This is a genomic window from Rhizobium sp. P40RR-XXII (genome assembly GCF_012641405.1).
Taxonomy (GTDB): domain Bacteria; phylum Pseudomonadota; class Alphaproteobacteria; order Rhizobiales; family Rhizobiaceae; genus Rhizobium.
Map to the genome: position 1 here is coordinate 286,511 of NZ_JABAII010000006.1, position 56,223 is coordinate 342,733.

Genomic DNA, 56,223 nt, shown 5'->3' on the forward strand with positions numbered 1-56,223 from the left:
GCACCTGGTACGCGACCTTCAACGGCAAGTTATGCATGAAGGCACGTTGGCAAAGCAAGAAGTACGATGTGGAAAAGACGTCCTGCTTTCTGCACCGTGAAAAAGACGGCGCCATCTATCAGAAGCGTCTACCTGACGGGAAGTGGTATGTATTTCGTCACAACCCGCTAAGACATGACGACGAGGCAATGAAACTGCGCGGAAGCAACTACGTCATCCGGCACTTGCCCAGCTAAGACCGGACACGGGAAAGATATTGAGCAGTCGAGATCAACCGACGCATCGCGATGGATCGAGACATCCGGGACCGTTCTGGCAAGGCGGGATCAATTGCCAGGCGGTTTCCGTTTGGTCACCGATTGTAGCAATGTGACGTGTGTCCAAAGCCGCTTGGCGTGCAGATATAGGGCGCCCCCTTGAAATACTCATCAGCGGAAACCGTTGCCCTCTTGCGAATCTGACCGGTCCCATAAAAGTACATATTGCTTTCGCTTTTCTTCATGTACAGATCGATGGTCTTGTACTTATATTTGTCCACAGGTGCGGAAACCGCATTTTCCACCGGATAGGCAAGAAAAAGGGCGCACAAGCAAACAGAAGTCAAGCTTGATACAAGGCGGGAAAGATAAAACTTCGGCTCAATCGGGTTTACTACCATTTGCTTACTTCCATATCCTCTACGTTCGTTTGTGTTGCCATTAATTTATTGCGGCCTCTCGATAAAATTCTTGAAATTATTAGAGAATAATGCTTAAGTAACCGTTACAAGTATTGAAGTAAGGTTTGCGGCAATGCGACCCTCTCGGGTATTAGTTTTGCGTTCCTTGCGATGGCCGCAGGAAATCATCAGCCGGGCAGTTTGGCCTTTTGCCAGGCTGCTCGCCGCGCTACCGAACAGAAATGTCCGCCTCATCAACGATGAGGACGCAACCTATCGTGCGTTTATCCCTCTCTCTTCCTGTTACACTATGGGATCAGATTTGTGCCGGCTTGAAAAGTTGGAAATCAGGCTGGGTATCACGAGACGGCGGCTAATCCACAAACAAATTCCGGCTTTAATATGATCAACTGCTGTGCGTCAGCTGCGGAATTTTCGGTGGGCGCGCTGCAATCACGGCAACTAAACTCGCCATGTAGTATCGAGGGATCGCTGCAATGATGTTGGGCAAAGCAGATATTTCTTTTGAACAGCCCAAGGCTGCCGAGCGGCGGCGCTGGCCTCGTTCTGCGCAGATGCCGCTTTACAGCGAGATCCCGGAAAGTACGGAATTGGCGTCGCTGCCGTTTTCAACGGAGGAACTGCGTCCCGATCGGCAATTTGCGGCCTGGCAGGAGCGCATGGCCCCGCTGATCGATATGCGATTGCAGAATCAAGCAAAAGCCGATGAGCCGTTCGCGGTTAAGCAGGTCGCATGGAACCTCGAAGGTGTCTTGCTCATTCAGCAGGAGGCCCCAGCGTTCAGCTTCGAACGCTCCGCGGAAAAGGTGCGCTTCAGTTCGATAGATCACTGGCAGATCACCTTCCTGCGCACCGGAAAGACATGGACGAGCGTCAACGGCAATGTCGTGGAAAACGAGCCCGGCATGATGGAAATCCGAATGCTGGGCTACCCCTTTTACGGACGGACCTTGCCGGCGCGATCCACGACGCTGATCCTGCCATTCGATCTGTTTGCCGCTCATGGTGGACTGCCGAGCGCCAGCAGCAATATTGTGCTTGGAGGTGAGCGCGTCTCGTTACTTTCGAGTTACATAGATTTTCTCGAAGTCAATCTTCTTCGTTTAACCAGAGACGATCTTCCAAGCATCAGGAATCAGCTTCGCGAGATGGTGTTTCACACAATTTCCCCCTTGGTGCACGGCCAGATCGATGGCGAGATATCGCAAAGTGGGTTGATGACCCGGGCAAGGCACTTCATTCAGAACAATCTCGGATCCGCGGAATTGACGCCGGAAACCCTAAGTCGTGAACTGGCAATTTCGCGGACCCGTCTTTACGAGCTGTTCCAAACCTCGAGCGGAGTGCTCAACTACATCCGAAGAAGACGGCTTCTGGCTGCGCGCGCCGCACTTAACGATCCCGCCGACGGCCGGAAAATCGGCGAGATCGCCAATCAGTTCGCCTTCGAGTCCGCCGCCAACTTCTGCCGGGCCTTCACGCATGAGTTCGGCTACAATCCAAGCGAAGTGCGCAGGCATTCACGGGATTTCAAGATGGAAGCGCCGTCGCGCACGGCTGTGTCGAGTTTCGATAATTGGCTCAGCACGCTTGGGCTTTGACAATCCGGCTTGCCGCGATGTCACTAAGCTCTGTCCGACAAGCTCCGCAGTCGGTTTGATATCGCCGCTAAGGATGATATGTTCCGCATTTGTTTCAGTCCACCACGATTTGCGGTAATGCTGAAACGGAACTCCGATTGCCGAGACGATAATGAACGATATGAGCTCGACGCCTGTCCGCAAAATCATCCATGTGGACATGGATGCCTTTTACGCGTCGGTCGAACAGCGGGACAATCCCGAACTGCGCGGCAAGCCGCTTGCGGTCGGCGGGTCCGCCGCGCGCGGCGTGGTGGCGGCAGCAAGCTATGAGGCCCGCGCCTTCGGCGTTCGCTCGGCCATGCCGTCGGTGACGGCGAAACGCAAATGCCCGGATTTGATTTTCGTGCCGCCGCGCTTCGACGTCTATAAGGCCGTATCGCAGCAGATCCGCGAGATCTTCGCCGAATATACGCCACTGATCGAGCCGCTCTCGCTCGACGAGGCGTATCTCGACGTCACCGAAAACCTCAAGGGCATGCAGATCGCCACCGAGGTCGCGCTGGAGATCCGGGCGAGGATCAAGCAGATCACCGGACTCAATGCCTCAGCCGGCATCTCCTATAACAAGTTCCTTGCCAAGATGGCGAGCGATCTGAACAAGCCCAACGGCCAGGCGGTGATCACGCCGAAGAACGGACCGGCATTTGTCGAGGCTCTCCCGGTCAGCAAATTCCATGGTGTCGGACCGGCGACCGCCGAGCGTATGCGCAAGTACGGGATCGAAACCGGGCTCGATCTAAAATCGAAGTCGCTGGCCTTCCTGCAGGAGCATTTCGGAAAGGCCGGGCCATATTTCTATGGGATTGCCCGCGGCATCGACCAACGCCAGGTGAGGCCCGACCGGATCCGTAAATCCGTCGGCGCGGAAGATACGTTTCCCGAGGATATCGACGACCTCGATCCGGCGACGGCAGAATTGCGGCCGTTGGCAGAAAAGGTCTGGCGCTACTGCGAGACAAGCGGCATCAGCGGCAAGACGGTGACCGTGAAGATCAAATATTCGGATTTCACGCAGGCAACGCGCAGTCGGACAACCCTATTTCCGGTCACGAATATGGGTGAAATCCTTGAAGCGGCAACCGCGCTTCTGGCAACCGTCCATCCGTTCAAGCGGCCCGTTCGGCTGCTCGGCATCACGCTTTCCTCCCTAACGAACGAAGGAACCGAAGATGACCGATCACAATCGCAGCTCGATCTCGGTATCTGACGGTCGGTCACGGAAGCGATACCGGCGAATCCGGGCTTTGTCTCGGTCGGCGCGCGCGGAATCTGCAGAAATATGAGTAAATTCCTCTTGTTTGTCACCGGGTGACAAGGCTATACCGCCGCGGGTGTTTTTACCCGTTCATATTTGGCCGCAAACGATCAGGATGTTTTTCGTGACCATATTGAAATCACTTTTGGCCGTCTCGGCCCTTTGCGCGGCGCTCGGCCTTGCCGTACCGGCGGCGTCCGCCGCATCGACCAGCTATCCCCTGACAATCGACAATTGCGGCGCCAAGGTCACATTTCAGAAAGCACCGGAACGGGCGATCGGGCTAGGCCAGAACAGTGCCGAAATTCTTCTTTTGCTTGGTCTGCAGGACAAAATGGTCGGCACCGCCTTCTGGCCGAGCAAGGTTCTGCCTGAGCTCGCCGAGGCGAATTCCAAGGTCAAATTGCTGACCGTCGAGTTCCCGACGTTTGAATCGATCCTCTCGGAAAATCCCGATTTCGTGGCTGTTGCCTTACCAAGCCTGATGGGACCGAACAGCAAGGTCGCCAAGCGCGAGGATTTCGAGAAGATCGGCATCCCGACCTATCTGTCTCCCAGCACGTGCCTGAGCACGGCCGCGGTCAAGGACCAGTACGGCAGCCGCAAAGAGCTATGGAACATGGATCTCCTCTATAAGGAGATCGACGAGCTCTCTCAGATCTTCGATGTGCCCGACCGCGGACAGGCATTTATCACGGATTTCAAGGCGCGCGAGGCCGCACTGCGCTCTCGCGTGTCGAAAGACGGCAAGCAGCTTTCCTACGTCTTCTGGTTTTCGAGCCAATCCCCCTCTTCCGACGCCTATCTGGGCGGAAAGAACGGCGCCTCCGGCTTCATCGCCGACCTGGTTGGCGGCCGCAATGCCATTACCGCCGAAGCGGAGTGGCCGACACTCGGCTGGGAGAGCATCATCGCGGCCAATCCTGACGTCATTGTCGTTGCCAGTCTCGACCGCAATCGCTGGGAGCTCGACAAGCCGGAAGCCAAGATCAAGTTTCTCACCGCCGACCCGGCCGTCAGCCAGCTTCCCGCCGTCAAGAACAAGGCCATTGTCGTCATGGACGGCCAGGCCATGAACCCGACCATCCGCACGATCTATGGCGCCGAGCAGGTGGCGGCGCAGCTCAAGGCGCTTGGTCTGCTGAAGTGATCGACGCGTATCGCAATCTCCAGCACCTGGCTGTCTTCGGCCTGTTGCTATTGGCCTGCCTCGCAGCGATCGGCCTGATCATCGGTGTCAGCGTCGGCATCGGTGATCTGCCGATCCCGCTATCAACGACGTTCTACGCCATCACCAACAGGCTCGGCTGGACGGGCGTGGAGCTCAACCGCATCCACGAAACGGTCATCTGGGACTATCGTCTCAGCCGGGCATTGGTGGCGGCTTTCTGCGGTGCGGGGTTGGCGCTGTCCGGGGCAATCCTGCAGTCGCTCCTTCGAAATCCCCTTGCCGAACCCTATGTGCTCGGCATCTCGGCGGGCGCCTCGACCGGTGCCGTCGCAATCGTCATTCTAGGCATTGGCGCGGGGGCGGTTTCGCTGTCGGCCGGTGCCTTTGCCGGCGCATTCGCCGCCTTTTTCTTCGTCGCTCTCCTTTCTAACGGCACACGAGGTGGCGCCGACCGCACGATCCTTGCCGGCGTTGCCGCCTCGCAGCTATTCAACGCAGCGACGTCCTATATCGTAACGACATCGGGAAACGCACAACAGGCACGGGATGTGATGTTCTGGCTGCTCGGCAGTTTCGGCGGTGTCCGCTGGCCGGAATTCACGCTGGTATCGACCGTTGTCGGTTTCGGGCTTGCTGCCTGTCTGCTCTACGCCCGCGTCCTCGACGCCTTCGCCTTTGGCGACGAGGCAGCCTCGTCCCTTGGCGTCAATGTCGGGCGAGCGCGGGTGGGGCTCTTTGCGCTGACCGCGATAATGACGGCGACCATCGTCAGCATGGTCGGCTCGATCGGCTTTGTCGGCCTCGTCGTCCCGCATGCGGCCCGCTTCGTCGTCGGGCCGCTTCACGTCAGGCTGTTGCCGGCTTGCGCCATCATCGGCGCGATGTTCATGGTGCTGGCGGATATCACCTCGCGCGCACTCATCCCCCAGCAGGTTCTGCCGATCGGGGTGGTCACGGCGCTTGTCGGCGTCCCTTTCTTTGCGATCATTCTCTACCGGTTCCAGCGCGCATCATGAGCATCAAGGCTGATAACATCATCTTGAAAATCGGCAGGAAGACCATACTCGACGGCGTCTCCTTCGAAGCGCCCGCGGGAAAAATGCTCGGCCTGCTCGGGCCGAACGGATCGGGAAAGACGTCGCTCCTGCGTCTACTGGCCGGATTGAAGGGACCCAATTCCGGCCGCATCACGCTTGACGGGCGCGATCTTGAGAAGATGCCTCGCCGGGCGATCGCACGGCGTGTGGCCTTTGTCGAGCAGCACAGCACGACCAATGCCAATCTCCAGGTCATCGACGTCGTAAAGCTCGGCCGATTTCCGCATCGGTCGATGTTTTCAGGCTGGACTTCGGCCGATGACGAGACGGTGGAAAATGCGCTTGAGCGCGCCGGCATGAAGGAGAAGCGCAACGACCGTTGGCAGAGCCTGTCGGGCGGTGAAAAGCAACGGACCCACATTGCCCGCGCCCTGGCACAGGCACCGAAGGAGCTCATCCTCGACGAGCCGACCAATCATCTCGACATCCAGCATCAGATCAGCCTGATGCGGCTGGTTTCCGGCCTGCCGATCACCAGCATCATCGCTCTTCACGATCTCAACCATGCCGCCATGTTCTGCGACGAGCTGATCATCATGCAGCACGGCCGGATCGTGGCCACCGGCGCCCCGGGAGATGTGCTAACCGAGGACCTTCTGCGGGACGTCTTCGCCGTGGAAGCCCGGGTCGAGATCTCGCCTCATCACGAGCGGCCGCATATCCATTATCTGCGATAGGTCACTTGAAGCGAACGCCTGTCCTCTCGATTGCGGGCGGCATGCGATCGAAGCAGTCTGATCCGGTAAGCGGACATACGGACCGTGACATCCATTTCCGTTACCAGCAAAAGACGGCTTACTCTCGCACCGGGCTTGCGAGACGCCGCGAATACATAGAATTATATTACGCACCAATGCCGCATGCCAAAGTGAAGAACATCGGGAGGAACGAATGGCGGATAGGCTCAAGGGCAAGATTGCCATTATTTCAGGCGGGGCCACCGGCATGGGCGGAGCCGCCTCGCGCTTGTTCGCGGCAGAAGGTGCGAAGGTCGCGATCATCGACAGAAATGCCACAGCGGCGGCGGAGACGGTGCAGGCCATTCAACACGCAGGTGGCGTTGCCGATTATTGGATGGCTGACGTTTCGGACGAAGCAGCCGTCAATGCGGCCGTCAAAGGTATCGAAGAGCGTTTCGGCGCCGTGACCGTACTCTTCAATCATGCCGGCACCATAGTCATCAAGCCGTTCCTCGAGACAACATTGAAGGAATGGGAATGGTTGCATGGCGTCAATGTGCGATCCATGTTTCTCATGACGAAGGCAGTGCTGCCGGGCATGATTGGGGCCGGCGGCGGCTCCATCGTCTGCACATCATCGATCTCGGCGGTTGCGGCAACGCCGATGGAAGTGCTTTACGATACGACGAAAGGCGCCGTGCACATGTTCGCCCGCGCAATTGCCGTCGAGTTTCGCGATCGCAATATTCGTTGCAACGCCGTTTGCCCCGGCTTCATCCGCACGCCGCATGGTTTGCACGAGGTGGCAGCGCTGCAGGCCCTTGGTGTTGATGTTTCGGATGCAGCAATCGCCGCGCAGCAAGGCCGGATCGGAGAGCCGGAAGATGTAGCGCGCGCCGCCCTCTACCTCGCCTCCGACGAGTCCAATTTCGTCAATGGCATCCATCTTTTCGTCGACAACGGATTTACCGCGATCTGAACCTTTGACAGCCCGGCAACAGCGTCTCATTGCCGTCTTGCGAGGCCTGCAGGCTCTCTTGACGCAACTCAATATACAATATATAATAATGTATATTAATTTGAATAGAGAACAGCGCCATGAACGCCGCACAAATCAATGATCGACTGACAGTATCGGCCCAACCGGATACCGCCGCTTTCGCCGACCTTGCGGAACGCGGCTTCGTGGCGGTCATCAATGCTCGTCCGGACGGCGAAGAGCAGGGTCAACCCGGCAACGCCGCCGAGGCCGCCGCCGCTCGCGCTGTCGGTCTCGGCTATACCTTCCTGCCGGTCACCAACTCCACCATTACCGACGCAGATATCGAGGCCTTTCAGAAAACGTTGAAAGATGCGAAAGGGCCGGTCCTTGCCCATTGCAAGAGCGGGACGCGCGCGCTGGCGCTCTATGCAATCGGCGAGGTGCTCGACGGGCGGATGAAGCGCGAAGACGTGGTGGCCTTCGGTAAGGGTCATGGGTTTGACCTGACGGGCGCGGCCGACTGGCTCGCTCGAAAAGAGAGGAAAATCCCCCATGTCAGGGGCTTTTACGACGCGCGCACCGGCAGCATCCAGTACGTCGTCAGCGACCCGGCAACTCGGACTTGCGCCATCATCGATCCTGTCTTGGATTTCGACGAAAAATCCGGCGCCACCGCAACCCTCAACGCCGATGCGATCCTGGATTACGTGCATGCCGAAGAACTCACCGTTGAATGGATTCTCGATACCCATCCCCATGCCGATCATTTCACGGCAGCCTCCTACCTTAAGCAGAAGACTGGCGCATCGACCGCGATAGGCTCGCATGTGGTTGACATCCAGAAGCTCTGGAAAGACGTCTACAATCAGCCGGATATGGCTGCCGACGGCTCGCAATGGGATCGGATATTTGCCGATGGTGACACGTTCAAAGTCGGCAATCTTGAGGGGCGCGTAATATTCTCGCCCGGCCATACGCTTGCTTCCGTCACCTACGTCGTCGGCGACGCAGCCTTCATTCACGACACGCTATTCATGCCCGATTCGGGCACGGCGCGGACGGATTTTCCGGGCGGCAGTGCCAAGGCTTTGTGGAGTTCCATTCAGGCGATCCTGACGCTTCCCAATGAAACGCGCCTTTTCACCGGCCACGATTATCAACCTGGCGGTCGAAACCCGAAATGGGAGAGCACGCTCGATGAGCAGAAGCGGTCCAATCCGCATCTCGCCGACATGACGGAAGACCGATTTGTGGCGCTGCGCGAAGCGCGCGACCGGACACTGCCCATGCCGAAGCTAATCCTCCACGCACTTCAGGTGAATGTCCAGGGTGGTCGCTTGCCGGAGCCTGAGGGCAACGGCCGCCGTTATCTCAAGTTCCCGCTCGACGCATTGCAGGGGGCTGCATGGTAACGGAAATCGAAAAATCGGTTCTCTCCGCCATGTCACTCGAGGATATGGCGAGGCGGTCGGCCGAGGTCGCATCCCTCTTGCGGACATTGGCGCATCCCATGCGGCTGATACTCGCATGCACCCTGGCTGAAGGCGAATATTCGGTCAGCGAATTGGAGGAAAAGCTCGGCATCCATCAGCCCAATCTGTCGCAACAGCTCGGCGTGTTGCGCGAAGCGGGTATTGTCGAGACCCGTCGAGAGGCCAAGCAGATCTTCTACCGATTGACGGAGGAGAAAGCCGCGCAGCTTATCGAAGCGCTCTATTCGATCTTCTGCCTGCCGGAGGAAAGGTCATGACCCCATACTTGCCCGCACTCCTCGGCGGCATGCTGCTCGGCCTGTCGGCGGTGCTGCTCCTGCTCGTCAATGGCCGGATTGCAGGTATCAGCGGCATTGTCGGCCGTCTTCTCGGTGGGCATCAGGTTGCGACAAACATGGCTTTCATCCTCGGTCTAGCCGTGGGACCTCTTGCCTACGCGACAACCTTCGGGCACCTGCCAGTGGTGAGAATTGCCACCTCCTGGCCGATGGTCCTGGCCGCCGGCCTACTTGTTGGCATCGGCACCCGCATGGGATCGGGATGCACCTCTGGCCACGGCATTATCGGCCTTGCCCGCTTTTCAAAGCGCTCTCTCGCGGCGACTGTCACCTTCCTTACAGCAGGGATCGTCATGGCGACGATCATTGGAACCCTGAGATGAACAGCCAAACCTTAGCAATGTCAGCCGCCTCCATGCTTGCGGGGGTAATCTTCGGCTTCGGTCTCTCCTTGTCCGGAATGATCGATCCCGCGCGGGTCCTCGGCTTCCTCGATGTGGCGGGCGGTCATTGGGATCCCAGCCTGATTTTCGTGCTTGGCGGCGCGCTGCTGGTTGCAACGCCCGGCGTCATGCTTATACGCCGGCTGCGGAAGCCCATGCTCGATGGGCAATTTCACATGCCACAGGCGACGGCGCTCGATACACGCCTTCTTGTGGGCTCAGCGATCTTTGGTTGTGGCTGGGGCTTGGCTGGCCTCTGCCCCGGCCCGGCCGTTTCCGCCCTTTCGATGCCACTGCCGCCCATCTTCCTCTTCGTTGCTACCATGGCGGTCGGCATGGTGCTCTACGATCGTTTGCTTGCACGGTTGCTGTAATATCAATGTTGCGGCAATTCCACGAAAAGCCAGCAGCGCTTTTCCTGGAAAGAAAGCACTACCGAAATATTCGTCGTGCTGCTTTCTTTGATGTTCAGAGACGTCAGCGGAGACCGGCAATCCCAGGCCTACAAACTACAAGCTTTAAATCCGAAACGCACAGAGGCCCGCCTCAACACGGTACACGCATGGCGACATGACAGCCGTGAACGCCATAAGGCGGGTCGATCCTATCGAGGATCGATCATTGCCGGCAAACTCTTAGCAAGAATGCGTGGCACGTATCTGCCATTTATCGGCCGTCCTCGCCGCCATTTGCCAGCGGAACGAATAATCCGAGTTTCACGTCCCGCAACACCACATTCGTATGCATGCGGCGGATCTGGGGATTTTCCGCCATGATCAAGGCGGCGATGTCGTCATAGTGCTCGACATTGCTGGCGGTGACGATCGCAATGAGGTCAACAGCGCCGGTGACATAATAGACCTGCTGGATGTGATCCTGTTTTTCCGCCCAAAGGCGGAACTTGGCAAGCGCGTCGTAGTTGTCCCGCTCGATCTCCATACCGACGATGAAGACCATCGAGGTTCCGGTCGCCTTGCGGTCCACGACCGCAATTTCCGCCTTGATGATACCATCCTCGCGCAACCGCTTCAGACGCCGCTGCACGGCGGAGGTCGAAAGGCCAACCTCGTCGGCGATTGCTTCAGCGGTGAGCTGACAGTTGCGTTGGACGATATCGAGAATATCGCGATCAAAACGATCCAGACTTTCCATCCCCATTCCTCTGGCCCATTCCTCTGGCAGATCGGTGAAATTGCGTGGTGAGATCCCTGTTCTATCACAAAAGATGCGCTTGAAATAGATTTTTGCTTTTTTTGTGCAAAATGATCGAAAATTGCGCGCAAACTCCGCTCATCTTCGCGATATTCTCCGCAAATTGTCTTTTATCGGAATCATGCATGGCAGAGCCGTCCTCCCTGGCACTTTGTGTGGAAGATCTTCACAAGAGCTTTGGTTCACACGAAGTCCTCAAGGGCGTTTCAACCACGGCCAGGCAAGGCGATGTCATTGCCATCATCGGCTCGTCCGGTTCCGGCAAGAGCACGTTTCTGCGATGCATAAACCTGCTCGAAATGCCCGACCGCGGACGCATCGTCGTCAATGGCGAGGAAATCGCCTTGAAGCAGGCACGCCAAGGACGGACGCAGCCGAAAAGTTGGCGGCAGATCGAGCGGATCCGCAGGGGCCTCGGCATGGTATTCCAGAGCTTCAATCTCTGGGCGCACATGACCGTACTCGAAAACGTCATCGAGGCTCCGGTGCATGTTCTAGGGGTCCCTCGCCGCGAGGCGATCGAAAAGGCGCAGGCTCTTCTCGACAAAGTCGGACTTTATGACAAGCGCGATGCCTATCCGGCCTTTCTCTCCGGAGGTCAGCAGCAAAGGGCAGCGATCGCTCGCGCCCTCTGCATCGACCCGGCGGTGATGCTCTTCGACGAGCCGACATCGGCGCTCGACCCGGAACTGGTCGGCGAAGTGCTCAAGGTCATCCGCGATCTCGCGGAAGAAGGCCGGACCATGCTGCTGGTCACGCATGAAATGCGCTTTGCCCGCGACGTCTCGAGCCACGTTCTTTTTCTGCACCAGGGACGGATCGAAGAAGAAGGCGCGCCGGAGCAGGTCTTCGATGCGCCGCTCAGCGCCCGCTGCCGTGAATTCACCGGCATGCTTTCACCCTGATCTTCCCCGCACAGACAACAACACCAGGAGAACTCCGCACATGAAACTGCTTCCCATGCTGCTTGCCGGCGTAACACTTGCCCTTTCCACCATCACGGCACAGGCCGAGGTCCGTTTCGGAATCATGAACGAATCCTATCCGCCATTTTTCGCCAAGGATGCCTCCGGCAAATGGCAGGGCTGGGAAATCGACATGATGGACGCCGTTTGCGAGCAGATGAAAGAGAAGTGCTCGATCGTCGAGCTTTCCTGGGACGGTCTCATTCCGGCGCTTCAGAGCAAGAAGTTCGATGTCATCTGGTCGTCGATGTCGAACACGGCGGAACGTTCGAAGGTCATCGATTTCACGGACAAATACTACAATACGCCCAGCACGCTGATCGGTCCGAAGGATCAGAAGCCCGGAGCGACGGCGGACGATGTCAAGGGCAAGACCATCGGCATCCAGGTGTCGACCATTCAGTCGGAATACTACAAGAAGTACTTTGCCAAGGTCGCGGACGAAAAGACCTACCAGACGCTCGACGAGGCGTTTCAGGATCTTGCCGCCGGTCGCATCGATTATGTCTTCGGCGATTCACTTGCTCTCGATGCCTTCCTGACGAGCGACGGCGGCAAGGATTGCTGTGCCAAGATGGGCGACGTGGCCGACGACAAGGAAATCCTCGGAGCCGGCGTTTCCGGTGGCCTGCGCAAGGAAGACACCGCGCTCAAGGCAAAGCTCAATGCAGCCATCGCGGCGGTGCGCACCAGCGGCAAATACGACGAAATCACCAAGAAGTATTTCAGCTTCGACATCTACGGCGCCAAGTAAACGACGCGACGATGGCGATCTCCCAGCAAGGCATTCTCGATCTGCTCTCCCCCTATCCGCCCGGATGGGGCGGAGTACTGTTGACGGGAGCCGCCTCCACGGTCGCCATCTCCGCCGGTGCTTTTATGATCGGCCTCGCCCTCGGCATCGGCGGTGCGCTTGGCAAGCTTTCCGGCATCAGGCCACTGAGCCTTTTGCTGGAACTCTACACCACCGCCGTCCGTGCGGTCCCCGAACTGATCCTGATCGTCGGGCTTTACTATGCGGGAATGGACGGTCTCAACCGGATCTTCGCGGCGCTTAATTTCCCGGTCTTCGAACTGAATGGTTTCGCGGTCGCCGTCGCCGTGCTCGCCTTCGTGCAGGGCGCCTACATGACGGAGGTGCTGCGCGGCGCAATCCTTGCCATTCCCATCGGCCAAGTCGAGGCGGCAAAGGCTTTCGGCATGGGGCCTGGTCTGCGTTTCCGCCGCATCATCCTGCCGGCCCTGCTGCCGAACGCGCTACCTGGACTTGCCAATTTATGGATGTCGGTCACCAAAGACAGCGCGCTCGTCGCCGTCGTCGGCTACCAGGAGCTCGCTCTTGCCACGCGCCTCGCCGGTGCGAGCACCAAGCATTACTTCATCTTTTTCCTGGCCTCCGCCCTCATCTATCTCGCCCTGACGCTCGTTTCGAATGCCGTGTTCAAGCTGATCGAACGCCGGGTGCGGCGCGGCCAACCGAAGCTCGCGTGAGGAGAGTTGGCATGACCTTCTCATGGATAAATTCTTATTGGCCGCTCCTGTTGACGGGGGCCTGGCAAACGCTGTCATTGCTCGCCATTTCCGTCATCTTCGGCTTCATCATCGCAATCGGCCTCGCCTTCGCGCAGATCAGCAGCAGTCGTCTTCTCCGATATCTCGCCAGCGGTTATTGCACCTTCTTCCGGGGCACGCCGCTGCTGATACAGCTCTGGCTGCTCTATTACGGCGTCGGCTCTCTTTTGCCGATGATCCCCGGTCTTCGCCAGAGCCTGCTTTGGCCGATCTTGCGCGAAGGCTTTTTCTTCGCCGCCGTCAGCTTCACGCTGAATTACGCGGCATACGAAGCGGAGGTGCTGCGCGGCGCATTGCTTGCCGTTCCGAAAGGCGAGCTGGAGGCCGGGCGCGCTTTTGGCATGCGGCCGTTGACGCTGACGCGGCGCATCTGGCTGCCGCGCGCCATTCGCATTGCGCTGCCGACGATCGGCGGCGAAATCGTCATGCAGCTGAAAGCGACGCCGCTGGCTTTCACCGTCACGGTGATGGATCTCTACGCCGTTGCCACCAAGGTGCGTCAGGACACACTGCTCGTCTACGAGCCGCTGATCGTCGTGACCATCTTCTACCTCATCATCACCGCCATTATCGCGCGAGCCTTCCGCTTCCTGGAGGCGCAGGTTCCCGTGCGGCGCTAACCACGGCATGTCGCGGAGGCTCCCACCTCTCCGCATGTCCAATCTATTCTGGAGATCCCATTCATGAGCAAACTCTTGATCCTCGACGGCGGCATGAGCCGTGAACTCCTTCGCCTCGGCGCCGAGCTGAAGCAGCCGGAATGGTCGGCACTCGCGCTGATCAATTCGCCCGAGATCGTTCGACAGGTCCATGACGAATTCATCGCCGCCGGCTCCGACGTCATAACCACCAACAGCTACGCGCTGGTACCATTCCACATCGGTGAAGAGCGGTTCTCGGCGGAGGGAGCTGCCCTGATTGCGCGCGCGGGGCAATTGGCGCGCGACGCCGCCGACGCTTGTAAGGACCGTAAAATCCTGGTTGCCGGTTCCTTGCCGCCGATCTTCGGTTCCTATGAGCCGCAGAACTTCGATCCGTCTCGGGTCCAGGACTATCTCAAGGTTCTGGTGGCAAATCTCGATCCCTATGTCGATGTCTGGCTCGGCGAAACCCTGAGCCTGATCGCCGAGGGGGAAGCCGTTCGCATTGCCGTCGCCGAAACCGGCAAGCCGTTCTGGATCTCGTTCACGCTCGCCGATGACGCAGCACAGCGGAACGGCGCCTCTCCCAAGCTCCGATCCGGAGAAACGGTGGAGGATGCGGCCCAATGGGCCGCTTCTTCGGGTGCAGAGGCGCTTCTGTTCAATTGCAGCAAGCCGGAAGTCATGCGTGAAGCCGTCGACGCGGCTGGACAGGTCTTCAAGAGCGGCGGTTCTGCCCTCCGGATTGGCGTCTATGCCAACGCCTTCGAGGGCGAACAAGGCGAATCCGCCGCCAACGAAGGCCTGCATGCGACCCGCGACGACCTGAACGACGACGCCTATTCACGCTTCGCCTGTTCATGGGTCGATGCCGGCGCAACCATGGTCGGCGGTTGCTGCGGGATTGGCGCGGGACACATTCACCAGCTGAAGCGGTCACTCATGCATGCCGTTGAGGCGGCAAGTGACACTTAAGGGTTCGTAACAAGTATCGGTATTCCAGTATCGGCCTGCAACGATGAAGCTCGGCGACCGTGCGCCGAGCTTCAGAACCGATCAATTGCGTCGGAAAGGCCGTTAGCAGGCAGCCATGGTGATACCCTCGGTCTCAAAGTTCATGAGGGCCGCGCAGGCTTTGTGAACTGCTGTGATCGCAGTTTTCAATTCCGTTTCACTTCGGCGTGACATCGAAGCCGAACCACTTCTGCGACAGCTTGGCGATCGTGCCATCCGCCTTGGCTGCAGCGATCGCGTCGTTGAACATGGCCTTCAGGTCGGTATCGTCCTTGCGTAAACCAACCGAGCTGCCCCGGCCGAGCATCCCGCCCTGGAAACGCGGGCCTGTGACGATCATGTCCTCATTGCCCGGCTTTGCCGCCGCTGTCGAAAGATAGGCCATGGATGCCATGATGAGGTCGACACGGCCAGCCTTCAAATCGAGATCGTGCTGCTCGGTCGTCTTGTATTCGCGGATATCGGCGATACCCTTCAAATATTTGTCGAGGAAGGTCGCAGCGATCGATGCGGTCTGTACGCCGATTGTCTTGCCCTTGAGCAGCGGTTCGACCTGCTTCAGCGCGGTGGCGGCACCGGCCTCGTCCGTCGCCAGCGAAAATACCTCACCTTTCAAAGGCAGATTGGCAAGCGGGGAGTCTTTCAATGTCGCAAAGGTCTGACCCGTCGTGCCGTAGGAATCGCTGAAGGCAATGACTTCCTCACGCTTGGCGGTTGCCGACATGCCGGAGATGATCGCATCGAACTTGCCGGCATTCAGTGCCGGGATCATGCCGTCAAAGGGCTGGATTACGGTCGTGCATTCGACCTTCATATGGGCGCAGAAATATTTGATTAGCTCGATTTCGTAGCCATCGAGGCTGCCGTCGGCCTTGGTGAAGTTCCATGGGCGAAACGCGCCCTCGGTTGCGATCGTCACATGTGTCCATTTCTTGTCCTCGGCGCGTACAGCCGTCGAAGCGCCCAAGGTGGCAATCAACATGATCGCCGTCAGAATTCCGGTCAGGTATTTCATGCTCTGGTTCCCCTTCTTGATTGAGCTAGATGAGTTATTGGCTGATGAACTGGCGGAAGCGCTCCGACCGTGAATTCGAAAAGACATCCTGAGGCTTGCCGTCTTCCTCGACGACGCCCTTGTGCAGGAAGATGACGCGGCTGGAGACGTCGCGGGCAAAACCCATCTCATGCGTGACGACCAGCATGGTGCGTCCTTCCTCGGCAAGCGAGCGCATGACGCGCAGCACTTCGCCGACAAGCTCGGGATCGAGCGCGGATGTCGGCTCATCGAACAGCATCACCTTTGGATGCATGGCGAGTGCTCGCGCAATCGCGGCGCGCTGCTGCTGGCCGCCGGAAAGGTGGGCGGGATAGAAATTGCGCTTGTCGGCAATGCCGACTTTGGCAAGCAAGGCTTCGGCTTCCTCGATGCATTCGCCGCGCGAGCGGCGCTGAACATGGATTGGCGCTTCGATCAGGTTCTCGAGGATCGTTTTGTGAGACCAGAGATTGAAGCTCTGGAACACCATCGCGAGCTGGGAGCGGAGACGGTCGACCTGCTTTCCATCCGCAGCACGATGCGTGCCACGGGCATTGCGCTGCATGCGGATCGTTTCACCGGCGACGGTCACTTCTCCAGAATCCGGCGTTTCCAGCAGATTAATGCAACGCAGGAACGTCGATTTTCCCGAGCCGGACGAGCCGAGGATGGAGACGACATCGCCTTCCAGGGCATCGAGGGAGATGCCCTTGAGGACCTCGACAGGCCCGAAGCTCTTATGCATGTCGCGCACGCTGAGTGCGATTGGCGTGGTCGTCATTGTGGTTCTCCTGCAGGGGTCGCCGTAGCGGCGCTCTCTCGGACGACGGGAAGTGGGGCGCGCAGATGCGGACTCAGCCTGTACTCGGCAAATTGAATGAGACGCGTGAGCACGAAATTGATGGCGAGATAGATGGCCCCGGAGACCACGAAGACCTCGATTGCCCGGTAGGTCTCCGAGATGATCTTGGCAGCGACGCCCGTCACCTCCATCAATGTGATGATTGAGGCAAGTGAGGTCGCCTTGACCATCGATATCATTTCGTTGCCGTAGCCGGGCAAGGCTTGGCGGATCGCCAGCGGCAGGACGATCCGGCGAAACATCAAGAAGCGATGCATGCCGCAAGCACGGGCGGCTTCGATCTGACCCTGCGGTACCGAAAGCAGGCCACCACGAATAATTTCGCTGGCATAGGCCGCGGTATTCAAGGTCAGTGCCAGAACCGCACACCAGTAGGGATCGCGCAGGAATGGCCAGAAGATGCTGTGGCGTATGGTCGGAAACTGGCCGAGGCCGTAATAGATGAGAAATATCTGCACCAACAGCGGCGTGCCGCGGAAGACAAATACATAGAGCCGCGCGAACCAGTCCAGCACCGCGATGCCCGAAAGGCGGGCAAGCGCCAGCAACAGCGCCAAAATGGCGCCGAGGCAGATCGACGTCACGGCAAGCTCGATCGTCAGCGGAATTGCCGCGACCAGGTTGAGGAACGTTTCTTCAAGAAACTGCCAATCCATCAGCGTCTCCTCACGCCACGCGACAGATGCCGCTCGGCCTGCCGGAGGATGAGGCTCGAAAGGGTCGAGATCATCAGATAGATTGCCCCGGCGATCAGGTAAAAATCGAATGGAAGCCCGGTCGATCCCGCACCGACTTGGGCCTGACGCAAGAGTTCGGCGACACCGGTGATCGATACCAGCGCCGATTCCTTCAGGACGACCTGCCAGACATTCCCGAGACCAGGAAGCGCGTGACGCAGGGTCAGCGGCGCGATGATCCTCCGCAGACGAAGCCAGCGCGACATGCCGCAAGCAATGGCAGCCTCGATCTCGCCTGGGTGGACCGCCTTGAACCCACCGCGCAGCACTTCCGTAAACTGGGCACCAGAGGTGACGCCCACAGCGAGGGAACCGGCAAGAAAGCCGGGAAAGCCAAGGAAACCCTCTGCCCCGAAAAGCTTGCCGATAGCCGTCACTAGGGCACTACCGCCGAAATAGAACAGATAGATGACGAGCAGATCGGGGATACCGCGCAGCACCGTGGTATAGGCGTCCGCAGTCGCGCGAGAAAAGCCGTTGCCGGCGATCTTGGCCCATGCGCCAAGCGTTCCGATGCAGGCGCCGACAGCATAGCCGGCGATCGCTACCAGAATGGTCATCCACGCGCCGGCCAGAAGAGCGTGTCCCCAACCATCCGGACCGAAGCCAGCAAGCTCAAATAAACCCGGCTGGTTCATGATGCTACCCCGAAAGAGCAGCTTTTTGCAGCAACTGACATTGTCATAGCCTCAGCGAAGGGTGACCCGTCGAAAGGGCGCTCAATTGACGTCGAAGGCCGGAGTGAGGTCGATCTTGCTCCACTTTTCCGAGAGCTGCTTGATCGTGCCATCCTTGGCGGCCTGCTTGATCGCCTCATCGAATTTGGCCTTCAAATCCGTCTCGCCCTTGCGCATGCCGAGTGCGACTTCAGTTGCAAGCATCGCGCCCTTCACCAGCGGGCCCGACATCATCAGATCGTCGTTGCCGGGCTTGCCGAGCACGGAGGTTTCATAAACACCGCTGTCGAAACCAGCATCGATGCGCCCGGCCTTCAGATCCAGGTCGCGCTCGCCGGAATTTTTGTAGGCGCGCACGGTGACGTCGGATCCGAAATAGGCGTTGATCAACTGCTCCTGGCTGGTCGACTGGACCACACCGACGGTCTTTCCCTTGAGAGCCTTGCCGATTTCGGCCATCACCGGATCGGCTTTGGTCTTGTCGTTCAGGTTCAGCCGTTCACCGGTCATCGGCAGGGAAGAGACCGGCCCGTCCTTCAAAAGCAGGAAACTCGCAACGCCGCTTGCATAGGGCACAGTGAAATCGACCACCTGCTTGCGCTTCTCGTTAATGCCGAGTGTCATTACCAGATCGAACTTGCCGGCATTGAGGCTCGGGATCATCGCATTCCATTCGCCGGCAATCAGTTCGCAATTGACCTTGGCGCGCTTGCACAGGTCGTTGATGAGGTCGACGTCGAAGCCGGCGAGCTTGCCGCTCGAATCCATGAGGTTCCAGGGCGGAAAGGCGCCTTCAATGCCGACCTTTACATCCGTCCAGTCCTTGGCGCCGGCGGTGAACGGAGCCAGTAACGCAACGGCGCCGAACAATGCGGCAAGCAGATTTCTATTCTTCATTTTCAGTTCCCTTTTTTCGGCCAGTAAATGACCGCTTGTTTGATCTGGAATATGGCTGCGTCAGTCCTCCAGGGCCACGCGCAATGCCGCATTGGCTTCCCTCAGCGCATGCGCGACGCGGTTTCTGGCCTGACGGGCATGAACGGCGTAAAAAGCCGTCTCTGGCGATGCCATCGGTAGTTTTGCCAGCGCTCGCAGCCCCTCCAACGATGGCCAGGCCGGGTGCGGAAGGGCGGAATCATGATGGAAGCGCTCACCGCTCGTGTAGTTCAGCGGCACGAGATGGCGGCCGGCGCGCATCAGCGACGCATTGATACGCGCCGTCCGTGCCGGAGACAGGTCCTTCGTTTCCAATATGGTTTTTGCGTTGATCCGCAATTCCTCGATTGCGTTTGCAAGAACCGAGATATCGATGCGATCATCAAGCTGCGCCCGCAGTTGCGTGACCTGCTTGCCGAGGGCATCAGCATAAATCGTATAGTCCAATGGCAGTACCGGCTCGGTCAGCAGGCGCCATAGTATTTCCAGCACGATCCGCGTATCCCGGCTCAGATTGTCGGGATCGATATGCTCCACCGTGTCATGCGGTGTGTGCCACCACCAGCCGAGCGCCGTCAGCATCTTCACGGGACCAGGCGGCTGATGGCTGAGGCTTCCGAACATGGAGGGAATGCCGACACCCCAGAAGGATTGATCCGCGGCCCTGCCATGACGCCTGCCTGCATGCTTTTGTCCGGTTTGCCGCTCAATCACGTCGGCGACAAGGGATCTCAGCTCATCGATGACGCCGGAATTGGTGAGAACGCTCGCCCCTTCACCACCGGTGGAATCGACATTGACATGCGCCACGCAACGACGATCGAGCTCGTCGAAATATTCGTCGGCATACCAGGCAGAACCGGAATAGCGCCCGTGCGAATGGCCCGACCAGAAGCAGACACGCAGGCCGCGTTGCCAATCGCTTGCGCGAAGGGCAAGCAAACGTGCCGCCTCCAGCATGGTCGCGTTGGCGCCGCCATTGTCCATGACGCCGAAATGCCAGGTGTCGTGATGGCCCGAAAACAACACGAAAGGCTTATTCTCGCCCGCCGGCTGAAGCTCGGCGACCAGGAGGGGCGTCTTGCGCCATCCGGTGTCGACCTCAGCAGCAAGCGTTGCCCGCACCTTTTCGCCGCGCGCCAGCGTTTCGCGAAGGCGCACACCATCTTCGTTGGCAATGGTGCAGATGACGGTTTTCGGGAGTTGGGTGCGCGTATGTTGCGACGGGCTGCCCCAGACGGGGGACACGCACATTTCGTAGAGATGCTCATTCGGGCTCACATGAAGCTCGCCGAGAGCGCCGGCAGCACTTGCAAGCGCGGCTACCTCCTCCGTCGCAATTCCGTCGACCAGAACTATCCTGCCAGCCACGTCTTTCCCGGCGAAATCGGCTTCCGTGCCTTCACCGACGTAGGCGAGATCGCCGCTGATGGCCGCTGCCGCTGTCGAAACCGACATTGAATGGGTGATGCAACGAAGACTTTCGCCTTCGATTTCGACCTTCGCTTCGCCGGGCAGACTGATGAAAGCATCATGCGACAGCAGCTGGGTCTGGTATCCGTAGCTATCCATTTGCGCCTGAAGGTAATGGAAGCTCTCGAGTTCATCCGGCGTCCCCGACAATTTCACCCGGCGGGCAAATTCGCGGATGTGCGCCATCAGGCGTTCGCGATCGGGCTGCAAGGCCAGGTCAGGCATGGGCCTTCTCCGGCAGCGGCGGCGCGACATCATCCGGGATCGGATTAATGAAGGGCGTCCCTTCAAGACGCGCTTGGTGATCGGCCTTGGCGGCCTTGATCAATTCGGGATTGCGGATGAGATCGGCAGCCGTGCTCGCCATCACCTTGGCGGCATGTTCGGTGCCCTTGTGAGCGACCGGCAGCTTGCCTTGCGCAACCAGCTGCCAGGAATGTCCGGGCGTGCCGATGGCATAGGTGGCACCCCGCATCTGCACGGTCGGCACCACCCAGCTGACAGTTCCAACATCGGTAGAGCCGACAAGCGTGCCGTCGCCGGCACTCAGCGGGAAAATCTCCTCACAAAGCGGTTGGTCCTTCTTCGGCTTCAGCGCGAAACGACCATAGGACGCTGCAATATCCTCCGCATTGAAGGTCTCCTGAAACTTGCGGGCTGTTTCGCGATCCGCATCATCGAACACCGGAGGTCCCAGCCGCTGCAGATGCGAGAACATGCATTCTTCAAGAGGGGTATTGCCGACGAGATTGGCATCGCCGCTGATGATCTCGCTGCGGACGGTCGTCTCGGTCATCAGAGCCGCGCCTTCGGCGACCTTCTTGACGCGGGCAACCAGAGACAGGAGCTCCGGCAACGTTCTCGCACGGATGAGGTAGCGCACCGTGGCGCGCGCTTGCACGACGTTGGGGGCTGCGCCTCCCGCATCGGTGATAGCGTAGTGGATGCGCGCGGTCGAAGGCATGTGCTCGCGCATATAATTGACGCCGACATTCATCAATTCCACGGCATCAAGAGCGCTGCGGCCGAGATGAGGTGTGGCGGAGGCATGCGAGGCGCGGCCTGAAAAATGGAAGTTGATTTCATTGCAGGCGAGCGAGATGGGATTGTTAACGCCGGCGAAGGCGGCCGGATGCCAGGAAATCGCGATATCGACGTCGTCGAAAATGCCAGCCCGAACCATGAAGCCCTTCGAAGAGCCGCCTTCCTCGGCGGGGCAACCGTAGTAGCGCACCCTTCCCTTCAAACCGTTTTCTGCGAGGAAGTCCTTGACGGCAGCGGCAGCAAGCATCGATCCGGCACCGAGCATATTGTGACCGCAGCCATGACCATTGCCGCCGTCGACCAAAGGCCGTTCCTCGGCAATTCCCGCCTGTTGGCTCAAACCCGGCAGCGCATCGAACTCGCCAAGGATCGCGATGATTGGACCACCCTCGCCTGCCTCTCCCATGACTGCCGTCGGCAAGTCGGCAATGCCACGCTCGACACGAAAGCCCTCACTTTCCAGCAGCCGGGCATGCTCTTCGGCCGATTGATATTCCAGATAATTCGTTTCCGGGATGTCCCAGATCCGGTCGCTCAACTCGAAGAACGCCGCGCGCTTTCTCTCGACAATTTCCCAAACGCCATCGGAGTTTTGCATGGATTTACAACCCGCCTCATATAATGGTAATCAAATTGGCGCCAATTTATGATCCAATTGAAATATCTGCGCAAGAGATGAGCATGAATATTTTTTCAGCACCAATCGTTGGCCTCGTTGTTGGCCGACTGGGAGCTATGCTAATCCTCGCCGAAATCGGGAGGCTGAGGAGAGCCGCATGAATTCGCTGGAAGCCACAGCGCGAGCACAAGAGCCGCAATCGCCTGACGTGACCGAGCTCATCCTCCAAGATATCCTTGCCGGCCGACTGCCGCCCGGCACCTGGCTGAAGCAGATCGATCTCGAACGCCGGTATAACTGTACCCGACCAGAGGTCCGTAGGGCCCTCGACAGACTGGTGCAGAAGCGACTGGTGGAACACGTTCCCAATCGCGGCTATCACGTCCATGAGCAAGACGGACGCCGCGCTCAGGAGGTTAGCGACATTCGCGTCATCCTCGAGGTCGCGGTCAGCGACCGCATTATTGCGAACGCGAGCGCAGCAGATATCGCAAATTTGCGCGTTTTCGCGTTACGCTTCGACGATCTGGTGCTGAACGGCACCATGCTTGAGCTTTATGAAGCTAATCTCGTCTTCCACCGCCATCTGCTTGCTCTCGCCGGCAATCAGGAGCTCGTGGAATTGATCACGGAAATTCGGCAGCGAACCTCGTCCGCGCCGGTATCGCAGTGGCGAACGCGTGCCCGCATCGAGCAATCTGGCCGTGAACACCAGCAAATGGTCGATGCAATAGAGAGACGCGATGTCGGTCATCTGATGGAGCTGACACGCCGGCACATCCTCCAGGCTTGATTGGCTACCAATGAACGAACTCGGCGGTTTGATCATGGATTGAAACGAAGCGCCGAAGCTGCCGAAGCTGCCGCGGCGAGGTCCCATATGCTTGTTGTCGTCCTTCACGGCGACGCGCCAGCCGGCACGCCGCATAATCGAGCTTTCCCGTTGAGGACATGACCATCGCTTCACGCCGCGCTCAATTCCTGACATAAATGCGCGGAGGCGACTTGCCGCCGTGGATACAGCGTTATGGATGGGTCAATACCGGAAAAAAGCAAGATGCGTGCACCTGTTGGCTCCGTCACCGGGCTTTGCTCTGCATCCGCGACCATGTTTGCAGTCGGGATGGCCTTCCTGGGCTATTGGGGTGTTTATGACCAGGGAGACTGGCGTGTTTCCGATTATTTCGTGGTGGTTCTAGCCCTCATCGGATTTGCCGCGCTTGGCTCCGTGCCCTGGATTGTGACGACCCCTGTTGCAGAAGAAGAAGCAGAAAAAGTGGTCGAGGCCAGGCGAGCATTGGCGGTGGGAATAGCCTTCATCTGGCTGTCGGTCAGTATCGCGGTCTTTGCTTGACCTATCCGCGCGCCATGGCTACGCGACGGCACAAGAAGCCTGCCTCCAGTCCCGTCGCAACCTACCGCGGCAAAGACCGGCAACCCTATTTTTTATCGTTTAAGGCCACGATCCGATCAACCGCTGCCGAAAAGCCCTGTAGCGATATCTGGAAACCCAGCGCTTTGCCGCCGTCGGCAACGACCTTAAGGTTCAAGTGCGAACCGGTGCGCAATTTGGCAAATGTTGCCGCGTCGAGCGGAAGCAAGGCAATGCAGCCGTTGGGCAAGCATGTGCGAAAGCGCACTGGTTTCAAGGGCGGCTGATCATCGATATTGGGTGTCACGCCGGAGTCGAGAACAATGCCAAATGGCAGGAGAAGTGTCGCAAGCCCGCTGCCGTCGGGACGCATCTGTAGTTCGACGGCAAGCAGTCTCTGGCCATTCTGCTGGGTTTGATCTTGCGAAATCGTGCATACCGCCGTTTTGTCGCTTTGGTTGCATGCGACACGCCAGTCCTGATAGGCCTCCTGCAGGCTCGAGGCGCCGTTAGGCAGCGCCGATTGGGCAAAGGCCGCAGGCGCAAGCGTCAAAGTCGCACTCGCGCAGGTAAAGGCAAACATTGCCCGGAATATGCGGCCGATTGTGCGAGGTGAAATGAGCGACAAAATTGACAAAGGATAAAATCTTTCTGCTTGGAACGAGAGATTTCCTCACCGCGGCGCCGGGAGCACCAGGGTGAGGAACCACAACCAGGACTGACCGTCACGAGCACGAACCTTACGCTTCCGCGATCAGAGCTCCTGATAAGTTAAGTGCACACCCACTCCCGGACAGCGCAGCGAGAGCCCGAGCGCTCGCATGCCTTCAGCGCAAGACCCTCGGCTTCCTTGCGCGTCGGTGCCGAATTTGCGCTCCATGGCGTCGCCCGCTCGCGTTTTTCCTTGCCGACGGCAAGCGCGCCGCAATGATTGTACGGAAAGCCGGTCTTATCGTCGTCATCCCAGTGCCGGTGATTGCGGAACACGCTGACCACGACGCAACTGTTCCCCTTGTCACGCTCGCAGTGCTTGAGCGCGATATCCATGGCCTCCTGCCGTTTGTCGGCACCCCAGAAGAAACCGTATTTTTCGTCGGGCGCGGAATAGGCAATGGCCGCCCAGATGCCGCGTTCCTCCGGTGGAGGGGCGGGCGGCTGCTCTGCCGTAAAGAGATCAGCTGCCCCCAGCTGGCCGATGGAAACAAATAGAATACCGATCGCCGCAATGGCGGATCTCAACTTCATTTTGAGCCCCCTTGTTTTCCTGCTGCCGAGGCGACGGAAATAACGACGCAGCCGTTTCCGGTCGGCAGAAGCATCGCATCGCCGCCGTCATTGCCGAGTTCGTAGACCCCGACCTGGCCGAGATTGTTGACGAGCTTGCTTCCGTTCGGGAACTTGGCCGAAACTTCCGGGCAAGCGCTTGGAAACGGTGCCACGCGAACCATGGAGCCTTCGCAGCCGGATGCGACCGGTGCCGCGAATACGATGCCGGCAGCCGGACCGCTATAACCTTGCGTTGCGTAGTTCATGCCGACAAGGGCCTGCACCGCATGTTTGTCGGCTGCCTCGTTGTTCCAGATCGATTGGACATTGTATTGCGTGCCGCTTGTCAGCAGCTGGCCGAGAACCGGAAAAATGGTCGAACAGGACTGCAGGCCGGCCTTTTTGGCGTGCTGCAGAAACGGCGTGTCCGGCAGGGCTGGATTGGCGTCGTTCGCCGCGGCGACCGCCGGCTGCGACAGCATGTTGCCGATCAGGTCGTATCGGGCCACGGCGTAACCGCCGGCGCCGGCGATGACGATTGCAAGCAGCGAGAGAAGGGTCGCCTTGCGCCATTTGCGCTGCGCCTTGGCTTGATCGTCGGCCAAATTTTGAATCGCTGCGTCCTTGCTGTTCCGGGACATGATGCGCTCGTGGATTGATTGCTGGTTCATTGAAAATCCGTCCGTTACTTTATCGCCTTCACGGCGGTAGAAAGGCCCTTGAGGTTTGCGGTCACGCTGATCGTCTGTCCATCCGCCGTTGGATAGGAGATTGCCGGCGCTGTACTCTTCGAAATCTGCTCGCGCATCATCGGTCCGATCGGGAGCATGCCGACGCAAACCGTTTGGCTGCAGCCATCGAGCTTGACTTGTATAGGCTCCTTGCGACCCTCGAATTTCACCGAGATGTGTCCGTCGCTCTTGGCAACCGGCGCAGTGCGCAAGATCATGTAGGGCTCACCGCTTTTGGTGGCGGCGAGCGACCAGCTAAACGCAATCTGCCCCCGCTCGTTCTCGATGATCTGAGTGACGTTGCAAACCTTCTGGCGGACCTTCAGGTTCTCATCGCAAATCAGGGTCCAATTTTCGAACGGGCGAATGGTCCTTTGATAATCGCCAGGCTTTACCTCGGGAGGGGCGACTACTTCGGAAGGCCTTATGCGATAGTTCGCGGCAACAGTCTCCTGTCCGGCCGCAAACGGGCCGAACAGGAGCATGCAAGCTATGAAAGCCGGGACGCCGAAAAGCGCTCCTTTAAGCATGACCGGCTCAGTTCAAAGTGAAGCTGACGCCAGCACCGACGCCGACCTGGCCGCCAGCCGCCGTCCCGGACAAATTCGCGCGGACCCGCCCGTTTTCGCTGGTGTAGCCGGCACCGAAGGCGAGAGCCCCTTCACCCCGCCAGACGCCGCCGCCGACGGCCACGCTCACCTTGCCCGGACGATCGTCATAGCGAAGCGATGCCGCGGCAAGCCCAATTGCGGCAGCCTGTCTCGCCTCCGACCGTACGTCTCCGAGTTCCTGGTTCAGTTTCCCGAATTTCTGGTCCGTATAATTGTTGGCCGCGGTCAACGTGTTGCCAACGGCGGTATCCGTATACGATTTGCCCTGGTTGAAGCTGTCGGTCAACTGAGCGACGTTGACGGCATCCGTGGGAGCGACGCCCTTGCCGACGTTGGAGATGACCACCGGCGCATTGACGTCGCCGCCCTGCAGCGTGATGCTGTTCTTCTTGCTGCCATCGGGGTTGAGGTCGTAGGTGACGGCGTTCTTGGTAATCGTCCCGACACCCGTCTGCAGGCTGTTAATTGCCGAGTTGGTCGCAAAAAGCTGCGAGCCGTTGATGGCGTCGGTGCTGCCGGCGGAAATGCTGCCGGCGGCTACGTTCGTGATGGTTCTTTCAGCCCCTTGGGCGCCCACGCTCACCGTTCCGACAGGCGCGGTGCCGGCGAAGTCATAGTGCTGCCCCTGAAGGTCTGTCCCGGATGTGCCGACGGCAGCCTTCGATACGGAACCGGAACCCAAAGCGACATCATTGGCATTGTTGGCCTGTGCGCCTTGGCCGAGCGCAACCGCACCCTGCCCTGCCGCCGCAGAGCCGTTGCCGGCGGCCAGGCTGTTCGTTCCACTGGCGACACTCTGGGGACCGATCGCAACGCTGTCAGTGCCGCTTGCCGCGGAATCGGCGAGCGTCGAGTTGGCATGGAAATACTTGATGCCGCCACCACCGGTGATGTTGGTCAATGTGTTGTTGACCGCACCGAAGGCATCGTAGACCGTGGTGTAGTTGTTGCCCTGGACATTATAGGTCGGGCCAGTGATCGAGCCATCCGGATTGACCGTCGTGCCGCCGCCGATCAGGTTGGTAATGTTGGTCCCGAGACCTTTGAGCTGGCTGACATTGACAGCGTCGGTGTTTGCCGAACCGGCTGCCAGATTGGTCAGCTTGCGCTCCGATCCGGCCGAGCCGATCGACACTTCGCCGACGGAGGTTTGCGGGCCTGTAAGGGCGAAGCCGGTATAGCCTGCCTGTGGCCCTACAGTCGTGACGGATTGCGCGCCAAGCGCGACGCTGTTGATGTTGTTAGCCTGCGCGCCGGCGCCCAATGCGACCGACTGCACGCCGGCGGCCAGCGAGTTGGTGCCGAGCGCAACGCCGTCGGCCAGCATCACGTGAGCATTCTGACCGATAGCCGTGCCGCCGGGCGCTACCTGATCGACCACCGCGCCATTGCCGATGCCGATGCCATTGTCACCGTTGACGACGGTGGTCGGACCCACAGCCACCGACTCCGCACCGACAGCAAGCGAGTCGCCGGCGGCCGAGTTGGCGTGGAAGTATTTGCCGGGCGTCGCTGCGACCGACGCGATGGCACCCTGGAGCTGGCGAACCGTGACGGCATCCTGCGCGCTGGTACCGTCAGCCACATTGGTGATCTGCCGATAGGTAGTGCTCGAACCGACAGAGACAGCGCCCAGCAGGGTCTTGTCCGTCGTATTGTACTGGATGAAGTTCGTCGGACCCGCAGCGATCTGGCCGGTGGCCGGAGCCAGGGCGCGATCGGCAACCGATCCAGAACCAAGGGCGACGCCGCCGACGATGGTGGATTGGCTATTCATACCAAGCGCAAGCGAATTGTCGGCGACGGAGGTGGCGTTGTAGCCGACCGCGGTGGAACCGATCCCTTGGGCGGAGGAGTCGCTGACCGCAAGCGTCCGGTCGTTGGTGCGCACGTAGCGGATACCATCGCCATTTGCATCGGTATAGGCCGTGGACGTGTCACCGGCGATGTTGTTGATCGTATTGCCGAGATTGGTCAGGTTGCCGTTGATGGTGGTAATGTCGGTCGTGTTCTGCGTCACCTGTTGGTTGGTGGCAAAGAGCTGCGAACCGTTGATGGCGTCCGTCGAACCGTTGTTGAGGCGGCCCGCCGCGACATTGGTGATGGTGCGCTCGTCACCAACAGCGCCGACGCTGACCGTCGAAGCGGGTGTCGTGCCGGCGAAGTTGTAAGTGGTGGTGCCGATCACCGTGCTGGCCGTGCCGACGGCGACGTCGGTCACCGAGCCCGAGCCGAGCGCCACGTCGCCTGCGTTGTTGGCGACGGAAAGAGCGCCCATCGCCAGCGCGTTCTGAGCGCCGGCTTTCGCTCCTAGACCGAGAGCGGTGGACTGAAAGCTGTTTGCAAGCGCGTTCTGGCCGATCGCTGTACTGGACGTGGCTGTCGCATTGGCATTGGGGCCAATGGCGGTGCTGTAGTCACCCGTGGCCTGGGATATGAATCCCAACGCCGCTGAGTCGAGGCCGGAGGCGGTCGCATTGGTGCCGGCCGCGATGGCATTCGCCCCCGCCGCAATCGAGAGAGGTCCGATCGCGACCGAGTTCCCACCTGTCGCCGACGAGTCCGCTGCCGTCGAGTTGGCATGGAAATATTTGATGCCGCCGGTGTTGATGTTGTTGACCGTCGTGCCGATGGCGTCGACCGCCTGGTTGGTGGCAAAGAGCTGCGAACCGTTGACGGCGTCGGTGGACGACCCGCTGATCCGGCCCGCGGCGACGTTGGTGATGGTGCGCTCGGCACCGACCGCGCCGACGCTAACCGTCGAAGCCGGGTTGGTGCCCTGGTAGGCATAAGTCGTGCCGTTGACCACCCCGCTGGCGGTACCGACGGCAACGTCGGTCACCGAGCCCGAGCCGAGCGCTACGTCGCCGGAGCTTGCCGCCGCCGTCGCGCCATTGCCCAGTGCAACATTGCCAACGAAACCGGATGCACCTGCAGTGGAACCGTTGCCAAGCGCGACCGAACCCTGGCCGATCGCCTTGTTGTTGTTACCGATCGCGACCGCACCGGCCGCCTGGTTGGCGGCAGTAGCGCTCGCCGTGCCATCGCTGTTGGCAATGTTATTGGCCCCGCCGGTAAAGGCGCCCGTGCCGCTCGCATAACTCGGATCGCCGATGGCGACCGCGCCGTCGCCGTAAGCGGTGTTGCCCGCGCCGATTGCGACCGCCTTGCCGCCGGTTGCGGTTGCGTTAGTGCCCATGGCGACGGCATCGGCGGCGTCAGCCTTGGCGGTGTTGCCCACGGCGATCGCCGATGCGGCGGAAGCGGCAGCGTTCGTGCCAATGGCCGTAGCGCCGGCCCCACTGGAGCTGGCGCTGACGCCAGCGGCGAGTGAATTGTCGCCCGCCGCATTCGCTCCAGATCCGAACGAAGAGGAGTTTGCGCCGCTGGCAACGGTTGAATTGCCAACTGCGGTGCTGGCGATGCCGCTGGCAGTTGAAGAAGTGCCCATTGCGATGGCGAAACCACCAGAAGAGAGCGAATTGGTGCCAATCGCGATGCTGTTGGGCACGGCCGTGTTGGCCTGAACGCCCGCCTGCGCCCCCGCACCAAATGCGATGGACTGGTTGCCCCAGGCGCTGGCTGTATTGCCCATCGCCGTTGCGCCAGTTCCGGTTGCTTTGGTTAGGGCACCTATTGCAACCGTGTTACCCTGGGATGCCGTAGCCTGATAACCTGAGGCAAGCGATTGGTTGCCGGTGGCCTGGGCCGCCGTTCCGATCGCGGTTGCGTTGGCGCCTGCTCCGTTCGCGTTGATGCCCAGAGAGATCGCCTGAAGCCCGCTTGCGATCGACCCGCCGCCGATCGATGTGCTGTTCACGCCACTAGCAGTGGAGGACTCGCCCAAAGCTAGGGTGTTTGCCTGATTCGCGACCGCGCCCGCGCCCACGGCGACTGCATTGATGGCGCTGGTTTGTGCGAGGGAACCCATCGATACGCCACCCGTCGCCGAGGCGGTCGCCCCATTGCCTACCGCGACGGTCAGATTGCTCGATGCAACGGCTTGCTTGCCGAGGGCAAGAGAGCTGTCCCCACTGGCGACGGAGGCCCAGCCACCGGCAAAAGCATAACTGTTGCTCGCCGAAGAGCTGACGCCAACCGCCGTCGAATTTCCGCCCGAAGCCGAGGCAAAGGTGCCCAAAGCGCTGGCGCCTGCGTTGGTGGCGCTGGATTGAACGCCAAGCGCTACCGAGTTGACATTGTTTGAGATAGCGGCGCCGCCGATCGCCACTGCACCGCCAGTACCCGTGGCCTTCGCGTTCAGACCGAGAGCCACGCCATATTGCGCTGACGAAACGGATTGGAGGCCGATCGCAACGGCGTTGACCTGGGATGCCGTGACATCCGTGCCGATGGCGATGGCGCCTTGCGCGAGGGCACCTGTTCCCGCGGCGGTGCGCGAGCCGAGATACATGCTGTTTATCTGGGTTGCGAGCCCCTGGAAGCCGATAGCGACGGCGTTCTGGCCGCCTGCGGCGGTGTTTGTGCCTTCGGCGATAGAATCCAATCCGGAGGCCACCGAGCCGGTGCCGATCGAAATGGCGCGGCCGCCCGACGCGGTGCCGCCGCCGCCAACAAATTGCGCCTGTGCCGGAGCAACCTGAAGCGCCGTCACCACTAGCGCCGCAACGCCCGCCAAGAGGGCTCGCTTGCCCTGTGCGGCGAAAGCGCTCGGGGAGCTTTCGATGCAGGAAACGTTACCCGCTCCGAGTGCGCCAATTCTCAGATCTTTGCGGCGCATGCTGAGCACGCGAGAGGCCATCCGCAGTACAGCCATCAGGCGGCGCCGGAGCGAACGATCCGTGCGATCGGCTGAAACGAAGGTTCCAGCAAGTCCGGTACGAGATTTAGTCTGCAGATGTTCCCCAATGCATTCCTTCATGCTGCCTTCTCCTCGTTGTTGACCGGACGACCAAGCACGCTTGGACCCGCATCTGCGGCCGCGTCGTCATTGAAATTCCGCATTTCCTGAAGTGTTTGCCCCATCCTGGCGCTTTGACTTTCGAGCTGCTCGCGCAGGCTTTCGACCCATGGCTCTGTCGGTGCCGGGACCGTATGCAATGCGGCGTCCGCGCGATCGGGAGGAAGCTTCATCGCCACCAAAGCGCGGCAGACATCGAAATGGAACGAAGGCTCCCCTTCCCCGTAGGCCGGGGAGGTCAAACCGAAGATGAGGCACGCAAATAGGTAGTCGACTTCCGCCTCGGTTAGGCGGTTGGAGTATCGCTGTTGCAAGGCAGACCAGGCTACCTCGACTTTCGGAGCAAAGATTTCAAACTCGGGGAATTGAATGTCCATAGCGCACCGGATGGTTACCGTTCGTGAACATGCCCTTATTTTCGCAGAAGCGTATTTTAGAAAATTCCGGATTTTTTTTAGAAAATTACGGTTTTTCACTTGGGCGGCTATAGGTGTAGCCGCTTTGCCACACGTACCGCAGGCTGTCGCGCATGAGCGCTGCGCATGCATGCCCAGCGAGAATTTTCAGCTCCAAGCAGCCTCCTATCCCTCGGCATGCCCAAGCGATAAAGCACTGGCTGAAATGGAAAATCGGCTTCGGGCTGAAACGAGCGAGACTTCGACCGCCTGTGGTCGGCCACACTTACTGCGAGAACCGAAGCTCCGTCGGCGTCTTTCCACGATATCTCTTCATGGTGGTCGCCAAATGGCTCTGATCCGAAAACCCGGCCATGTAGGCGATTTCCGCAATGGAGACTTCTCCTGCCGCGAGCAGCTCTTCCGCCATGTCGAGGCGTAGATTGACGAGATAGCGATGCGGCGGCATGCCGAACGTCTTGGCAAACCTCACGATGAAATGATTGGGAGAAATGCCGGCGACCGCAGCAAGCTCCGCGACGTGTACCTTTTCGGTAAAATGCTCGCGAAGATATTCCTGCACGCGTCGAGCGCTTTTGGCGGAAAGCCCGCCTTTTGGCGAAGGAAGCTGTTTCATGCGGCTTGTATAGGTGCGAAGCAGATGGGTGCTGAATAGCGTAACCAATGAATCCAGATAGAGTTCATTTGAAATTGCTTTCCCGGTTAACTCGACAGAGATTCTCTGCGCTATGCCGAGGGCCACTGGATCGACGGTGCCGAAATCAGGCGACTGGAGTTCTACATTTCCAAGATCGAACTCCTGGAGCGCTAATTCGGACAGAACGTCAGGAGGAATGGCGACGACAAGATTTGTCCTGGTTTCCGGCCAGGCAAGAGTACTATCCACACCGGCGGGATTGACCACGAGACAGCCGACCGGTGCATCGTATTGCGTGATCCGGTCGCTGCCGAGAGAGGCTCGCAAGCCACGCGAGGGAGCCAATACGATTCCCACCGCATGCTCCTTTGCAATCCAGGTCTGCGATCCGGGATTGCGAACGGAGTTTATGACGCTCCCCCGCATGGAGGCCTTTCTCGGCCCCGCACTCTCAGGAATTATATCGAATACGTATCGATCGGCCCGCTCCCGGACCTCATCTGCAAGCTTCATTCAGCATCGCCCCGCCGCGACGAAATCACGTAAGCATGAGCAAACGGCCGAGATGACAATCCCTGATTGAAATCTCTATTTCCCAACACCGTCTGCTCAAGCTATCCCAAGTCAGTCTATAGCGCGGGATTAAATAGTATAAATCACTGAGTTTTGAAGGGGAAATATTCACATAGTAAAGAAAGAATAAGCCGCTATGGCGCATCACTTATTAGTCAGATCGAATGGATCCACCACAATTCAACAGCTGGCTGTTTTTGGGCTATATCTTTTTCGCGCCGGGGTGGAAACCGATCATCGAACTATTGCGGCGGCTGACGATCGCCTCGGCGCTTTTCATATAGATCCCATGCAACATCCGCCATCGCCAGAAGGACATCTTTCTCGTTCCATCCAGCTGCAACTGCGGCTCGGACGATATCGCGGACGATGGGCTGCAATTGGCGTTGGCACTCGTTTGAAATGTCCTCAGAGCCGTTCCCTTGAGGTGGCTCGCTGAAATTGAATTCGACCATTACCATTCTCACGGGACTACTATATGTCAGCTAGCACATTCCTAATGTAAAATAAATCCGGAAGAACGTATAAAGTGTTCGCAGGCTAGTCCCCAATCACATTACCGCTCTGCTGCGATCAATCCAGCCTTGATCACGACAACCGGTATCATATCACCAGGTAACTCAGCGGTTGTCCTGCAATATTTACCAGAAAAGTTGGAACTATTCTATTATTGGGATAGCATCGTGGCACAAGACGCAGCAGCATGTACCTGATTGGTGAATTACCGAAGCCGATCGGAAAGCAAAAATTTTCACGCGTGAATTTCGACACAGTCGCCGGCCGAAACATCGGCAAATCGCATCTGATTCGTTGTCACAATGAGCGAGCTAACTCCCCGATTGCGAGCGCTTTATGCCGGGGATGCGCGGCAGCTGCTCGGCCAAAAATTCAACCAGCAATCTCACACGTGCAATATCGGTCCGCTCAGGCGCAATAAGCATGTTCAACGGCACGGCTGGTGGCGAGAAGTCGGGCAGGACCGTTTCGAGGCGACCGTCCGCGAGAAGGTCGTCAACCAGCCAGATATGGGCCGGCCCAAGGCCGCGAGCTGCCGCAAAGGCTTCGCGCGCCGCGAGTCCGTGATCAACCTCCAGCCGGCCGCCGAACGGCACGACGTACCGTTTATCCCCCGCCCCTTCGAGCACGAGATCTTCACTTCCGGCGACGTTCGACATACGCACGCCCTCAAGATTCCTGAGTTCCTCGGGGGTCGTCGGCCGACCATGTCTTTCCAGATAGGCGGGAGAAGCGACGAGAACACGCTGGCTTTGGCCGATCGCTCGCAGCTTCATTGAACTGTCGGCGAGCGGGCCGAGGCGCAGCGCAATATCCACCCCCTCGCGAACGAGATCAACGCGCTCGTCGGTCAGGCTGAGATCGACCACGATCTCAGGGTGGCGGTCCTGAAAGGCGAAGATCAACCGGCTGACATGCCTGACCCCGAGCGCCGCCGTACAGGAAATGCGAACCGTGCCGGCATAGGCGCCCTGCGCTGTTCGCACTTCATCGGTCGCCTGTTCCACAAGGCGCAAGATTTGAAGGGCGTTGGCATAATAGCGACTGCCTTCCTCGGTCAGTGCGACCCGGCGGGTCGTGCGGCTCAGCAGGTTCACGCCCAAGGCTTCCTCAAGCTCGCGCACATGCCTCGTGATGCTCGACTGGCCGACGTTCAGCTCGCGTGCCACGACCGAGAGATTGCCGCGCTCTGCGACACGAACAAAGGTGCGGATCCGCTCGAGTGTGATATCAGATCTATCCATTATTCGGAATTATCTTATCCATACCCTCCATATAACGCATCAGTCTGGCGTGGTCTATCTTGGGTGAAACTATCGCAAACAAGCAGGTGCATGCCATGAATGTACTCATCGTCTTCGCCCACCCCGAACCGAAATCACTTTCGGCATCGCTTCGCGATGTCGCCGTCCAGGAACTGGAGGCAGCCGGACATACGGTTCAGGTTTCCGACCTCTATGCCATGCGGTGGAAATCCGAGATCGATCGCGCCGACTTTCCTTCCTTGTCCCCCGACGAACGACTCCTGCCTGTCGCGGCCTCCAAACATGCTTTCGACAGCGACATGCTGACGGACGGTGTCAAAACAGAGATCGAGAAGCTTCTCTGGGCTGATACATTGATCCTGCAGTTTCCTCTCTGGTGGTTTACCATGCCCGCCATCTTGAAGGGCTGGGTCGATCGCGTGTTCGCATACGGCTTTGCCTATGGCGTCGGCGAACACAGCGACAAGCGCTGGGGTGATCGCTATGGCGAAGGAACCCTGGTTGGCAAACGTGCCATGTTGATCGTCACCGCCGGCGGCTGGGAGGAACATTATTCGCCCCGCGGCATTAACGATCCCATCGATGACCTGCTGTTCCCGATCAACCACGGCATCCTTTACTATCCGGGCTACGACGTGCTGCCGCCCTTCGTGACCTACAGCACCGATCGCTTCGATGAGCAACGCTTTGAAGCCGCCGCCGAAATCCTGCGCAACCGGATGCGAACCCTTGAAACAACGCGTCCTATTCCTTACCGGCGCCAGAATGGCGGCGATTATCATATCCCAACCATGCAACTCCGCGCGGCGTTGGGCGATCCAGGAACATCAGGTTTTGCGCTTCACCTCAAAGAGGCCGCGGACGCAGATATGGGTTTCCAGCATTCTGGACAGATGCTTGCGCGTCGGTGATCTCGACCACCGACGCGCATAGGAAAGCGCCGTCCTTCGATGTCAGGGGGCGCCGCCGATATCGGCGTGAAGAGAAAAGGAGATCGTCAAGGAAACGGCAGATTGGAAATTTTCCTATGCGGAGCTTGAAGAAAACGACGCCGCTCTGAAGCTGCAGGATTGGCTTGAAAAGATCGCCAAATTCGACTTCTATGGCGCTCCTCTCGCAGCCGAAACGCAATAGCGGACGAAGAACTTGCGAGACGTTACTTGACATCTTCGTCAAGCGGGTCTTCGAGACGCATGAGGAGACACGAAACAGCACCGCCGAGCCCACGGAGACGAAGGACTGATGATGATCTCGCGCACGGGAGAAGGCCTGAAACGCACCGTCATCTATGTGGCACTTCTCAATCTCGGCTATTTCGGCGTTGAATTCCTCGTGGCGCTGTCGATCGGCTCGGTCTCTCTATTGGCCGACAGTGTCGACTTTCTTGAAGACGCCTCCGTCAATCTGCTGATCGCCATCGCGCTCGGCTGGAGCGCCCGCAATCGTGCCCGCCTCGGCATGGCGCTCGCCGGCATATTGCTGGTTCCGGGGCTCGCCACAGTGTGGACTGCCTGGCAGAAGTTCATGACGCCCGTCGCACCCGATCCGGTGTCGCTGACATTGACGGGCTTGGGCGCGCTTGTCGTCAATCTTTCCTGCGCGGTGATGCTTACCCGCTACCGTCACCATGGCGGCAGCCTTACGCGCGCGGCGTTTCTGTCCGCCCGTAACGATGCTTTTGCGAACATCGCCATCATTGCCGCAGGTCTTGTGACCGCCATTCTCTGGCACTCCGCCTGGCCTGACCTCATCGTCGGGCTGGCGATCGCCGCGATGAACGCCGACGCCGCCCGCGAGGTGTGGAGTGCTGCACGCAACGAGCACCAAACCGCCCAGCCGTAGACATTCGCCCACACCTCAGCCACGTCAATCGATGAAGTCAGAAGCCAAAAAAACCGGTCGCCTCTCTTCCAAGAATGATCAGATGCTGCGATCCATTGCAACGTACCTCAAGAAGAGCTGGCCGTTTCTAGTGCCAGCAATGCTTATCATTCTCGTGATCGTCGCTTACGAGATGGGCGAGATGCTGGAAAAGAACCATCGCGCGCTGATGGACAACGTCCGCTATGCGATCGCCGCCTTCTTACTCTTCGTTTCGGTCTATTTCATCGCATTACTTGTGCGGACGATCTGGACGATGGCACACGATAAGGACGATCAATAACGGGCGTCGATCCCGGGGCTGGTCGTTGTCAATGCTCCACGAAGTTCCGACAGAGCCGGAACATAGAGCGGACTCAGGGTCGTCGCGAAAGTCGCCGCGAGATGATCGGCGTCTTTGTAGAGCGGCAGGCCGTTTCGCACTGCATCGCAACGGCCGTTGCCGCAGATGGAAGGCAGCGGATCGATGATCGTCGCGCCGTATTTTGCGGCAAGACGGCTCAGGATTGCATGCGAGAGCGCTTGCCGCTTCTCGACATAGTCCAATGGCGGCGCCACATCCGTCGACGTACCCTGTATCATCGCCTTGGCGACGGCCTCCGGCATATAGCGCCCCATCTCGGGAACATCCGAAACCAAAACGACCCTGGTTCCCTGCCTGGTCAAATCAGCCAGTAGACTATCTAGCGTTTGGACGATCGAAGCGGATCGATCCTCCAGCGGCGGCGGCACCGATGGATCGAAATACGGCCCCTCGTTCGGCATTTCGGTGTCATGAACATATTTGGGCCAATAGCCGACCAGGAAGACCAGGGGAACGTGCCGTGACACGATCAGGTCGCGCACGGCTCCATTGAACTTGCCGCAGCGCTCGCTATCGCCGCGCGCCGTGAGCTGAACTCCGGGCAACGGCGGACACGAAGCATGTCCCGCGAACAGACCGGTGATGCCGACCTGGGTCGCGGCGGCATCAATGGCCGGAGCCATGGCCCCGGAATGGGAATCTCCCCATACGACGAAGGATGGCTTGCTCGAGCCATCCGGGCCAATCAGACAAAGCTTGCCAGCGCGAATATCTGCCACGGTGGGGCCCGTCGTATCCGAATCGGCGAAGCATGGCGGCAGGCTGAAACGGCTCTGATCGTAGGTGGAAGCATAGACCTTCCGCACATTCGACGACAGCCGATCCGGCACGCCGCCGTGGTGAGCGACATAGTCTCCAAGCCCGATAGCGACAATCACGACCGTCACCGCCCCGGCAAAGAGCGGCATGCGCTTCACGAGGCTGACGCGCCCACGAAACGGCTGTTCGATGAAGCGCCATGAGAGGACGGCGGCGGCAAGCGACGCTGCAACGATCACACCACCTTGCGGCAGAGAAAGCTCCCGTCCGGTCATCTCGCGGCTGAAGACAATAATCGGCCAATGCCACAGATAAAGGGAATAGGAAATCAGCCCTATGAAGGTCATCGGTCTGGATCGCAAAAGGCGGCTCGCCGGTCCCCACTCATCGCGCGCATGGATAATCAGTGCTGCGCCAAGGCAGGGTAGCAGTGCCGCCGGGCCGGGAAACAGAGTCTTGTCGCTGAACCCGAATATGGCAACGGCGATAAGAAGGACGCCCGCAGCGGCCAATCCCGCCCGCATTTCAGGCCGTTTCGGCATCGGAATGACACCGAAGGCTAACAGCGCTCCAAGAAGGAGCTCCCAGGCGCGGAATTGAAGCAGATAGAATGCCTCGGCTTGAGACTGGAACAACGTCCATGTGCTTGCCCCAAATGAAATAAGCAGCAATCCCGCCAAAATTAGCGCGGCGTGCCGCCGGGCAAACCGGCTGACGACCATCAGTAGCAGCGGGAACAGGATATAAAACTGCTCTTCGACAGCAAGCGACCAGGTGTGCAGCAGCGGCTTCATCTGCGCGCCGATGTCGAAGTAACCACTTTCCTTCTCGAACTGGATATTCGACGTAAACAGGGCGGCCGCCTTCAGGCTGCGCGCGAAATAGGCAAACTCGGCCGGCATGAGCAAAAACCACGCCGCTATGAAAGAGGCCACCAGGACCGCAAACAGCGCCGGGAAAATTCGGCGGATGCGGCGCTCATAAAACCGCACCAGACTGAATTCGCCTCGAGCGATCTCGTTCGAAATCAGCGACGCCATCAGGAAGCCCGAGATGACGAAGAATACGTCGACGCCGACGAAACCGCCCCTGAAACCGGGAATGCCGGCATGATAGAGAACGACCGGAATGATCGCTAGAGCTCGAAGGCCATCAATATCGCGACGATAAGTGAGGCTGCTGGGTCCATATCCATGGACAGGCGCTAGAGAAGATGAGCGCCTAAGAACAAGATTCAAAATCAACTCTCCAAGTCTGACAATATCCGCATAGAGCCGCAACGTGTCAGTTTTTAGCAAATAGCCCTATGAACTGACGTAAAGCTGAAAACCTCGCCTTCCACAGTCGGCGCAAGGGTTCGCAGATGGCCCGGTCACCGGCCAAAACTGCCAACGGCCCGCGTCGGGCGATCAAAAAAGATTTTCGGGAACCTTTTGACGCAAACCGCATCCAATGGCTGTTTCGGATGCCAGAGGCGTCAGGAATTTTTCTCTAAAGGATAGGAGAGCAACATGTTCAAGGGCCTTCTCACGGCAACGGCGATTGCGGTGTCACTTGCGACTGCGTCATACGCCGCCGACAAGCCGACCGATCCGCAAATCGCCCATATCGCCTATACAGCCGGCGAGATCGACATCGCCGCGGCCAAGCAGGCTCTGAAGATGAGCAAGAACGCAGAGGTTCGGGACTTCGCCAAGACCATGGAGCGCGACCACGCATCTGTGAACCAACAGGCGCTCGCCCTGCTCAAGAAGCTGAAGGTCAAGCCGGAAGACAACGACACCAGCAAATCGCTGTCATCTGCCGCCAAGGCGGAATTGGCGAAGCTTTCCAAGCTTCACGGCGCCGCCTTCGACAAGGCCTATGTCGACAACGAAGTCGCGTATCACAAGCAGGTCAACGGTGCGCTTGAGACGCTGCTGATTCCCTCGGCTCAGAACGCCGAACTGAAATCACTGCTGCAGACGGGCCTGACGCTCTTCAAAGAGCACCAGATGCACGCCGAGCACCTTGCATCGACGGTCAAGTAGGTTCGCCATGCGTCCCCTCCTTCGCATTCTTGCGGCGTTAGCGTTCGTCGGGTTCGCGGTTGGAAGTCCCGCGAGCGCGGCGGCGGCCAACCGCGAAATCATCATCGCCAAGATGCAATTCGGCGCAGTGCCGACATTGCATGCCGGCGACGTGATCACTTGGCGCAATGATGATATATTCCACCATACCGCAACCGCACGCGACAAGAGCTTCGATATCGATCTTCCGCCGAAATCGGAACGGCGCATCACGGTCAAACAGGCGGGAAAGGTGGATTTCTACTGCCGCTTTCACCCGATGATGACGGGCACGCTTGATATCAAGCCATAGGCTGAGCAACGGTTGCTTACGCAAGTTGGAGCGATCATGGTTGGCATTCCCATCACTGCGTCGCCGCGTACCGCGGACCTGACGTCGCTGTCCGACGCCGACCTGGTCGTTCACGCCAGGAGGGGCAATGAGATGGCCATACGCACTCTGGTGCAGCGGCATAATCGCCGCCTGTTTCGCTCGGCCCGCGCCATCGTCCGCAACGATGCGGAGGCCGAGGACGTTGTGCAGGCGACTTATGTGCATGCCTTCATCCATCTCGCCTCGTTCCGCGGCGAGGCACAGCTTTCAACCTGGCTCACCCGGATAGCGCTCAACGAGGCGCTCGGACGCGTTCGACGCCGCCAGCCAAGCGTCGGACTGGAGGAAGTCGACATGACGGCAGGATCAGGACGCGGCGAAGTTTTGCAATTTCCCACCTCGCTCTCGGGCGCCGACCCCGAAACCGAGTTTTCCCGCAGTGAGACCCGCCGTCTGCTCGAACGCGCGATCGATGGGCTACCCGATGAATTCCGCGCGATCTTCGTGCTGCGGGACGTGGAGGGGATGAGCACCGAGGAGGCCGCGTCGCATCTCGGCATCAAATCGGCAACCGCCAAGACACGGTTGCATCGCGCCCGCAAAATGATGCGGGTTACGATCGAAAAACAGTTGGCGGGAACATTTTCTTTGCTGTTTCCGTTCGATGGCGCGCGATGCGCCGCGATGGCCGACCGCGTCATCGCGCAATTGTCCAATTACAAAGAGTTGGGCAAGGTGCGCCCGCTGAACACCGAGCCAGAGATTTGACTTGAATGCTGGCAACGTCGAAGAATAGATCTTGCCGATTTATTTTAAATTCATCAGACGGCTGTCAAGTCAGACCGCTTCGAAACAAGGGGCATTAACGAATGCAGCCACGGCAGGATGTTGTTCGAGAACGCATGACGATCCTGGGCGACGTCAACTCGACTTCATTCGTCCCATGGATTCAGCGCCACGCCAATAAGCTCGGACTTTCCCAAACAATCTTCCATTCAGGCGCTGACAGGATCGAGCTCGAGGTCGCCGGCCCCGTGGAATTGATCGACATGCTGGAAATGGGCTGCTCGCTCGGTCCGATCGATGTCTGGGTGGAGGAGATCCAGCGCAGGGTCATTGGATGGTCAACAAAGACCGAATCTTAGGAATTCCTGATCTACTGCCTTTTATTTAATCAATGTTGCCAATGCGAATTGTTTATGCAAACCTTTAACGGCTGAGGGGATGCAGGGATCGGCGCCCGCCTATGGCCAGTGGTGTTAAGCCATTGGTGAAATTGAGAGAGTTAAGCCTATGCCATTTGATGGGGCCGGGTCTTGGGCGCCAGTCGCCCTTTCCTCCGATCTACCACCAGGAACCGTCATACCGGCCTGGACGTCGGCCGGCTCAATTGCCCTGTGGCGCAGCCAGTCGGGCCGCGCAACGGCATCCTCAGACCGCTGTCCGCATCGCGGCATGCGATTGTCGCATGGTTTCGTCCGCGGCGAGGCACTGTCGTGCATCTATCATGGATGGAGCTATTCCCCATCGGGCGGATGTATCCGTATTCCGGCCCATCCCGATCTCGTCCCTCCGGAAACCATCCGTGTCGCTGTCCAGCAGGTCGAAGAATCGGGCGGCATTTTATGGGTCGCCGTCGAACAACCGGCGAAGCAGCCTCCGCAACTCGACGCGCTTGTACCGTTACGCTCGTTAACCGTGGAAGCGGACGTTACGGCGATCGAGGACGCGGCAGGAGCAGAGGTCGATGCGAACGGGCTGATACGCCCGCCTGAATTCCCGTGGATCGGGCTGCTGCTGGCGCCCCAGGAAAGGCATACGCTCGTTCATCTCCTGATCGAACCGGACCGCAGCCCGGCAGAGCGCCTGACGGCTTCGCGCTTCGCCGAATCCCTTCGCCGCCGGGCGGAAGAGCGCCAAAGGGAGAGTGCGGAATGAAAGACGGCGCGATGATCGACGAATGGTATCCGGTCGGCCTCTTCAGCCAGCTCAGCGAAAAAGCGAGCAAGACCTATCTGATGGGCGAGGCGATCGCGGTTGCCCGCGATCACGACGGGAATGCGTGGGTGGTGACAGACAATGGACGGAGCCTTCCGGTCCGCGTCCGATATGGCCATGTCTGGTCTTCCCTCGGAAAGCCGAACAAGGAGCTTTTTGCCATTCCCGAAGCTGATCAGCCAGGCCGCCGCTTCGTCGATGTCGGCGTGGTGCGCGTGCGCTGCTCGCCGCTTCGTGCCGTCGAGAACTTTCTCGACATCGCGCATTTTCCCTTCGTTCACACCGACATCCTCGGTGCGGAGCCGCATACGGAGGTCGAAAACTACAAGGTCGAAATCCGCGAGGGTGTGGATGAAGTCTGGGCGACACAGGTGAAGTTCTACCAGCCGCAGGCTGCAAAATCGGCATCCGGCGGCATTACGACCGAATATATGTACCGCGTGCCGGCGCCGACCTGTTCGGTGCTCTACAAGACGTGCCCTCCGCGACCAGGCGAATGGGACGTCATTACCCTATTCGTGCAGCCTCTTGCCGAGGACGTGTGCGATGTATGGCCGTGGATGGCGCTCTTCGACGATGATACGCCAATGACCGATCTCATCCACTTTCAACAGATGATCTTTCTGCAGGATCGCTCGATCCTCGAAAACCAAATACCCACGCTTCTTCCGCTTGATCCGGGCATGGAAATTCCGACAAGGGCCGACCTCACCTCGGTCGCCTACCGGCGATGGCTCAAGCGCCATAACTATACCTATGGTGCACAGTTGGTCGCACAATGAAACTCTACGATTATGTTCTATCGCCGAGCTGCTACAAGGTACGGCTGATGGCCGCCATCCAGGGCATCAAGCTCGAAATCCGGCCGGTCGACTTCCATCCTGGCGGGGAGCATCGCGGGCCTGAGCTTCTGGCGCTCAATCCGGCAGGGTCCATCCCGATCCTCGAGGATGGCGATCTTGTGCTCACCGAGTCCTCGGCAATGCTTGCTTATCTCGCTGGCAATGGCGCGCCGGAATGGCTGGGACAGGGTTCGCCGCAGGAGACGGCGCGCGTGCAGCAATGGCTGTCCTTCTCGCATCGCCTGACGGCCAGCCTTGGCGGCGCGCGGCTCCACGAAATGTTGCTGCGGCCGGGAGATATCAAGGCATTGCAGGCTCAGGGGATTGCGGCACTGCGCGAGCTCGAAGCAGGTCTCTTCGAACAGGGCGAACGCGACATGCGGTTCCTTGCGGCAAGCCGGCCGACGATCGCGGATATCGCCTGCTTTCCGTATGTGGCGCTTGCGCCCGATGGCGGCATCTCGCTCGATCCCTATCCGTTGATCCGGCTTTGGATACGCGCCGTGCGCAGCCTGCCCGGTTTCATCGAAATGCCCGGCGTTCACCGCCTGCACGAGCTAAAACCCGATCCGCATCCGGTAGGGGAGAAATGATGGAATGACCGGCTATCTCCTGAAGAATTGTGCTGTTGTTATCGTCGATGAGGGCAAAGGACCGAGCGTGCGTCGGAACGTCGACCTGCTCACCAAAGGCCCGGCGATCCAGGCGATCGGGGAGAACCTGTGGCTGAACGCGTTGCCCGAAGGTACCGTTGTCCAGGACGCTTCGGGCTGGTTCGTCTATCCGGGGCTCGTCAACACCCATCACCACTTCTTTCAGTGCTTCGTGCGCAATCGCGCCGACCTCGACTGGACGAAGCTCTCCGTCATCGAATGGCTCGATCGGATCTATCCGATCTTCTCGCGACTGACGGAAGACTGCTTCTATCATTCTTCGGTCACTGCCATGGCCGAGATGATCAAGCATGGCTGCACGACCGCATTCGACCATCAATATTGCTTTCCCCGTCATGCGGGAAAGCGCCTGATCGACCGTCAGTTCGAGGCGGCCGACCTTCTCGGCATGCGCTTTCACGCGGGGCGCGGCGGCAATACCCTGCCGAAATCCGAAGGATCGACAATCCCGGATGCCATGCTCGAAACCACGGATGAATTCATCGCCGATTGCGCGCGGCTGATCGACAACTATCACGATGCCGGCCCCTTCAGCATGCGCCAGGTGGTGGTCGCACCCTGTCAGCCGGTCAATTGCTATCGCGAAACCTTCGTCGAGTCCGTCGCGCTGGCGCGCGATCGTGGCGTGCAGCTGCACACACATGTCGGCGAAGGTGAAAGCCCCGTCATCGACGCACGGCATGGCATGCGCACGGTCGACTATTGCGCCGAATTGGGTTTTGCGGGCCCCGACACCTTCTATGCCCATTGCTGGGAACTGACGCACGACGAGTTGCGCAAAATGGCCGCGAGCGGCACGGGCGTCTCCCATTGCCCCGAGCCGGTCTACCTGGTCGGCGCCGAAGTGACCGACATTCCGGCGATGCAGGCCTTCGGCTTGCGTATCGGCCTTGGTTGCGACGGAGCCGCATCGAACGACAACTCGAACCTCATGCATTGCATCCATTCGGCCTACATGCTGCAGTGCCTGAGGGCCTCCACGCGTGCGCATGCCGTCCCTACCCCTCTCGACTTTCTGCAATACGCGACAAGCGGCGGCGCGAGCCTGCTGGGACGCACGGATATCGGCCGTCTCGCGCCGGGCATGGCGGCCGACCTTTTCGCAATCGATACGCGACGAATGGACTATGTCGGGACACGGCATGACCCGCTGAGCCTGATTGCCAAGGTCGGGATCGGCATGCCGACCGATCTGACCATGATCAACGGACGTATCGTCTGGCAAGGCGGCGAATTCACCGGACTGGATGAGGCCGCGCTGTTTGCCGCGGCCGAGGCGACACTTGCAACAGTAGAATTCTGAAAAACCACAAAGGGGAACTGGGATGCAGAACAATCTGACCCGCAGAACATTGATGAAGAGCGCGGCTGTCGCAGGCCTCGCAACGGCCTTTACCGGCCGCTCTGCCTTTGCCGCCGACGAACCGCTCGGCATCACGCTCGTCGTACCCTCGCCGATTGGCGATGTCGGCTGGGGGCATGCTCTGGCCGCCGGTCTTGATCCGATCAAGGCCGCCTATGGCGACAAGGTCAAGGTGACCGTGATCGAAAACATTGCCGAAGGCCCGGATGCCGACCGTATCATGAACAAGACGGTCGCCGACGGAAACCACTTCCTGATCGCCGGCTCGTTCGGATATCAGAACGGGGCGCTTCAGATCGCCCGCCGCAACCCCAAGGTAACCGTCCTGCATGCCTCCGGCTTCCAGGTCGCGCCGAATTTCTCGCCCTTTGCCGCCAAGTATTTTCAAGGGACATACCTGCTGGGTATGGCGGCGGCCTCGGTCTCCAAGACGGGCAAGCTCGGTTCGGTCTCTGCCTTCGCCATTCCTGAATTGATCACGTCCATCAATGCCTTCACGCTCGGAGCCCAGGCCGTCAAACCCGACATCGAGGTATCGGTTGTTTGGGTCAATTCCTGGTTCGATCCGGCCAAGGAGCAGGAGGCAGCCAAGGCTTTGATCTCGCAGGGCTGCGACGTGATCTTCTCGAATGCACAGGACACGCCCTCGGTCATCTCCGCCTGCGAGGCAGCCGGCGTTTACGCCTTCAACCTGAATTCCTCGATGAAGAAATATGCGCCGAAGACCTATCTCGGCTGCATTTCCACGGACTGGTCGCCCTTCTTCAAGGCATCGGTCGACGCGCATCTTACCGGCACTTTCAAGGGCACCAACGCGTTCCTCGGCGTCGCGGACAAGGTCGTCGAGGTCGTCGACTGGAGCCCGGCGATCCCGGCAGAAACCATGGCGAAGATCAGGCAAGTCGAAGCGAAGATCGGAAGCGGCGGCTTTTCGCCCTTCACCGGCCCGATCGTCAAGGCCGACGGCAGCGAAGGAGCGGCTTCGGGCGCGACATTGACGGACGCCCAGATCGTCGCGATGGACTGGCATGTCAAAGGTGTGAAGACGCCTTTGCCGAAGTAAGTCCGTCGTGACCATTCCGCTGCTGTCGCTGCGCGGCATCTCCAAAAGCTACGGCCAGGTCCATGCCAACCAGCATATCGATCTGGACGTAGCCCCCGGGTCGATCCACGCCATCCTCGGGGAAAACGGCGCCGGCAAATCGACCCTGATGAAGCTGATCTACGGCGTCGAACAACCGGAGGCCGGGACGGTTGCCTGGCATGGACAGCCCCTCAGCCTTGCCTCCCCCGCGGCGGCGAGGCGTGCGGGCATCGGGATGGTCTTTCAACACTTCTCGCTGTTCGAGAACCTGACGGTGGTCGAAAACATCCGCCTGATCGTATCAGGCCGAAGGGCGGAACTTGCGCAGCGCATCCGCAAGTTAGGTGACAAATTCGGACTTGAGGTCGACCCGCTGGCCCATGTGCACGAACTGTCGGTCGGCGAACGGCAGCGGGTGGAGATCATCCGATGCCTGATGACCGATCCGAAACTGCTGATCCTCGACGAGCCGACATCCGTCCTGCCGCCGCAAGCGGTCGAGAAGCTGTTCGATACACTGCGCCGGCTGCGCGACGGCGGCGTGTCGATCCTCTTCATCTCGCACAAGCTGGAAGAGATCCAGTCATTGTGCGACCGGGCCACCATCCTGCGCGGCGGACGCGTGACCGGACATGTGGATCCGCGCGAGCATGACGCCCATGATCTTGCCCGCATGATGATCGGCCGCGACATGCCCGAGCCGATACCCGCATTGCCGTTGGCCGAGGGCGAAAAGCGCCTGGAGATCATTGGCCTAGATTACCGGCCGGATGATCCTTTCGCGGTACCGCTCTCGACAATCAGCCTGAGCGTGCGCAGCGGCGAGATCCTGGGCATTGCCGGTATTTCCGGGAATGGGCAAAAGGAACTTGCCGCGCTGATTTCGGGGGAGACCATCCTTCCCCGCCACAAGCGCGATCTGATCTTCATGATGGGACGGGATGTCGGCAGCCTCGACGCCGCCAGCCGTCGAAAGCTCGGCTTTGCCTTTGTCCCGGAAGATCGGCTCGGGCATGGCGCGGTCCCCGAAATGTCGCTGACGCTCAATAGCCTGCTGACGGCTCATCCCTTGAAGCTCGCCAGATACGGCCTCCTCGACAGCGCCAAGACCACCGCCTTCGCGACGGCGTGCATCCGGGACTATGACGTGCGCACGCGCGGCCCGGAGGCGGAAGCAGGCTCGCTTTCAGGAGGAAACCTGCAGAAGTTCATCGTCGGACGCGAAATCATGCTGGCACCGAAATTGCTCTTTCTCGCCCAACCGACCTGGGGCGTCGATGTCGGCGCCGCGTCTGCCATTCGTAAGCGGCTGATCGAGCTACGCAATAAGGGCATGGCAATTCTCGTGATATCCGAAGAGCTCGAGGAATTGTTCGAGCTCAGCGACTTTATCCAGGTTCTGCATCACGGCACGCTGAGCCCGCCGCTCGTCACACGCGATACAAAACCCGAAGAGATCGGTCGATACATGATCGGCGCACAGCCCCGACGGGAGACGCTATCCGCATGAGCAATTCCTTTTTAGTCGCTCTGCCCACCTTGGTTCGCCGGGAACGAGCCTCGTTCACCGCGAAATTGCTCGCGCCGCCGATCGCGCTTGTCGTCACCATCGCTCTCAATCTGGGCCTTTACGTCGCCATGGGCCGGGATCCGGCGGCCGTGATCTACGCCATGCTGATCGAACCGTTCTTTTCGTGGGCATCGTTCTCCGAAGTGTTGCTGAAAACCGGCCCGCTGCTTCTGATCGCACAGGGATTGGCAATCGGCTTTCGCGCCAAAGTCTTCAACATTGGCGCCGAGGGCCAATTCATTATCGGCGCAATCTTCGCCTCCGCCATACCCATCTGGATGCCGCAGGCGACGGGCCAATGGATCTGGCCGGCAATGCTACTGCTCGGTACCATCGGCGGCGCGCTATGGGCCTCCGTGACCGCGTTTTGGCGCGTCAGACTCAACGCCAACGAAATCCTCGTCTCGCTGATGCTGAGTTTCGTCGCCGCGCAATTGCTCAATTATCTGCTTCTCGGCCCCTGGAAAGATCCGAACGGCTTCAATTTTCCTCAGTCGGTGATGTTCCAGTACGACGCCATGGTGCCGATCCTGTTCGAGGGAACACGCGTCAATGTCTCGCTTATCCTCGTCGTTGCTCTATCGATCGCGGCATGGATCTTCATGCAGAAAAGCTTCGCCGGGTATAAATTGCAGGTTGGCGGACTGGCTCCCAAAGCGGCGAGCTATGCCGGTTTCAAGGAGAGCTGGGCGATTTGGCTCTCGCTCATCATCGGCGGTGCTGCGGCCGGCCTTGCCGGCGCTGCCGAAGTTGCCGGTCCGCTTGGCCAGCTGCAACGCTCCATCTCCACGGGGTATGGCTACGCGGCAATCATCGTTGCCTACCTTGGCGGCCTCAATCCGATCGGCATCGTTGTTTCCTCGATCGTCATGGCAGCGCTCTATATCGGCGGCGATAATGCCATGGTCTCCGCCAATCTGCCCATCGCTGCCGTCCGCGTATTCCAGGGCAGTCTGCTCCTCATCTATCTGATCGCGGTGGCTTTCGTGCGCTATCGCATCGTATGGCGTTCCATGTCCGCCCGGAGCGCATCATGAACGCCGTCGAGTTCATTCTCGCGGGCATGCTAGCAGCCGCAACGCCCTTTCTGCTAGCAGCCTTAGGTGAGCTTGTCGTTGAGCGCGCCGGCGTGCTCAATCTCGGCGTCGAAGGCTTGATGGCGCTTGGTGCGGTCATCGCCTTCATTGTCGTTTATCATGGCGGCGGCCATTTTCTCGCCTTCCTAGCGGCCGGTCTCGGAAGCGCCCTGCTTTCCATGATTTTTGCCGGCATCGTCCTCAGCTTCAACGCAAACCAGGTCGCGGCCGGTCTTGCGCTCGGCATTCTCGGCCAAGGCCTCTCGGCGCTGTTTGGCAAGAGCTACGAAAGCCTGACCGTCACCACACTCCCGAAGATCGCGATCCCCGGGCTTTCGCAAATTCCGGTCGTCGGCGGGTTCTTCAATCAGGATATCGTCGTCTGGATCTCCCTTGCCGTGACCTTGGGCATCTGGGCGCTGTTTGCCTATGGCAAGATCGGCCTTGTCCTTCGCGCCGTCGGTGAAAATCCGAAAGCCGCCCATGCCATCGGCTACCCCATCATCGCGATCCGCTTCGCTGCGGTTGCCTTTGGCGGCATGATGGCAGGTTTTGCCGGCGCCTATGCCGCGACGATCTACACGCCGCTCTGGGCCGACGGCATGATTGCCGGCCGCGGCTGGATTGCCATTGCCCTCGTCGTCTTTGGAACCTGGCTGACCTCGAGGATTTTCCTAGGCGCCTGCCTGTTTGGCGCAGTATCACTTATGGGGCTTGCCGCCCAGGCAGGCGGGCTTGCCGTTTCCTCGCAGCTGCTGGCATGCCTGCCCTATCTCGTGACGATCATCGTGCTCGGCATCATCTCGGCAGATCGCCGCTTGCTGAAGCTCAATGGCGTCGCCTCACTCGGCGAACCGTTCGAACGGTAGCGGAAACGTCGGCCAGCACTCCGTGCAGTCGGTCACAGCTTGCGTCTGCAAGGCGAAATCATACGAAAAACAGGCTGGATATCGCAGCCCTGGGATGTTTCATATCTCTGAAATCCTTCGATAATTGCATAGTGTGGCCCCAAGGGTTGACCGATGGGAGGCGTGCCCAACATTACGTTGCGGCGGTCCTTGATCCGCGCTTACCACAAGCGGACGATCCTGCCTTGTGAACGACGAAGGCCGTGCGCGGCAAGACTTCCGCGATTTTTTTGAAACATGCCGTTTGTTTCAAACACGTGATCACGCGCTGCCTTATCGGTCCGGAACTGCCCAAGTTTGGCCGGATTCCATTCGGAAGCCTCGAACCTCGCCTGGCAAGTTCATCGGTCCATACGGTGCGCAACGAAGAAGAAGAACATCTGCAAGCAGCAGACCATTGGGAGCTGGCGCCGTCATTAGGGGTCCGAAATTGGCTGAAAGCCGGGGGTGTCTATGCCGAATATTCGCGACCGCCAATTGGACGGCTTGAGAACCATCGCCGTTGCGATGGTACTCTATGCACATTTTTTTGCAGCCGACGGTTCGATCTGGGGCCACCTTGGCGTTCGTCTGTTCTTCGTACTCAGCGGCTTCCTGATCACGCGGCTGCTGTTGGAGGCACGAACCAGTGCCCGCTATCAGTCCGCCACCGCACTAAAGGCATTCTATATCCGTCGCGCGCTGCGCATATTTCCCCCCTACTTCGCTGTTCTGGCGCTGGTGTGGTTCGTCAATCTCGAAGGCGTTCGCGGCACAGGCAGCTTGAAATGGCATGTACTCTATCTGGCAAATTATTGGTATGCCCTGCGCGGTGAATGGACGCCGTGGGTCCTGTGCCATACCTGGAGCCTCAGCATCGAGGAACAATTCTATATCGTCTGGCCGCCGGCAATCCTGCTGGCGCCGCGCCGGATGATCGGGCGTCTCTGTGTTGCCGTCATTGCCTGCTCGTTCGCCTATCGCCTCTATTGGCCGCTGACGGGGACGCCCTCCCTCATGCGCGACCTGCTGCCCTCGGCCTCCATGGATGCGCTGGCGGGCGGCGCCCTGCTTGCGACCTATCGCGAGAGAACACAGGCCTGGCCGCAATGGATGCAGCTGGGCTGGATGCCGTTGGCGGCGGCCGCCACCGTGGCACTATGGCTGAGACCCGATCCGATGACGCCTGTTCTCGACTGGTTCATCTGGATCGGCTCGGAGGTTTTTCCGCTCGTGCCGCTCGTCATGCTGGTTGGCGGCGCCTCCTTGGGTTTTCGATCCGGGTTCGGCCGGTTGCTCGAATCCTCGCCGATGGCAGCCACCGGGCGCGTCAGTTACGGCATCTACCTCTTCCATCCGATCATTCTTTCGCTGACCATCAAGGCTCAAGCCTGGATTCCGGTTAACGTCTCGGAACAGGGCTTCGGGCGCTTGATCGTCGGAAGTGTCGCGACCTTGGCTCTGGCTTCCATCTCCTGGCATCTTTTCGAGAAACCGTTGAATGGCCTCAAGCGCCATTTCCCCTATGTCGACCGTAGCCATCCGCCGGCTGCCGCGATCAGGGAACTGAGGGAACGGCGACCCGATGCGACAATATATGAAACGGCGCTCTCTCGCCGTGACGGCGACGTCGTCCAAACCTCCGATCTACAATAGCTGCGCGAGCTGAAGAATGTCCGTTCCACTGGTTTCCGTCCTGCTGCCTGTCTATAACGGCGAACATTATCTCGCCTCGGCCATCGAGAGCGTCCTGCGACAGGATCACAAACATCTCGACGTGATTGCCATCGACGATGGTTCCACCGACCGGTCGCTCAACATCCTGCAAAGATATCAAGTGACCGACAACCGCATTCGCATCGTCTCGCGCGAAAACCGTGGGCTTATTGCGACGCTCAACGAAGGCATGACCTTGGCGAAAGGCGAATTCATCGCCCGGATGGATGCCGACGACATTGCTTATCCCACGCGCTTTTCACGCCAGATCGCCCTGTTTCGAGAGAGGCCAGAGCTTGCGATCAGCGGCACGGGCGTCGACCGGCTCATCGGCAACCGCGTTGTGCGCGGCACGCCCAATCCGATCCATCAGTCCGCCGATTGGTATATCCTGTCGCTGTTTTACACCGTCTTCATGCATTCCACCGTGATGTACAACCGCAACGTCATTCCGGCCGATATGCTGACCTATGATGCAAGCTATATGCATGCGGAGGATTTCGATCTGTTCCGGCGGATCAGCCGCGAATTTCCCGCCGCCATGATCGACGACAGCCTTGTCGCCTACCGCGTTCACGACGAAAGCGTCACCAACAAACACAAGCGCCTGATGCGCCGCACGCATCTTGCGATCGCCGCCGAAAATCTCCAGCGGGAAGCCCTGATCGACGATCCCTATGCCCTAAACGACATCGGTGCGGCAGTAGCGCCGGATACGGTTTCCCGTGCCGCCGACTGTCTCCTCTCCATCGAAGACAGGATCGCCGCGCGCGGCTTGCGAACCTCCGCAAGTCATCAGGAAGGCCTGATGTGTTTCTTCTATTTCCTCTATCAGCTCATCGCGGACGAGAAGCAGCCCGCGTTGACGCATCAATTCCTCACACAGACGGGCAAATGGCACACGATACGGCGTCGCGAGCGGTATGGACTTCGCGCCGCCGCCTATGCGCCCTGGTGCAGCGGCCTTTGGAGCGATGCGAGCCTGCGCCTCGATGCGCTGGCTAGATATCGGCAATCGGTCCCAGCAAAAAGCGTACTGCCATTGCAAGGGCTTGCCTGATATGGCCGGGGAGGGTTCTGACATCGCGAGAGAACATCCTCAACAGGCTACAAAGCCCCCTCGTCCCTTCATCGGCCGCGCTCCGGCAGCGAGTTTCATCGTCTGCACCCGTAACCGCGCCCGGGCGCTTACGGCTTGCATCCGATCGATTGAAGCAGCAAGTCGCGCGCATGGCTCGATGACAAGCGAGCTTATAGTGGTCGACAATGGATCGACCGACGATACCGCCGAGCGGCTAGCCCACATCGTCGCCACGTCGAGCATCGCGATCACACCGGTGGTGGAACGCCGCCGCGGCTTGGCCGCTGCCCGCAATGAGGGGATGGAGCGGTCTCGCGGGCGCATCTTGATCTTCATCGACGACGATTGCGAAGTGGACCTGCACTACCTGCGGGATCTGGAGCGGCATTATGCGAGTGGAGAGCGCCTCGTCATCCGAGGCGGCCGTGTCGAACTCGGCAATGCGCGCGATCTGCCGTTTACGATCAAGCGATCGCGGGAGCCGGCCCGCTTTACACCCGATGTCCATCCGGGCGGCTTCATCCTGGGCTGCAACATGACGATGCACCGGGAAGTCGCCCAGCGCGTCGGCCGCTTCGATGAGCGCTTCGGCGCCGGCAGCGCCCTTCAATCGGCCGAGGACACAGACTACCTTGTCCGTGCCTTCAAGCTTGGCATTCCCATCGAATATGTTCCCGACATGAACGTGCTCCATTATCACGGACGCAACACACGCGAGGCGATCGAACGGCTTCACCGCAACTACAGCCTCGGAAACGGCGGCCTCTGTCTGAAGCATCTGCTCAGCGCGCCGTGGCTGCTGCGTCATTTCTATTGGAGTTTCCGTTCGGCCTGGCGAGAATTATGGGGCGGGCCACGCTTCGATCCGGAAGTCTCCCTATCTCATTGGCCGATCGTGTATATGAATTTGCTGGGCGCGTTCGAATTCGTACGATGTGCGATGACGAACCGCCCGCAACAGCCGGAACTGAATCAGATCAAGCAGGCAACCCGTTCGTTGAGGTAAGATCCGCATGCTGAAACTTCTCCTGCCGGGTCTGCATCTCCTACGACAGGCGTTGGGCCGGCAGATCCGGCTCCTGCCGGTCGTCGTCATTCTTGGCCTGATCAGCGCGGTGCTTGAAGGCACCGGCATCGGCCTCATCATTCCGATGCTCAGCATTATCGGCGGCGAAAAAGCCCCGACGGGACTGAGCGGATTTTCCGCCCTCTTCCAGCAGGCCGGGTCGGGTCTGGACGACCGGCAGCGGATGATGGCCATCGCCGCCTGCATCCTGGTGCTGATCACCTTGAAGAACATTCTCGCCTTCGCCAATATGGCGCTTACCAACTTCATCCACGGCAAGGCAGGCCATGCGATCCGAAGCGCGCTTGCTGATCAACTCCTGAAGATCGGGTATCCATTCTTCCTGCAGGAAAGCCCCGGCCGGCTTCTCAACATCATCTCCAACGAATCCTGGCGGGCATCGGATGCGATACAGACGGTGCTGGCGGCGATCGTGAACGCGTCGGCGGCCATCATTCTGCTTGCCTTTCTGCTGCTGCTGTCGTGGCAAATGACGCTCTGCGTCGCGCTCGGCCTTATCCTTGTCCAGGCCGCGCATGCCGGCCTCTCCGCCGGCCTGAAGATGCCGAGCCGCCAGGTCGCCTCTTCCAACAGTGAACTTGCCAGCAGAATGCTGCATCTCGTCCACGCCGGACGGCTGATCCGCATTTTCGGTCAGGAGGGGCGCGAAAAGGCCGTGTTCGACGGAGCATCCAACGCCGTGAGGAAGGCGGGCTTCGCTCTGCAGACCCGTCAGGGCGCGCTGCCGCCGCTGACCGAAGTGCTGCATTCGGCGCTCTTCCTCGCGGTGGTCGTCAGCGCCTGGGCCTTTGACGTCAGCTTTCCTATCATCGTGGCCTTCGTGGTCTTGCTGTACCGACTGCAGCCGCATGTGCGCGCCCTGCAGCAGGCATGGAGCCAGGTGCAGGGCTGGAGCGGCTCACTGGAGGAAGTGCGCTGGCTGCTCGATACCTCCGACAAGCCTCAGCCGCCGCCTGGTGACCTGCCGGCTCCCGGACTGAGCCGGGAGATCAAATTCGACGGCGTGACCTTTAGATATCCAGGCTCCGCCGCACGGCCGGTGGTGCTGCGCTCCGCCAGCTTCGAAGTTCGCCACGGTCGCTCCACCGCCCTCATCGGCCGATCGGGTGCGGGGAAAACGACCATCGTGAACCTGCTTTGCCGCTTCGTCGAACCCGACGAAGGCGAGATCCTGATCGACGGATTGCCGCTTAGCCGCATTGATCCCACCCAATGGCGAAACAGGCTCGCACTTGCCAGCCAGGACCTGGAACTGGTTGACGGCACCATTCTCGAAAACATCGCCTATGGACAGCATACCTCGCCCGCCGAGGCTGAGCAGGCGGCCAGGCTTGCCGAAGCGCATGAATTCATCGAGAAGCTCCCCGAGGGATACGAAACGCTCGTCGGTTACAGGGGCGCCAGCCTGTCGGCCGGACAGCGGCAGCGCATCGCGCTCGCACGGGCACTCGTTCGTGATCCCGATATCCTTATTCTGGACGAAGCCACCAACGCCATGGATGGATTGTCGGAAGCCGCCATCGTCGAGACGCTGAAATTGCGCGCCGGCCGCCGCACCACGATCGTGATCAGCCATCACCGCAGCACGATCTCCTTCTGCGACGACGTCGTTATCCTAAGCGGCGGGCGTGTCCGCAATCAGACAGCGTTCGCCGAAGTCGCGTCCCTCAGCATGGACCAGCTTTACGAACAAGAGCTGCCATAGTCTCACTCGCGAACCACCAATCGTTCGCGGCCACTTCCTGCGACGGACGTCAGAAGCGATATTGCACCTGAAACGAGTACTGCTTGAATCAAGCGCATTTTGGCTGACGGCGCTCCATGTATCTCCCTTCACGACCGCTCGTCTCAAGGCGGTGGGCCGATGGAATCGCGTATGACCAATCGGCACTCCATCTTCAGCCGCACTGGCGATTTCTTAGGCTGCGCTACCTTTTCCAAAAGTTCGGTCACAGCCCATCGACCCATGTCCATGTGAGGTAGCTTCAATGTCGTGAGCGGTGGCAGGATCTTTCGGGCAAGGCTTTCATCGTCGAACCCGACGACGGAAATGTCGTCGGGGATTTTCAAACCGCGCATCCGGATCGCATCATAGGCACCCATAGCGACCCGGTCTGAAAAGCAGAACACCGCTGTCGGCGGCGACGGCAGATCGAGCAGTTGAAACATCTTTTCCCGGCCGAGATCGAGTGACCAGGCTTCCGAGAGGATCAAATCAGGATCGACGGCGATGTCGTAAGTCGTCAGCGCCTGGCGATAACCGCTTAGGCGATCCCGGGCGGCTTCAAGCCGCTGCCTGCCCGCGTCGATCATAGCTATGCGGCGATGTCCAGCTTTGATCAGCACTTCCGTCCCCGCAAAGCCACCAGCGTGATCGCCTGGAATGATGGACGAGAATTCAGCTCGTTGCTGATGACAGTTCAAAAGGACGGCAGGATAGCTACTGAGCTTGGTGGGCAGCACTGGCGCCAACTGGGTGATGAGCGTGGCATAGATCACCCCGACGATCTGGCGGCGCCCGAGATAATCGAGAATCGACTCAGCGAATTCGACCTGTCCGCCCGTAACGACTGTGAGTGCCGCCATGCCCTGCTCTTCCGCCGCGCTGCGAACACCTTCGATCAGCGGCGCTGCATGCTGCG

At 59.5% G+C, this 56,223-nt stretch carries 58 protein-coding genes (2 of these 58 only partly in view); 38 read left to right on the forward strand and 20 right to left on the reverse strand.

What is annotated here, in order from left to right:
• Positions 1-236, forward strand: partial view of a DUF995 domain-containing protein gene (locus tag HGP16_RS14330; RefSeq protein ID WP_168840678.1) — the 3' portion only. It extends 265 nt beyond the left edge of the window; the window shows 236 of its 501 coding nt (coding positions 266-501); the start codon falls outside the window, past its left edge; the stop codon is at positions 234-236.
• Between the two features lie 116 nt (positions 237-352).
• Here the strand turns inward: HGP16_RS14330 and HGP16_RS14335 are convergent, their stop codons facing one another.
• Entirely contained in the window at positions 353-658 is a 306-nt protein-coding gene (locus HGP16_RS14335) for a hypothetical protein (RefSeq protein WP_168840679.1), read from the reverse strand.
• Positions 659-1,155: 497 nt separating this feature from the next.
• On the opposite strand from HGP16_RS14335, the gene HGP16_RS14340 reads away from it, so the two are divergent.
• From HGP16_RS14340 to HGP16_RS14385, 10 genes are all read left to right on the forward strand, one after another.
• Positions 1,156-2,280, forward strand: a complete 1,125-nt coding sequence (locus tag HGP16_RS14340) for a helix-turn-helix domain-containing protein (protein ID WP_168840680.1) — start codon at positions 1,156-1,158, stop codon at positions 2,278-2,280.
• Between the two features lie 151 nt (positions 2,281-2,431).
• Positions 2,432-3,529, forward strand: coding sequence for a DNA polymerase IV (gene dinB, locus HGP16_RS14345; RefSeq protein WP_168840681.1), 1,098 nt, complete (start codon positions 2,432-2,434; stop codon positions 3,527-3,529).
• A gap of 172 nt (positions 3,530-3,701) precedes the next feature.
• On the forward strand, positions 3,702-4,727 hold the full coding sequence (locus tag HGP16_RS14350; protein ID WP_168840682.1) for an ABC transporter substrate-binding protein: 1,026 nt from the start codon (positions 3,702-3,704) through the stop codon (positions 4,725-4,727).
• Complete coding sequence (locus HGP16_RS14355; RefSeq protein ID WP_168840683.1) at positions 4,724-5,764, forward strand: iron ABC transporter permease; 1,041 nt, start codon at positions 4,724-4,726, stop codon at positions 5,762-5,764. The genes HGP16_RS14350 and HGP16_RS14355 overlap by 4 nt, the downstream gene beginning before the upstream one ends.
• Positions 5,761-6,522: an ABC transporter ATP-binding protein gene (locus HGP16_RS14360; protein ID WP_168840684.1), complete on the forward strand. Its 762-nt coding sequence runs from the start codon at positions 5,761-5,763 to the stop codon at positions 6,520-6,522. Before HGP16_RS14355 ends, HGP16_RS14360 begins: the two co-directional genes overlap by 4 nt.
• A 214-nt stretch (positions 6,523-6,736) precedes the next feature.
• Entirely contained in the window at positions 6,737-7,504 is a 768-nt protein-coding gene (locus tag HGP16_RS14365) for an SDR family NAD(P)-dependent oxidoreductase (protein ID WP_168840685.1), read from the forward strand.
• Positions 7,505-7,623: 119 nt separating this feature from the next.
• Positions 7,624-8,919, forward strand: coding sequence for a bifunctional sulfur transferase/dioxygenase Blh (gene blh, locus HGP16_RS14370; protein ID WP_168840686.1), 1,296 nt, complete (start codon positions 7,624-7,626; stop codon positions 8,917-8,919).
• The gene (gene bigR, locus HGP16_RS14375; RefSeq protein WP_168840687.1) at positions 8,913-9,257 is read left to right on the forward strand and encodes a sulfite-sensing transcriptional repressor BigR; all 345 of its coding nucleotides are present in this window, start codon (positions 8,913-8,915) and stop codon (positions 9,255-9,257) included. The genes blh and bigR overlap by 7 nt, the downstream gene beginning before the upstream one ends.
• On the forward strand, positions 9,254-9,661 hold the full coding sequence (locus HGP16_RS14380) for a YeeE/YedE family protein (RefSeq protein ID WP_168840688.1): 408 nt from the start codon (positions 9,254-9,256) through the stop codon (positions 9,659-9,661). Before bigR ends, HGP16_RS14380 begins: the two co-directional genes overlap by 4 nt.
• Positions 9,658-10,095: a YeeE/YedE family protein gene (locus HGP16_RS14385; RefSeq protein WP_168840689.1), complete on the forward strand. Its 438-nt coding sequence runs from the start codon at positions 9,658-9,660 to the stop codon at positions 10,093-10,095. The genes HGP16_RS14380 and HGP16_RS14385 overlap by 4 nt, the downstream gene beginning before the upstream one ends.
• Before the next feature lie 292 nt (positions 10,096-10,387).
• On the opposite strand, the gene HGP16_RS14390 is transcribed toward HGP16_RS14385, so the two are convergent.
• The gene (locus HGP16_RS14390) at positions 10,388-10,873 is read right to left on the reverse strand and encodes an Lrp/AsnC family transcriptional regulator (protein WP_168840690.1); all 486 of its coding nucleotides are present in this window, start codon (positions 10,871-10,873) and stop codon (positions 10,388-10,390) included.
• Positions 10,874-11,058: 185 nt separating this feature from the next.
• Here HGP16_RS14390 and HGP16_RS14395 point away from each other — a divergent pair, with 185 nt between their 5' ends.
• From HGP16_RS14395 to HGP16_RS14415, 5 genes are all read left to right on the forward strand, one after another.
• Positions 11,059-11,838 (forward strand): ABC transporter ATP-binding protein, encoded by a 780-nt coding sequence (locus HGP16_RS14395; protein ID WP_168840691.1) that lies wholly within the window; start codon positions 11,059-11,061, stop codon positions 11,836-11,838.
• A gap of 40 nt (positions 11,839-11,878) precedes the next feature.
• A complete protein-coding gene (locus tag HGP16_RS14400; protein ID WP_168840692.1) occupies positions 11,879-12,652 on the forward strand; it encodes a transporter substrate-binding domain-containing protein in 774 nt (257 codons plus the stop codon).
• A gap of 11 nt (positions 12,653-12,663) precedes the next feature.
• A complete protein-coding gene (locus tag HGP16_RS14405; RefSeq protein ID WP_168840693.1) occupies positions 12,664-13,389 on the forward strand; it encodes an ABC transporter permease in 726 nt (241 codons plus the stop codon).
• Positions 13,390-13,400: 11 nt separating this feature from the next.
• Positions 13,401-14,090, forward strand: coding sequence for an ABC transporter permease (locus HGP16_RS14410; protein ID WP_168840694.1), 690 nt, complete (start codon positions 13,401-13,403; stop codon positions 14,088-14,090).
• Between the two features lie 63 nt (positions 14,091-14,153).
• A complete protein-coding gene (locus HGP16_RS14415; RefSeq protein ID WP_168840695.1) occupies positions 14,154-15,086 on the forward strand; it encodes a homocysteine S-methyltransferase family protein in 933 nt (310 codons plus the stop codon).
• Between the two features lie 196 nt (positions 15,087-15,282).
• Here the strand turns inward: HGP16_RS14415 and HGP16_RS14420 are convergent, their stop codons facing one another.
• The 7 genes from HGP16_RS14420 to HGP16_RS14450 all read right to left on the reverse strand — a co-directional run bounded on the left by HGP16_RS14420 (position 15,283) and on the right by HGP16_RS14450 (position 22,488).
• Entirely contained in the window at positions 15,283-16,140 is an 858-nt protein-coding gene (locus HGP16_RS14420) for a transporter substrate-binding domain-containing protein (RefSeq protein ID WP_168840696.1), read from the reverse strand.
• 34 nt (positions 16,141-16,174) lie between these two features.
• Positions 16,175-16,942, reverse strand: a complete 768-nt coding sequence (locus HGP16_RS14425) for an ABC transporter ATP-binding protein (RefSeq protein WP_168840697.1) — start codon at positions 16,940-16,942, stop codon at positions 16,175-16,177.
• Positions 16,939-17,679, reverse strand: coding sequence for an ABC transporter permease (locus tag HGP16_RS14430; protein WP_168840698.1), 741 nt, complete (start codon positions 17,677-17,679; stop codon positions 16,939-16,941). The genes HGP16_RS14425 and HGP16_RS14430 overlap by 4 nt, the downstream gene beginning before the upstream one ends.
• Positions 17,679-18,398: an ABC transporter permease gene (locus HGP16_RS14435; RefSeq protein WP_168840699.1), complete on the reverse strand. Its 720-nt coding sequence runs from the start codon at positions 18,396-18,398 to the stop codon at positions 17,679-17,681. The genes HGP16_RS14430 and HGP16_RS14435 overlap by 1 nt, the downstream gene beginning before the upstream one ends.
• Positions 18,399-18,479: 81 nt before the next feature.
• Positions 18,480-19,334, reverse strand: coding sequence for a transporter substrate-binding domain-containing protein (locus HGP16_RS14440; RefSeq protein WP_168840700.1), 855 nt, complete (start codon positions 19,332-19,334; stop codon positions 18,480-18,482).
• A gap of 60 nt (positions 19,335-19,394) precedes the next feature.
• A complete protein-coding gene (locus HGP16_RS14445) occupies positions 19,395-21,071 on the reverse strand; it encodes a M28 family peptidase (RefSeq protein ID WP_168840701.1) in 1,677 nt (558 codons plus the stop codon).
• Positions 21,064-22,488 carry a M20 family metallopeptidase gene (locus HGP16_RS14450; protein WP_168840702.1) on the reverse strand — a complete coding sequence of 475 codons (1,425 nt, stop codon included), beginning with the start codon at positions 22,486-22,488 and terminating at the stop codon, positions 21,064-21,066. The genes HGP16_RS14445 and HGP16_RS14450 overlap by 8 nt, the downstream gene beginning before the upstream one ends.
• Positions 22,489-22,666: 178 nt before the next feature.
• Here HGP16_RS14450 and HGP16_RS14455 point away from each other — a divergent pair, with 178 nt between their 5' ends.
• Positions 22,667-23,302 carry a GntR family transcriptional regulator gene (locus HGP16_RS14455; protein WP_168840703.1) on the forward strand — a complete coding sequence of 212 codons (636 nt, stop codon included), beginning with the start codon at positions 22,667-22,669 and terminating at the stop codon, positions 23,300-23,302.
• Positions 23,303-23,566: 264 nt separating this feature from the next.
• Positions 23,567-23,863, forward strand: coding sequence for a hypothetical protein (locus HGP16_RS14460; RefSeq protein WP_168840704.1), 297 nt, complete (start codon positions 23,567-23,569; stop codon positions 23,861-23,863).
• 85 nt (positions 23,864-23,948) lie between these two features.
• On the opposite strand, the gene HGP16_RS14465 is transcribed toward HGP16_RS14460, so the two are convergent.
• The 9 genes from HGP16_RS14465 to HGP16_RS14505 form a co-directional block, all read right to left on the reverse strand.
• Complete coding sequence (locus tag HGP16_RS14465; RefSeq protein ID WP_168840705.1) at positions 23,949-24,464, reverse strand: invasion associated locus B family protein; 516 nt, start codon at positions 24,462-24,464, stop codon at positions 23,949-23,951.
• Between the two features lie 188 nt (positions 24,465-24,652).
• The gene (locus HGP16_RS14470; protein ID WP_168840706.1) at positions 24,653-25,126 is read right to left on the reverse strand and encodes a DUF4189 domain-containing protein; all 474 of its coding nucleotides are present in this window, start codon (positions 25,124-25,126) and stop codon (positions 24,653-24,655) included.
• On the reverse strand, positions 25,123-25,818 hold the full coding sequence (locus HGP16_RS14475; protein WP_168840707.1) for a hypothetical protein: 696 nt from the start codon (positions 25,816-25,818) through the stop codon (positions 25,123-25,125). Before HGP16_RS14475 ends, HGP16_RS14470 begins: the two co-directional genes overlap by 4 nt.
• A 14-nt stretch (positions 25,819-25,832) precedes the next feature.
• The gene (locus HGP16_RS14480; protein ID WP_168840708.1) at positions 25,833-26,408 is read right to left on the reverse strand and encodes an invasion associated locus B family protein; all 576 of its coding nucleotides are present in this window, start codon (positions 26,406-26,408) and stop codon (positions 25,833-25,835) included.
• A gap of 7 nt (positions 26,409-26,415) precedes the next feature.
• On the reverse strand, positions 26,416-31,371 hold the full coding sequence (locus HGP16_RS14485) for a YadA-like family protein (RefSeq protein WP_168840709.1): 4,956 nt from the start codon (positions 31,369-31,371) through the stop codon (positions 26,416-26,418).
• Positions 31,368-31,886, reverse strand: coding sequence for a hypothetical protein (locus HGP16_RS14490; RefSeq protein ID WP_312867317.1), 519 nt, complete (start codon positions 31,884-31,886; stop codon positions 31,368-31,370). The genes HGP16_RS14485 and HGP16_RS14490 overlap by 4 nt, the downstream gene beginning before the upstream one ends.
• 205 nt (positions 31,887-32,091) lie before the next feature.
• Positions 32,092-32,820 carry an AraC family transcriptional regulator gene (locus HGP16_RS14495; protein WP_312867318.1) on the reverse strand — a complete coding sequence of 243 codons (729 nt, stop codon included), beginning with the start codon at positions 32,818-32,820 and terminating at the stop codon, positions 32,092-32,094.
• Between the two features lie 458 nt (positions 32,821-33,278).
• On the reverse strand, positions 33,279-33,491 hold the full coding sequence (locus HGP16_RS14500) for a hypothetical protein (RefSeq protein ID WP_168840711.1): 213 nt from the start codon (positions 33,489-33,491) through the stop codon (positions 33,279-33,281).
• 372 nt (positions 33,492-33,863) lie between these two features.
• Positions 33,864-34,796 (reverse strand): LysR family transcriptional regulator, encoded by a 933-nt coding sequence (locus HGP16_RS14505; RefSeq protein ID WP_168840712.1) that lies wholly within the window; start codon positions 34,794-34,796, stop codon positions 33,864-33,866.
• A 95-nt stretch (positions 34,797-34,891) separates the two neighbouring features.
• Here HGP16_RS14505 and HGP16_RS14510 point away from each other — a divergent pair, with 95 nt between their 5' ends.
• The 4 genes from HGP16_RS14510 (at position 34,892) to HGP16_RS14520 (ending at position 36,981) form a co-directional block, all read left to right on the forward strand.
• Complete coding sequence (locus tag HGP16_RS14510) at positions 34,892-35,728, forward strand: NAD(P)H-dependent oxidoreductase (protein ID WP_168840713.1); 837 nt, start codon at positions 34,892-34,894, stop codon at positions 35,726-35,728.
• Positions 35,729-35,810: 82 nt separating this feature from the next.
• Positions 35,811-35,951: a Chromate resistance protein ChrB gene (locus HGP16_RS34550; protein ID WP_312867321.1), complete on the forward strand. Its 141-nt coding sequence runs from the start codon at positions 35,811-35,813 to the stop codon at positions 35,949-35,951.
• Positions 35,952-36,059: 108 nt separating this feature from the next.
• Positions 36,060-36,659 (forward strand): cation transporter, encoded by a 600-nt coding sequence (locus HGP16_RS14515; protein ID WP_409526838.1) that lies wholly within the window; start codon positions 36,060-36,062, stop codon positions 36,657-36,659.
• A gap of 31 nt (positions 36,660-36,690) precedes the next feature.
• Positions 36,691-36,981 carry a hypothetical protein gene (locus tag HGP16_RS14520; RefSeq protein WP_168840714.1) on the forward strand — a complete coding sequence of 97 codons (291 nt, stop codon included), beginning with the start codon at positions 36,691-36,693 and terminating at the stop codon, positions 36,979-36,981.
• Here HGP16_RS14520 and HGP16_RS14525 read toward each other — a convergent pair.
• Positions 36,975-39,059, reverse strand: a complete 2,085-nt coding sequence (locus HGP16_RS14525; RefSeq protein ID WP_168840715.1) for an acyltransferase family protein — start codon at positions 39,057-39,059, stop codon at positions 36,975-36,977. The genes HGP16_RS14520 and HGP16_RS14525 overlap by 7 nt on opposite strands.
• A gap of 273 nt (positions 39,060-39,332) precedes the next feature.
• On the opposite strand from HGP16_RS14525, the gene HGP16_RS14530 reads away from it, so the two are divergent.
• From HGP16_RS14530 to HGP16_RS14605, 16 genes are all read left to right on the forward strand, one after another.
• A complete protein-coding gene (locus HGP16_RS14530) occupies positions 39,333-39,851 on the forward strand; it encodes a DUF4142 domain-containing protein (RefSeq protein WP_168840716.1) in 519 nt (172 codons plus the stop codon).
• A gap of 7 nt (positions 39,852-39,858) precedes the next feature.
• Positions 39,859-40,182, forward strand: coding sequence for a cupredoxin domain-containing protein (locus HGP16_RS14535; protein WP_168840717.1), 324 nt, complete (start codon positions 39,859-39,861; stop codon positions 40,180-40,182).
• 36 nt (positions 40,183-40,218) lie between these two features.
• On the forward strand, positions 40,219-40,971 hold the full coding sequence (locus tag HGP16_RS14540) for an RNA polymerase sigma factor (RefSeq protein ID WP_168840718.1): 753 nt from the start codon (positions 40,219-40,221) through the stop codon (positions 40,969-40,971).
• A gap of 134 nt (positions 40,972-41,105) precedes the next feature.
• On the forward strand, positions 41,106-41,348 hold the full coding sequence (locus tag HGP16_RS14545) for an acylphosphatase (protein ID WP_246705535.1): 243 nt from the start codon (positions 41,106-41,108) through the stop codon (positions 41,346-41,348).
• A 148-nt stretch (positions 41,349-41,496) separates the two neighbouring features.
• A complete protein-coding gene (locus HGP16_RS14550; RefSeq protein WP_168840720.1) occupies positions 41,497-42,141 on the forward strand; it encodes a Rieske 2Fe-2S domain-containing protein in 645 nt (214 codons plus the stop codon).
• Positions 42,138-42,983: an aromatic ring-hydroxylating dioxygenase subunit alpha gene (locus HGP16_RS14555; protein ID WP_168840721.1), complete on the forward strand. Its 846-nt coding sequence runs from the start codon at positions 42,138-42,140 to the stop codon at positions 42,981-42,983. Before HGP16_RS14550 ends, HGP16_RS14555 begins: the two co-directional genes overlap by 4 nt.
• Positions 42,980-43,636 (forward strand): glutathione S-transferase family protein, encoded by a 657-nt coding sequence (locus tag HGP16_RS14560; protein WP_168840722.1) that lies wholly within the window; start codon positions 42,980-42,982, stop codon positions 43,634-43,636. The genes HGP16_RS14555 and HGP16_RS14560 overlap by 4 nt, the downstream gene beginning before the upstream one ends.
• Before the next feature lie 4 nt (positions 43,637-43,640).
• Positions 43,641-45,020, forward strand: coding sequence for an amidohydrolase (locus HGP16_RS14565; RefSeq protein WP_168840723.1), 1,380 nt, complete (start codon positions 43,641-43,643; stop codon positions 45,018-45,020).
• A gap of 22 nt (positions 45,021-45,042) precedes the next feature.
• Positions 45,043-46,143 carry a BMP family ABC transporter substrate-binding protein gene (locus tag HGP16_RS14570; protein ID WP_168840724.1) on the forward strand — a complete coding sequence of 367 codons (1,101 nt, stop codon included), beginning with the start codon at positions 45,043-45,045 and terminating at the stop codon, positions 46,141-46,143.
• A 7-nt stretch (positions 46,144-46,150) separates the two neighbouring features.
• The gene (locus HGP16_RS14575) at positions 46,151-47,674 is read left to right on the forward strand and encodes an ABC transporter ATP-binding protein (RefSeq protein ID WP_168840725.1); all 1,524 of its coding nucleotides are present in this window, start codon (positions 46,151-46,153) and stop codon (positions 47,672-47,674) included.
• A complete protein-coding gene (locus HGP16_RS14580) occupies positions 47,671-48,771 on the forward strand; it encodes an ABC transporter permease (protein WP_168840726.1) in 1,101 nt (366 codons plus the stop codon). Before HGP16_RS14575 ends, HGP16_RS14580 begins: the two co-directional genes overlap by 4 nt.
• Entirely contained in the window at positions 48,768-49,679 is a 912-nt protein-coding gene (locus HGP16_RS14585; protein ID WP_168840727.1) for an ABC transporter permease, read from the forward strand. Before HGP16_RS14580 ends, HGP16_RS14585 begins: the two co-directional genes overlap by 4 nt.
• Positions 49,680-50,171: 492 nt before the next feature.
• A complete protein-coding gene (locus tag HGP16_RS14590; protein ID WP_168840728.1) occupies positions 50,172-51,353 on the forward strand; it encodes an acyltransferase family protein in 1,182 nt (393 codons plus the stop codon).
• A gap of 16 nt (positions 51,354-51,369) precedes the next feature.
• Complete coding sequence (locus tag HGP16_RS14595; RefSeq protein ID WP_168840729.1) at positions 51,370-52,473, forward strand: glycosyltransferase; 1,104 nt, start codon at positions 51,370-51,372, stop codon at positions 52,471-52,473.
• A gap of 1 nt (position 52,474) precedes the next feature.
• Positions 52,475-53,500: a glycosyltransferase family 2 protein gene (locus HGP16_RS14600; protein ID WP_168840730.1), complete on the forward strand. Its 1,026-nt coding sequence runs from the start codon at positions 52,475-52,477 to the stop codon at positions 53,498-53,500.
• A gap of 7 nt (positions 53,501-53,507) precedes the next feature.
• Positions 53,508-55,286, forward strand: a complete 1,779-nt coding sequence (locus HGP16_RS14605; protein ID WP_168840731.1) for an ABC transporter ATP-binding protein — start codon at positions 53,508-53,510, stop codon at positions 55,284-55,286.
• Between the two features lie 143 nt (positions 55,287-55,429).
• On the opposite strand, the gene HGP16_RS14610 is transcribed toward HGP16_RS14605, so the two are convergent.
• Positions 55,430-56,223, reverse strand: the 3' portion of a protein-coding gene (locus HGP16_RS14610; RefSeq protein WP_312867319.1) for a LacI family DNA-binding transcriptional regulator. 232 nt of this gene lie beyond the right edge of the window; only the last 794 of its 1,026 coding nucleotides appear in the window; its start codon lies beyond the right edge, outside the window; its stop codon occupies positions 55,430-55,432.

What these genes read in the sequence shown, in the direction of transcription:
- HGP16_RS14335 (WP_168840679.1), bottom strand. Translation starts at nt 658, where the DNA reads ATGGTAGTAAACCCGATTGAGCCGAAGTTTTATCTTTCCCGCCTTGTA.
- HGP16_RS14340 (WP_168840680.1), top strand. Translation starts at nt 1,156, where the DNA reads ATGATGTTGGGCAAAGCAGATATTTCTTTTGAACAGCCCAAGGCTGCC.
- dinB (WP_168840681.1), top strand. Translation starts at nt 2,432, where the DNA reads ATGAACGATATGAGCTCGACGCCTGTCCGCAAAATCATCCATGTGGAC.
- HGP16_RS14360 (WP_168840684.1), top strand. Translation starts at nt 5,761, where the DNA reads ATGAGCATCAAGGCTGATAACATCATCTTGAAAATCGGCAGGAAGACC.
- HGP16_RS14365 (WP_168840685.1), top strand. Translation starts at nt 6,737, where the DNA reads ATGGCGGATAGGCTCAAGGGCAAGATTGCCATTATTTCAGGCGGGGCC.
- blh (WP_168840686.1), top strand. Translation starts at nt 7,624, where the DNA reads ATGAACGCCGCACAAATCAATGATCGACTGACAGTATCGGCCCAACCG.
- bigR (WP_168840687.1), top strand. Translation starts at nt 8,913, where the DNA reads ATGGTAACGGAAATCGAAAAATCGGTTCTCTCCGCCATGTCACTCGAG.
- HGP16_RS14380 (WP_168840688.1), top strand. Translation starts at nt 9,254, where the DNA reads ATGACCCCATACTTGCCCGCACTCCTCGGCGGCATGCTGCTCGGCCTG.
- HGP16_RS14385 (WP_168840689.1), top strand. Translation starts at nt 9,658, where the DNA reads ATGAACAGCCAAACCTTAGCAATGTCAGCCGCCTCCATGCTTGCGGGG.
- HGP16_RS14390 (WP_168840690.1), bottom strand. Translation starts at nt 10,873, where the DNA reads ATGGAAAGTCTGGATCGTTTTGATCGCGATATTCTCGATATCGTCCAA.
- HGP16_RS14395 (WP_168840691.1), top strand. Translation starts at nt 11,059, where the DNA reads ATGGCAGAGCCGTCCTCCCTGGCACTTTGTGTGGAAGATCTTCACAAG.
- HGP16_RS14400 (WP_168840692.1), top strand. Translation starts at nt 11,879, where the DNA reads ATGAAACTGCTTCCCATGCTGCTTGCCGGCGTAACACTTGCCCTTTCC.
- HGP16_RS14405 (WP_168840693.1), top strand. Translation starts at nt 12,664, where the DNA reads ATGGCGATCTCCCAGCAAGGCATTCTCGATCTGCTCTCCCCCTATCCG.
- HGP16_RS14410 (WP_168840694.1), top strand. Translation starts at nt 13,401, where the DNA reads ATGACCTTCTCATGGATAAATTCTTATTGGCCGCTCCTGTTGACGGGG.
- HGP16_RS14415 (WP_168840695.1), top strand. Translation starts at nt 14,154, where the DNA reads ATGAGCAAACTCTTGATCCTCGACGGCGGCATGAGCCGTGAACTCCTT.
- HGP16_RS14420 (WP_168840696.1), bottom strand. Translation starts at nt 16,140, where the DNA reads ATGAAATACCTGACCGGAATTCTGACGGCGATCATGTTGATTGCCACC.
- HGP16_RS14425 (WP_168840697.1), bottom strand. Translation starts at nt 16,942, where the DNA reads ATGACGACCACGCCAATCGCACTCAGCGTGCGCGACATGCATAAGAGC.
- HGP16_RS14430 (WP_168840698.1), bottom strand. Translation starts at nt 17,679, where the DNA reads ATGGATTGGCAGTTTCTTGAAGAAACGTTCCTCAACCTGGTCGCGGCA.
- HGP16_RS14435 (WP_168840699.1), bottom strand. Translation starts at nt 18,398, where the DNA reads ATGAACCAGCCGGGTTTATTTGAGCTTGCTGGCTTCGGTCCGGATGGT.
- HGP16_RS14440 (WP_168840700.1), bottom strand. Translation starts at nt 19,334, where the DNA reads ATGAAGAATAGAAATCTGCTTGCCGCATTGTTCGGCGCCGTTGCGTTA.
- HGP16_RS14445 (WP_168840701.1), bottom strand. Translation starts at nt 21,071, where the DNA reads ATGCCTGACCTGGCCTTGCAGCCCGATCGCGAACGCCTGATGGCGCAC.
- HGP16_RS14450 (WP_168840702.1), bottom strand. Translation starts at nt 22,488, where the DNA reads ATGCAAAACTCCGATGGCGTTTGGGAAATTGTCGAGAGAAAGCGCGCG.
- HGP16_RS14455 (WP_168840703.1), top strand. Translation starts at nt 22,667, where the DNA reads ATGAATTCGCTGGAAGCCACAGCGCGAGCACAAGAGCCGCAATCGCCT.
- HGP16_RS14460 (WP_168840704.1), top strand. Translation starts at nt 23,567, where the DNA reads ATGCGTGCACCTGTTGGCTCCGTCACCGGGCTTTGCTCTGCATCCGCG.
- HGP16_RS14465 (WP_168840705.1), bottom strand. Translation starts at nt 24,464, where the DNA reads ATGTTTGCCTTTACCTGCGCGAGTGCGACTTTGACGCTTGCGCCTGCG.
- HGP16_RS14470 (WP_168840706.1), bottom strand. Translation starts at nt 25,126, where the DNA reads ATGAAGTTGAGATCCGCCATTGCGGCGATCGGTATTCTATTTGTTTCC.
- HGP16_RS14475 (WP_168840707.1), bottom strand. Translation starts at nt 25,818, where the DNA reads ATGAACCAGCAATCAATCCACGAGCGCATCATGTCCCGGAACAGCAAG.
- HGP16_RS14480 (WP_168840708.1), bottom strand. Translation starts at nt 26,408, where the DNA reads ATGCTTAAAGGAGCGCTTTTCGGCGTCCCGGCTTTCATAGCTTGCATG.
- HGP16_RS14485 (WP_168840709.1), bottom strand. Translation starts at nt 31,371, where the DNA reads ATGAAGGAATGCATTGGGGAACATCTGCAGACTAAATCTCGTACCGGA.
- HGP16_RS14500 (WP_168840711.1), bottom strand. Translation starts at nt 33,491, where the DNA reads ATGGTCGAATTCAATTTCAGCGAGCCACCTCAAGGGAACGGCTCTGAG.
- HGP16_RS14505 (WP_168840712.1), bottom strand. Translation starts at nt 34,796, where the DNA reads ATGGATAGATCTGATATCACACTCGAGCGGATCCGCACCTTTGTTCGT.
- HGP16_RS14510 (WP_168840713.1), top strand. Translation starts at nt 34,892, where the DNA reads ATGAATGTACTCATCGTCTTCGCCCACCCCGAACCGAAATCACTTTCG.
- HGP16_RS14515 (WP_409526838.1), top strand. Translation starts at nt 36,060, where the DNA reads ATGATGATCTCGCGCACGGGAGAAGGCCTGAAACGCACCGTCATCTAT.
- HGP16_RS14520 (WP_168840714.1), top strand. Translation starts at nt 36,691, where the DNA reads ATGAAGTCAGAAGCCAAAAAAACCGGTCGCCTCTCTTCCAAGAATGAT.
- HGP16_RS14530 (WP_168840716.1), top strand. Translation starts at nt 39,333, where the DNA reads ATGTTCAAGGGCCTTCTCACGGCAACGGCGATTGCGGTGTCACTTGCG.
- HGP16_RS14535 (WP_168840717.1), top strand. Translation starts at nt 39,859, where the DNA reads ATGCGTCCCCTCCTTCGCATTCTTGCGGCGTTAGCGTTCGTCGGGTTC.
- HGP16_RS14540 (WP_168840718.1), top strand. Translation starts at nt 40,219, where the DNA reads ATGGTTGGCATTCCCATCACTGCGTCGCCGCGTACCGCGGACCTGACG.
- HGP16_RS14545 (WP_246705535.1), top strand. Translation starts at nt 41,106, where the DNA reads ATGACGATCCTGGGCGACGTCAACTCGACTTCATTCGTCCCATGGATT.
- HGP16_RS14550 (WP_168840720.1), top strand. Translation starts at nt 41,497, where the DNA reads ATGCCATTTGATGGGGCCGGGTCTTGGGCGCCAGTCGCCCTTTCCTCC.
- HGP16_RS14555 (WP_168840721.1), top strand. Translation starts at nt 42,138, where the DNA reads ATGAAAGACGGCGCGATGATCGACGAATGGTATCCGGTCGGCCTCTTC.
- HGP16_RS14560 (WP_168840722.1), top strand. Translation starts at nt 42,980, where the DNA reads ATGAAACTCTACGATTATGTTCTATCGCCGAGCTGCTACAAGGTACGG.
- HGP16_RS14565 (WP_168840723.1), top strand. Translation starts at nt 43,641, where the DNA reads ATGACCGGCTATCTCCTGAAGAATTGTGCTGTTGTTATCGTCGATGAG.
- HGP16_RS14570 (WP_168840724.1), top strand. Translation starts at nt 45,043, where the DNA reads ATGCAGAACAATCTGACCCGCAGAACATTGATGAAGAGCGCGGCTGTC.
- HGP16_RS14580 (WP_168840726.1), top strand. Translation starts at nt 47,671, where the DNA reads ATGAGCAATTCCTTTTTAGTCGCTCTGCCCACCTTGGTTCGCCGGGAA.
- HGP16_RS14585 (WP_168840727.1), top strand. Translation starts at nt 48,768, where the DNA reads ATGAACGCCGTCGAGTTCATTCTCGCGGGCATGCTAGCAGCCGCAACG.
- HGP16_RS14590 (WP_168840728.1), top strand. Translation starts at nt 50,172, where the DNA reads ATGCCGAATATTCGCGACCGCCAATTGGACGGCTTGAGAACCATCGCC.
- HGP16_RS14595 (WP_168840729.1), top strand. Translation starts at nt 51,370, where the DNA reads ATGTCCGTTCCACTGGTTTCCGTCCTGCTGCCTGTCTATAACGGCGAA.
- HGP16_RS14600 (WP_168840730.1), top strand. Translation starts at nt 52,475, where the DNA reads ATGGCCGGGGAGGGTTCTGACATCGCGAGAGAACATCCTCAACAGGCT.
- HGP16_RS14605 (WP_168840731.1), top strand. Translation starts at nt 53,508, where the DNA reads ATGCTGAAACTTCTCCTGCCGGGTCTGCATCTCCTACGACAGGCGTTG.